At 64.4% G+C, this 51,453-nt stretch carries 50 protein-coding genes and 1 pseudogene; 9 read left to right on the top strand and 42 right to left on the bottom strand.

Features of this window, described 5'->3' with window-relative positions:
* Nucleotides 1-40: 40 nt before the first annotated feature.
* The 3 genes from pdxA to ACOJSJ_RS17780 all read left to right on the top strand — a co-directional run bounded on the left by pdxA (nucleotide 41) and on the right by ACOJSJ_RS17780 (nucleotide 2,534).
* Nucleotides 41-1,048 carry a 4-hydroxythreonine-4-phosphate dehydrogenase PdxA gene (pdxA, locus tag ACOJSJ_RS17790; protein ID WP_420146282.1) on the top strand — a complete coding sequence of 336 codons (1,008 nt, stop codon included), beginning with the start codon at nucleotides 41-43 and terminating at the stop codon, nucleotides 1,046-1,048.
* Nucleotides 1,041-1,877 carry a 16S rRNA (adenine(1518)-N(6)/adenine(1519)-N(6))-dimethyltransferase RsmA gene (gene rsmA / locus ACOJSJ_RS17785; RefSeq protein WP_420146281.1) on the top strand — a complete coding sequence of 279 codons (837 nt, stop codon included), beginning with the start codon at nucleotides 1,041-1,043 and terminating at the stop codon, nucleotides 1,875-1,877. Before pdxA ends, rsmA begins: the two co-directional genes overlap by 8 nt.
* A 105-nt stretch (nucleotides 1,878-1,982) precedes the next feature.
* Nucleotides 1,983-2,534, top strand: a complete 552-nt coding sequence (locus ACOJSJ_RS17780) for a pseudouridine synthase (protein ID WP_420146280.1) — start codon at nucleotides 1,983-1,985, stop codon at nucleotides 2,532-2,534.
* 104 nt (nucleotides 2,535-2,638) lie between these two features.
* Here the strand turns inward: ACOJSJ_RS17780 and ACOJSJ_RS17775 are convergent, their stop codons facing one another.
* The 13 genes and pseudogenes from ACOJSJ_RS17775 to ptsP all read right to left on the bottom strand — a co-directional run bounded on the left by ACOJSJ_RS17775 (nucleotide 2,639) and on the right by ptsP (nucleotide 16,736).
* Nucleotides 2,639-2,827 (bottom strand): hypothetical protein, encoded by a 189-nt coding sequence (locus tag ACOJSJ_RS17775; RefSeq protein ID WP_420146279.1) that lies wholly within the window; start codon nucleotides 2,825-2,827, stop codon nucleotides 2,639-2,641.
* 3 nt (nucleotides 2,828-2,830) lie between these two features.
* Complete coding sequence (locus tag ACOJSJ_RS17770; protein ID WP_420146278.1) at nucleotides 2,831-3,994, bottom strand: JmjC domain-containing protein; 1,164 nt, start codon at nucleotides 3,992-3,994, stop codon at nucleotides 2,831-2,833.
* Between the two features lie 326 nt (nucleotides 3,995-4,320).
* Nucleotides 4,321-4,842 (bottom strand): tetratricopeptide repeat protein, encoded by a 522-nt coding sequence (locus tag ACOJSJ_RS17765; RefSeq protein ID WP_420146290.1) that lies wholly within the window; start codon nucleotides 4,840-4,842, stop codon nucleotides 4,321-4,323.
* A gap of 77 nt (nucleotides 4,843-4,919) precedes the next feature.
* Nucleotides 4,920-6,095: an RsmB/NOP family class I SAM-dependent RNA methyltransferase gene (locus ACOJSJ_RS17760; protein ID WP_420146277.1), complete on the bottom strand. Its 1,176-nt coding sequence runs from the start codon at nucleotides 6,093-6,095 to the stop codon at nucleotides 4,920-4,922.
* A 153-nt stretch (nucleotides 6,096-6,248) separates the two neighbouring features.
* Nucleotides 6,249-7,706 (bottom strand): IMP dehydrogenase, encoded by a 1,458-nt coding sequence (gene guaB, locus ACOJSJ_RS17755; protein WP_420146289.1) that lies wholly within the window; start codon nucleotides 7,704-7,706, stop codon nucleotides 6,249-6,251.
* Between the two features lie 237 nt (nucleotides 7,707-7,943).
* Nucleotides 7,944-8,135, bottom strand: a pseudogene (locus tag ACOJSJ_RS17750) (DUF4357 domain-containing protein); the annotation flags it as partial.
* Nucleotides 8,136-8,177: 42 nt separating this feature from the next.
* Nucleotides 8,178-8,813 carry a GIY-YIG nuclease family protein gene (locus tag ACOJSJ_RS17745; RefSeq protein ID WP_420146276.1) on the bottom strand — a complete coding sequence of 212 codons (636 nt, stop codon included), beginning with the start codon at nucleotides 8,811-8,813 and terminating at the stop codon, nucleotides 8,178-8,180.
* A 216-nt stretch (nucleotides 8,814-9,029) separates the two neighbouring features.
* A complete protein-coding gene (ftsH, locus tag ACOJSJ_RS17740; RefSeq protein WP_420146288.1) occupies nucleotides 9,030-10,976 on the bottom strand; it encodes an ATP-dependent zinc metalloprotease FtsH in 1,947 nt (648 codons plus the stop codon).
* 112 nt (nucleotides 10,977-11,088) lie between these two features.
* Nucleotides 11,089-11,280 (bottom strand): hypothetical protein, encoded by a 192-nt coding sequence (locus tag ACOJSJ_RS17735; protein WP_420146287.1) that lies wholly within the window; start codon nucleotides 11,278-11,280, stop codon nucleotides 11,089-11,091.
* 140 nt (nucleotides 11,281-11,420) lie between these two features.
* Nucleotides 11,421-12,374, bottom strand: a complete 954-nt coding sequence (gene tilS, locus ACOJSJ_RS17730) for a tRNA lysidine(34) synthetase TilS (protein ID WP_420146275.1) — start codon at nucleotides 12,372-12,374, stop codon at nucleotides 11,421-11,423.
* Nucleotides 12,365-13,294, bottom strand: a complete 930-nt coding sequence (locus ACOJSJ_RS17725; RefSeq protein WP_420146274.1) for a tetratricopeptide repeat protein — start codon at nucleotides 13,292-13,294, stop codon at nucleotides 12,365-12,367. The genes tilS and ACOJSJ_RS17725 overlap by 10 nt, the downstream gene beginning before the upstream one ends.
* Nucleotides 13,295-13,420: 126 nt before the next feature.
* Nucleotides 13,421-14,389: a helix-turn-helix domain-containing protein gene (locus ACOJSJ_RS17720; protein ID WP_420146273.1), complete on the bottom strand. Its 969-nt coding sequence runs from the start codon at nucleotides 14,387-14,389 to the stop codon at nucleotides 13,421-13,423.
* Nucleotides 14,390-14,462: 73 nt separating this feature from the next.
* The gene (ptsP, locus tag ACOJSJ_RS17715; RefSeq protein WP_420146272.1) at nucleotides 14,463-16,736 is read right to left on the bottom strand and encodes a phosphoenolpyruvate--protein phosphotransferase; all 2,274 of its coding nucleotides are present in this window, start codon (nucleotides 16,734-16,736) and stop codon (nucleotides 14,463-14,465) included.
* Nucleotides 16,737-16,896: 160 nt separating this feature from the next.
* Between ptsP and ACOJSJ_RS17710 the strand changes: the two genes are divergently transcribed.
* From ACOJSJ_RS17710 to purQ, 4 genes are all read left to right on the top strand, one after another.
* Nucleotides 16,897-18,057, top strand: a complete 1,161-nt coding sequence (locus ACOJSJ_RS17710; protein WP_420146271.1) for a pyridoxal phosphate-dependent aminotransferase — start codon at nucleotides 16,897-16,899, stop codon at nucleotides 18,055-18,057.
* A 202-nt stretch (nucleotides 18,058-18,259) separates the two neighbouring features.
* The gene (locus ACOJSJ_RS17705; RefSeq protein WP_420146270.1) at nucleotides 18,260-19,399 is read left to right on the top strand and encodes a pyridoxal phosphate-dependent aminotransferase; all 1,140 of its coding nucleotides are present in this window, start codon (nucleotides 18,260-18,262) and stop codon (nucleotides 19,397-19,399) included.
* A gap of 472 nt (nucleotides 19,400-19,871) precedes the next feature.
* A complete protein-coding gene (gene purS / locus ACOJSJ_RS17700; RefSeq protein ID WP_420146269.1) occupies nucleotides 19,872-20,105 on the top strand; it encodes a phosphoribosylformylglycinamidine synthase subunit PurS in 234 nt (77 codons plus the stop codon).
* Between the two features lie 3 nt (nucleotides 20,106-20,108).
* The gene (gene purQ / locus ACOJSJ_RS17695) at nucleotides 20,109-20,783 is read left to right on the top strand and encodes a phosphoribosylformylglycinamidine synthase subunit PurQ (protein ID WP_420146268.1); all 675 of its coding nucleotides are present in this window, start codon (nucleotides 20,109-20,111) and stop codon (nucleotides 20,781-20,783) included.
* A 243-nt stretch (nucleotides 20,784-21,026) separates the two neighbouring features.
* Here the strand turns inward: purQ and ACOJSJ_RS17690 are convergent, their stop codons facing one another.
* The 29 genes from ACOJSJ_RS17690 to ACOJSJ_RS17550 all read right to left on the bottom strand — a co-directional run bounded on the left by ACOJSJ_RS17690 (nucleotide 21,027) and on the right by ACOJSJ_RS17550 (nucleotide 49,371).
* On the bottom strand, nucleotides 21,027-23,168 hold the full coding sequence (locus ACOJSJ_RS17690) for a GumC family protein (RefSeq protein WP_420146267.1): 2,142 nt from the start codon (nucleotides 23,166-23,168) through the stop codon (nucleotides 21,027-21,029).
* A complete protein-coding gene (locus ACOJSJ_RS17685; RefSeq protein ID WP_420146266.1) occupies nucleotides 23,165-23,872 on the bottom strand; it encodes a polysaccharide biosynthesis/export family protein in 708 nt (235 codons plus the stop codon). Before ACOJSJ_RS17685 ends, ACOJSJ_RS17690 begins: the two co-directional genes overlap by 4 nt.
* A gap of 129 nt (nucleotides 23,873-24,001) precedes the next feature.
* Nucleotides 24,002-25,309: a UDP-N-acetyl-D-mannosamine dehydrogenase gene (gene wecC / locus ACOJSJ_RS17680; RefSeq protein ID WP_420146265.1), complete on the bottom strand. Its 1,308-nt coding sequence runs from the start codon at nucleotides 25,307-25,309 to the stop codon at nucleotides 24,002-24,004.
* A gap of 211 nt (nucleotides 25,310-25,520) precedes the next feature.
* A complete protein-coding gene (locus ACOJSJ_RS17675) occupies nucleotides 25,521-25,838 on the bottom strand; it encodes a hypothetical protein (RefSeq protein ID WP_420146264.1) in 318 nt (105 codons plus the stop codon).
* Nucleotides 25,839-25,945: 107 nt separating this feature from the next.
* Nucleotides 25,946-26,593: a 7-carboxy-7-deazaguanine synthase gene (queE, locus tag ACOJSJ_RS17670; RefSeq protein ID WP_420146263.1), complete on the bottom strand. Its 648-nt coding sequence runs from the start codon at nucleotides 26,591-26,593 to the stop codon at nucleotides 25,946-25,948.
* A gap of 15 nt (nucleotides 26,594-26,608) precedes the next feature.
* Entirely contained in the window at nucleotides 26,609-27,301 is a 693-nt protein-coding gene (queC, locus tag ACOJSJ_RS17665; protein WP_420146286.1) for a 7-cyano-7-deazaguanine synthase QueC, read from the bottom strand.
* A 49-nt stretch (nucleotides 27,302-27,350) separates the two neighbouring features.
* Nucleotides 27,351-27,860, bottom strand: coding sequence for a hypothetical protein (locus ACOJSJ_RS17660; protein ID WP_420146262.1), 510 nt, complete (start codon nucleotides 27,858-27,860; stop codon nucleotides 27,351-27,353).
* Between the two features lie 165 nt (nucleotides 27,861-28,025).
* Complete coding sequence (locus ACOJSJ_RS17655) at nucleotides 28,026-28,961, bottom strand: Hsp33 family molecular chaperone HslO (protein WP_420146261.1); 936 nt, start codon at nucleotides 28,959-28,961, stop codon at nucleotides 28,026-28,028.
* An 82-nt stretch (nucleotides 28,962-29,043) separates the two neighbouring features.
* Entirely contained in the window at nucleotides 29,044-29,973 is a 930-nt protein-coding gene (argF, locus tag ACOJSJ_RS17650; protein ID WP_420146260.1) for an ornithine carbamoyltransferase, read from the bottom strand.
* 132 nt (nucleotides 29,974-30,105) lie between these two features.
* Nucleotides 30,106-31,302 carry an aspartate aminotransferase family protein gene (locus tag ACOJSJ_RS17645; protein ID WP_420146259.1) on the bottom strand — a complete coding sequence of 399 codons (1,197 nt, stop codon included), beginning with the start codon at nucleotides 31,300-31,302 and terminating at the stop codon, nucleotides 30,106-30,108.
* A 210-nt stretch (nucleotides 31,303-31,512) separates the two neighbouring features.
* Nucleotides 31,513-31,911 carry a flagellar export chaperone FliS gene (gene fliS / locus ACOJSJ_RS17640; RefSeq protein ID WP_420146258.1) on the bottom strand — a complete coding sequence of 133 codons (399 nt, stop codon included), beginning with the start codon at nucleotides 31,909-31,911 and terminating at the stop codon, nucleotides 31,513-31,515.
* A gap of 92 nt (nucleotides 31,912-32,003) precedes the next feature.
* The gene (fliD, locus tag ACOJSJ_RS17635; protein WP_420146257.1) at nucleotides 32,004-33,389 is read right to left on the bottom strand and encodes a flagellar filament capping protein FliD; all 1,386 of its coding nucleotides are present in this window, start codon (nucleotides 33,387-33,389) and stop codon (nucleotides 32,004-32,006) included.
* A gap of 274 nt (nucleotides 33,390-33,663) precedes the next feature.
* Entirely contained in the window at nucleotides 33,664-34,122 is a 459-nt protein-coding gene (locus ACOJSJ_RS17630) for a hypothetical protein (RefSeq protein WP_420146256.1), read from the bottom strand.
* Nucleotides 34,123-34,402: 280 nt separating this feature from the next.
* Nucleotides 34,403-35,536 carry a flagellar type III secretion system protein FlhB gene (flhB, locus tag ACOJSJ_RS17625; protein ID WP_420146255.1) on the bottom strand — a complete coding sequence of 378 codons (1,134 nt, stop codon included), beginning with the start codon at nucleotides 35,534-35,536 and terminating at the stop codon, nucleotides 34,403-34,405.
* Nucleotides 35,537-35,540: 4 nt separating this feature from the next.
* Nucleotides 35,541-36,323 carry a flagellar biosynthetic protein FliR gene (fliR, locus tag ACOJSJ_RS17620; RefSeq protein ID WP_420146254.1) on the bottom strand — a complete coding sequence of 261 codons (783 nt, stop codon included), beginning with the start codon at nucleotides 36,321-36,323 and terminating at the stop codon, nucleotides 35,541-35,543.
* Nucleotides 36,324-36,336: 13 nt separating this feature from the next.
* Nucleotides 36,337-36,609: a flagellar biosynthesis protein FliQ gene (fliQ, locus tag ACOJSJ_RS17615; protein ID WP_420146253.1), complete on the bottom strand. Its 273-nt coding sequence runs from the start codon at nucleotides 36,607-36,609 to the stop codon at nucleotides 36,337-36,339.
* A gap of 104 nt (nucleotides 36,610-36,713) precedes the next feature.
* Nucleotides 36,714-37,481 (bottom strand): flagellar type III secretion system pore protein FliP, encoded by a 768-nt coding sequence (gene fliP, locus ACOJSJ_RS17610; RefSeq protein ID WP_420146285.1) that lies wholly within the window; start codon nucleotides 37,479-37,481, stop codon nucleotides 36,714-36,716.
* 91 nt (nucleotides 37,482-37,572) lie between these two features.
* A complete protein-coding gene (locus ACOJSJ_RS17605; RefSeq protein WP_420146252.1) occupies nucleotides 37,573-37,836 on the bottom strand; it encodes a FliO/MopB family protein in 264 nt (87 codons plus the stop codon).
* An 88-nt stretch (nucleotides 37,837-37,924) separates the two neighbouring features.
* Nucleotides 37,925-38,257, bottom strand: coding sequence for a flagellar motor switch protein FliN (gene fliN / locus ACOJSJ_RS17600; RefSeq protein WP_420146251.1), 333 nt, complete (start codon nucleotides 38,255-38,257; stop codon nucleotides 37,925-37,927).
* The gene (locus ACOJSJ_RS17595) at nucleotides 38,254-39,138 is read right to left on the bottom strand and encodes a flagellar motor switch protein FliM (RefSeq protein WP_420146250.1); all 885 of its coding nucleotides are present in this window, start codon (nucleotides 39,136-39,138) and stop codon (nucleotides 38,254-38,256) included. Before ACOJSJ_RS17595 ends, fliN begins: the two co-directional genes overlap by 4 nt.
* A 133-nt stretch (nucleotides 39,139-39,271) precedes the next feature.
* Nucleotides 39,272-39,946 (bottom strand): flagellar basal body-associated FliL family protein, encoded by a 675-nt coding sequence (locus ACOJSJ_RS17590; protein WP_420146249.1) that lies wholly within the window; start codon nucleotides 39,944-39,946, stop codon nucleotides 39,272-39,274.
* A gap of 28 nt (nucleotides 39,947-39,974) precedes the next feature.
* On the bottom strand, nucleotides 39,975-42,503 hold the full coding sequence (locus ACOJSJ_RS17585) for a hypothetical protein (protein ID WP_420146248.1): 2,529 nt from the start codon (nucleotides 42,501-42,503) through the stop codon (nucleotides 39,975-39,977).
* A 2-nt stretch (nucleotides 42,504-42,505) separates the two neighbouring features.
* Nucleotides 42,506-42,931, bottom strand: a complete 426-nt coding sequence (locus ACOJSJ_RS17580) for a hypothetical protein (protein ID WP_420146247.1) — start codon at nucleotides 42,929-42,931, stop codon at nucleotides 42,506-42,508.
* Nucleotides 42,928-44,256, bottom strand: a complete 1,329-nt coding sequence (locus ACOJSJ_RS17575; protein WP_420146246.1) for a FliI/YscN family ATPase — start codon at nucleotides 44,254-44,256, stop codon at nucleotides 42,928-42,930. The genes ACOJSJ_RS17580 and ACOJSJ_RS17575 overlap by 4 nt, the downstream gene beginning before the upstream one ends.
* Entirely contained in the window at nucleotides 44,253-44,897 is a 645-nt protein-coding gene (locus ACOJSJ_RS17570; RefSeq protein ID WP_420146245.1) for a FliH/SctL family protein, read from the bottom strand. The genes ACOJSJ_RS17575 and ACOJSJ_RS17570 overlap by 4 nt, the downstream gene beginning before the upstream one ends.
* A 40-nt stretch (nucleotides 44,898-44,937) precedes the next feature.
* Entirely contained in the window at nucleotides 44,938-45,954 is a 1,017-nt protein-coding gene (fliG, locus tag ACOJSJ_RS17565; protein WP_420146244.1) for a flagellar motor switch protein FliG, read from the bottom strand.
* A complete protein-coding gene (gene fliF / locus ACOJSJ_RS17560; RefSeq protein WP_420146243.1) occupies nucleotides 45,947-47,719 on the bottom strand; it encodes a flagellar basal-body MS-ring/collar protein FliF in 1,773 nt (590 codons plus the stop codon). Before fliF ends, fliG begins: the two co-directional genes overlap by 8 nt.
* A gap of 3 nt (nucleotides 47,720-47,722) precedes the next feature.
* Nucleotides 47,723-48,079, bottom strand: a complete 357-nt coding sequence (gene fliE / locus ACOJSJ_RS17555) for a flagellar hook-basal body complex protein FliE (protein WP_420146284.1) — start codon at nucleotides 48,077-48,079, stop codon at nucleotides 47,723-47,725.
* Between the two features lie 20 nt (nucleotides 48,080-48,099).
* Complete coding sequence (locus ACOJSJ_RS17550) at nucleotides 48,100-49,371, bottom strand: sigma-54 interaction domain-containing protein (RefSeq protein WP_420146242.1); 1,272 nt, start codon at nucleotides 49,369-49,371, stop codon at nucleotides 48,100-48,102.
* 365 nt (nucleotides 49,372-49,736) lie between these two features.
* Between ACOJSJ_RS17550 and ACOJSJ_RS17545 the strand changes: the two genes are divergently transcribed.
* Nucleotides 49,737-50,585, top strand: coding sequence for a flagellin (locus ACOJSJ_RS17545; RefSeq protein ID WP_420146283.1), 849 nt, complete (start codon nucleotides 49,737-49,739; stop codon nucleotides 50,583-50,585).
* A gap of 268 nt (nucleotides 50,586-50,853) precedes the next feature.
* Nucleotides 50,854-51,453: glucan biosynthesis protein (locus tag ACOJSJ_RS17540; RefSeq protein ID WP_420146241.1), on the top strand; the 600-nt coding region annotated here is incomplete at its 3' end.

The following is a 51,453-nucleotide window of genomic DNA, read 5'->3' as shown; positions in this document are numbered from 1 at the left end:
GACCTGCGTCGTGACGCGGTGATCGAATATAACTGACGCCGTGCCTCTTTCGCCCTTTGCGGTGTCGCTGGGCGATCCCGCCGGGATCGGACCGGAAATCGTCGCCAAAAGCTGGGTCATGCGCGAAGCGCGCGGCCTGCCCCCTTTCTTTGCGGTGGGCGACGCCGCGTCGCTGCGCTCCGTCTGGCTTGGCCCCGTCGCGACCATCGCATCGCCGGAGGAAGCCGCGTCCGTTTTCGGCTCCGCCCTGCCCTGCCTCCAGGTCGCGGATGCGGGCGACATCGTGCCGGGCAAACCCAGCATCGATGGCGCACGCACCGCCTTTCAGGCGCTGGAGGTCGCGGTGGGCCTTGCCCGGTCCGGCTCGGCCGCCGGAATCGTGACCGCGCCGGTGGGCAAGGAACAGCTTTACGGCGTCGGCTTCACCCATCCGGGCCAGACGGAATTCGTCGCCGAACGGTGCGGCGTGTCGCCCCATAATGCGGTGATGATGCTCGCCGGACCTTCGCTGAAGGTCGTGCCGGTCACCATCCATATCGCCATCGCCGATGTGCCGTCCGTCCTCACCATCGACCTGATCCGCGCCCGCGCGCTGACCACGGCCAAGGGATTGCGGCGCAATTTCGGCATCGCCCGCCCCCGCCTCGCCGTCGCTGGCCTCAACCCCCATGCCGGGGAAAATGGCGCACTGGGTCGGGAAGAGATCGACGTCATCCGCCCCGCGATCGAACTGCTGCGCAATGACGGTCTGGACATTGTCGGCCCGCTCGCCGCCGACGGCATGTTCCACGCCCGCGCGCGCGAAACCTATGACGCGGCGCTGTGCATGTACCATGATCAGGCGCTGATCCCCATCAAGACGCTGAATTTCGACGATGGCGTCAACATCACGCTGGGCCTGCCGATCGTGCGCACATCGCCCGATCATGGCACCGCCTTTGGGATCGCGGGCACCGACAGCGCCAATCCCGGCGCCATGATCGCCGCGCTCAAGATGGCGGATCAGGCCGCCCGCGCCCGTGCCGCCCCCCAAATCTCTCATGGCTGACACCCGCCCCGCCCTCCCCCCGCTCAGGGACGTCATCGCGCGCCACGGCCTCGCCGCCAGCAAGGCGCTCGGCCAGAACATCCAGCTCGACGAACAGCTGCTGGATCGCATCGCCGCCGTCCCCGGCCCGCTGACGGACGCCCCGGCGTTCGAAGTCGGCCCCGGTCCCGGCGGCCTGACCCGCGCCATATTGCGCGCGGGCGCCCGGCTCGTCGCGGTGGAGCGCGACCGTCGCTGCCTCCCCGCACTGGCAGAGCTGGAGGAGGCCTTTCCCGGTCAGCTGCGCGTCATTTCCGGCGACGCGATGCAGGTCGACGCGCTGACGGAGGCGGGCGCGGGCGCACATATCATCGCCAACCTGCCCTATAATGTCGGTACGCCGCTGCTGGTCGGCTGGCTCTCGGCCGACTGGTCGCCGCTGCCATGGTGGTCCAGCCTGACGCTGATGTTCCAGATGGAAGTCGCCGAACGCATCGTCGCAAAGCCTGATACCGACCATTATGGGCGCTTGGCCGTCCTGTCCCAGTGGCGCAGCGACGCGCGCATCGCCATGAAGGTGCACCGCAGCGCCTTCACCCCGCCGCCCAAAGTCATGTCGGCCGTGGTCCACATCACGCCCAAAGCCGCACCCGAAGGCGTACAGCTCAAATTCCTCGAACGGCTGACCGCCGCCGCCTTTGGCCAGCGCCGCAAGATGCTGCGCCAAAGCCTCAAGGGGCTGCCCGGCGCGCTCGACGCGCTGGATCAACTGGGCATCGACCCGCAACGCCGCGCTGAAACGGTGAGCGTCGAAGAATTTGTCGCCGTCGCCCGGATATTGAGCATTTAATATATCCGCTCGCATCGCGCGCAGTCGAGAAACAGCCGGCACGCTGCTCCCGTATTTCGGCCACGCGCGATACGAACGGACCTTGATTGAGAAGGCATTGATCCCATGCCCCGCCTGATCCTGTTCAACAAACCCTATGACATGCTGTCGCAATTTACGGATCGCGGCACGGACACCGCCCGCGCCACCCTGTCGGACTGCATCGCCATCCCCGGCGTCTATCCCGCCGGGCGACTCGACCGCGACAGCGAAGGACTGCTGCTGCTGACGGACGACGGCCACCTGCAATCGCGCATCGCCGAACCGCGGCATAAAATGCCTAAAACCTATCTGGCGCAGGTGGAGGGCGATGTGTCGGACGAGGCGCTGGCCGCGCTGCGCAAGGGCGTGGAGCTGAAGGACGGCCTGACCCGCCCGGCGCAGGCACAGCGGATCGACGCCCCCGCCATCTGGCCCCGCAACCCGCCCATCCGCGTACGCAAAAGCATCCCGGACAGCTGGGTCAGCCTGACCATCACCGAAGGGCGCAACCGCCAGGTCCGCCGCATGACCGCCGCCGTCGGCCACCCGACGCTGCGCCTTGTGCGCTGGCGCATCGGCGACTGGACGCTGGACGGCCTGCAACCGGGCGAGTGGCGCGAAGTGCAGGTCGGCTGATCTCGAATAGCCATAACCTGCGTTCGCTTCGGGCGAAGTCGAAAAGCAGGTCATGCCCACCCGGCGTTTCTCGGCCTTCCTCGAAACGAACCGCTACGACGCGTTCAGTCTGCGCCTGAAGCCATCCCCCGCAACACCCGCTTGCCCTTGGTCCGGCTGGTCAGGTGGAATTGCCGGCACCGGTCACAGCGATAGGGGCGCAACGGCACATCGGCCGCCAATGCCACGACCAGCGCCGCCGCTTCGGACGCGAAGCGCGTCTTCTTCCGACAGATGCTGAGCCGCGTGCGCATGGATCAATCTTGAGGCCCATCTTCAGGATCAAAGCTGACGCTGCCTTCATTGTACAGCGTCACGATCAGGCTCACCGCCGCTTCCTTTTCCATCAAAACCGGATCGAGCGTCAGCACGTCCGCCGCGCACAGTTGCCGCGCCAGCAACGCCGCATCGCCATCGCAATCATGGGCCTGCCCGTCCACGAACAGCGTCACCGCGTCGCCGCCCTGCGCCACGAATGCAAAGCGACTGGCCGGATTGCGGCACAATGCCACGCCGTCCGCCACCAGTTCCCTTACATCCTCCGCCGCAATTTGTTCATCCGGCCGGAAATCCAGTTCCGGATATTTGCGCTCGCTATTATATGTCCCGAACCAGCGGGCAAAGGCCGCCGGATCGCCGACCGCGTCCATCACCATCGCCTGCAACCGCGCCAGCGCCGCCGCATCGATCTCGCCCGGATTGGCCTGCGCGCGCAGGTCCGGATCGGCATAGCGGTCATCCTCCACCATGTCGGTCACCATATGGGCGCAAAACTGTTCCACCAGTTCGCTGCGCGACGGCGCCCGGAACCCCACCGAATAGGTCATGCAATCGTCGCCGACCGCGATCCCGTCATGCGCCACGCCCGGCGGGACGTAGAGGATGTCGCCCGGTTCCAGCACCCATTCGTCCGTCACGTCGAACTGCGCCAACAGACGCAGATCCTCCTGCACCAACAACGGCGTATCCGCATCGCAATGCTGCCCCAAGCGCCAGCGCCGCCGCCCCAGCCCCTGAATCAGGAACACGTCATACTGGTCATAATGCGCGCCCACGCCGCCGCCGTCCGTGGCATAGCTGACCATCACATCGTCGATCCGCCAGTTGGGCACGAAACGGAACGGCGCGATCAGCGCCGCGACGCCGGGCACATGCATGTCCACAGCTTGCACCAGCAACGTCCATGGGGCCGCGCCCATCCGTGCAAAGCGATCTTCGGCCAGCGGCCCATGTTCGACGCTCCAGCGCCCGTCCGCCCGGCCGATCAGGCGGGATTCGACGCCTTCCTCGCATGCCAGCCCCGCCAGCTCATCCGGCTCGACCGGGTTGGCCCATGCCTGCCACGGATTGCGGATCAGCATCGGCTTCTTCTGCCAGTAATCGCGCAGGAACAGGTCGACGTCGAAGTCGGTGAAGGTCATGGAATATCTCGCACGGGTAACGGCACGCCCGATGCGCCCGCCTGTCGCCCTTGCAGCGCGCAGGCCAGGAAGTCAAAGCACGGCACCTCATTCCGTTCGGGCTAACGCGATTTCCAAGCGATCGGGATCGATCGCTGGTTAAGAAATCGCAGTAAACAAAGAAGTTAGAGCGGCGATCTGATCCAATCAGATCGAAAACTGCTCTAATCCCACCGAAGCCCCCTCTTCCCGCACCCTTACGCGCAGTAGCGCCCTTCGACCAGCGCAGGGCGAACGGGGTTCACTGAAATTGCGCCCGCACCATTCGGTGCGTGCGACCATCAGGCTTACTGTGTCTCGGTCGGCACCTTCTTGGCCGCGGGATCGGCTTCTTTCGCGGTGGTCATGGCCACGGCGGGCGGTCCCTTTTCGATCGCGGCGGCCAGCTTGCCCACCGGCGCACAATCGCCCTTGCACAGGGACTGCGCCTGCGCCAGCACATCCTTGGCCTTGGCCACGGCGCCCTTTTCGACCATCGCCTCGCCCTGCCCGGCCAGCGCGACGACATCGGTCGGGTCCAGCAGCAACGCTTCCTTGTACAGGCGGATCGCCTTGCCCTGAAGCCCCTGCGCGCGGGCGACTTCGGCCAGTTCGACAAAGGCGGCGCGATTGCGCGGATCGATCGCCAGCGCGCTTTCCAGCGCATCGGTCGCGCCTTCCAGATTACCGGCCTTGCGCGCGGTTTCCCCGGCCTGCTGCCATTCCACCGATTTCGGGCTGATCTGGCTGTCCGGCTTCTGGCTCAGCCCCACGCTCGACACGGTGGACAGCGCGGCGGCCAGGCCGATGGAAGCAGGGGTAAAACGCATCATAATCTCCAGCCATGTTTCAGGCGCTGATTCCGAACAAGTGTCGCTATTTTGCGGGCGCTTGTCCATCGTCTGTTTCACGCCCCCCGTCGCAGCCGCGCAAAGAAGAAACCATCGCTGCCGTCATGCCCCGGTGTCAACAACAGCCCCGCGCCATGCGCCCGCCCGACGGGCAGGTCCACCGGCTCGGCGCTCCAGCCGTCGTGACGGCGCAGAAACGCCTCCACCTGACCGCGTCCTTCCCGGTCCGTCAGCGCGCAGGTCGCATAGACCAGCAATCCGCCCGGCGCGACCGTCGGTGCCGCGAAATCCAGTATCCGCGCCTGCTCCCCCACCAGCCGGTCCAGCCGCGCCTGCGTCAGCCGCCACCGCGCTTCGGGATTGCGCCGCCATGTGCCCGTGCCCGAACAGGGCGCATCGACCAGCACGACGTCGGTCTGGCCGTTCAACGCCTCCAGCCCTCGCGCCTCATGGCTCTGGTCCAGCAGCAGCGTCTCGATGAAGGTCGCCCCGGCCCGCTGTGCCCGCGGCTCCAGCCGCGCCAGCCGCGACCGGATCGTGTCGGCAGCGATCAACGTCCCCCTGCCAGCCATCGCCGCAGCCAGCGCCAGCGTCTTGCCGCCCGCCCCCGCGCACAGGTCCAGCACCGTCATGCCCGGCTGCACGCCACAGGCGGCCGAAATCCACTGGCTGCCGGCATCCTGCACCTCGACCAGCCCGTCCTTCCAGGCGGTCTGCTGCTCGACCGGATAGCCCTCTGGCAGGCGCAACCCATCGGGCAGGCCCGCGATCGCCACGGCATCGCGCAGCATCGGCGCAACGCGGGCCGGATCCCCCTTGAGCCGATTGACCCGCAAATCCACCGGCGCGCGGCCCAGCAGCGCATCCTGCTCCACCGGCGCGGCCAGCAACGGCTGCAACCATCCCGGCACAGCCTCCGCTTGCGCGCCCGCCTCGCCCGGCTCGATCGGCAGCGGCGCATGCGCCGACCCGTCGAACAAGGCAGCGATCTCCGGCCGCTCCAGCGCGACGCCGATCATCGCGGCGCGCCCGGTTTCGGGCCGCTCGGCCGCCCTGCGGATCGCATCATAGACATGATCCCGCACGGCCCGCCGATCCCGCGACCCGGCATAGCGCCGTTCCTTGAAATAGCGCGCGATCAGCGTGTCGGCCGCTGGGCCGCCATCGCGCGCCGACGCGATGATCGCGTCCAGCAGGTCGATGGCGGCCTGAATACGGGCAGATGGTGTCATGCCATTCTTCCCCCCTCCTTTTTTACGGGAGGGGACGGGGGTGGGTGCGCCGCACATACGGCGCTTGCAACCTTTTTGAGGCGGTACGGCGCGCCAAAGCTCGCCACTCACCCCTAACCCCTCCCTTAAAAAGGAGGGGCGTTAACAACAGCTTTAACGCGTCGGATAATTGGGCGCTTCCCGCGTGATCGTCACGTCATGGACATGGCTTTCGGACAGGCCCGCATTGGTGATCTGCACGAAACGCGCGCGTTCCTGCAAATCCCTGATCGTGGCGCTGCCGGTATAGCCCATCGCGGCCTTCACGCCGCCGACCAGCTGATGGATGACATCCTTGGCCGGTCCCTTGAACGGCACCTGCCCTTCGATCCCTTCGGGCACCAGCTTCATCTGGTCCTTGATGTCCGCCTGGAAATAGCGGTCGGCGCTGCCGCGCGCCATCGCGCCGACGCTGCCCATGCCGCGATAGCTCTTATAGGCGCGGCCCTGATACAGGAACGTCTCGCCCGGCGCTTCGGCCGTCCCCGCCAGCAGCGACCCGACCATGACGCAGCCCGCGCCCGCCGCCAGCGCCTTTGCCACGTCGCCCGACGTGCGCAGGCCACCATCGGCGATCACCGGCACGCCATGCTTATGCGCTTCCTCGGCCGAATCCATGACGGCGGTCAGCTGCGGCACGCCCACGCCTGCAACCACGCGCGTGGTGCAGATCGAACCGGGGCCGATGCCCACCTTCACGCAGTCCGCACCCGCGCCGATCAGCGCCTTGGTCGCTTCGGCGGTCGCAACGTTACCCGCGACCACCTGCACATGGTTGGACAGCTTCTTCACCGCTTCCACGGCGACCGCCACCTGCCTGCTATGGCCATGGGCGGTGTCGATGACGATCAGGTCGCATTCCGCATCGATCAGCGCCTTGCTGCGCTCCAGCCCCTTGTCCCCGACGGTCGAGGCAGCGGCGACGCGCAGGCGGCCCGACGCATCCTTGGTTGCCTGCGGATAGGTGACGGCCTTTTCAATATCCTTGACGGTGATCAGGCCGACGCAATGATAGGCGTCGTCCACCACCAGCAGCTTTTCGATGCGGCGTGCGTGCAGCAGCCGGCGGGCTTCCTCCTGCCCCACGCCGGCCTTCACCGTTGCCAGATTTTCCTTCGTCATCAGCTCGCTGACCGGCTGCGCGGGATTTTCGGCAAAGCGCGTGTCGCGATGGGTCAGGATGCCGACCAGCTTGCCGCTGGCTTCCACGACCGGAATGCCGCTGATCTTGTGCCGCTGCATCAGCATCTGGGCGTCGGCCAGCGTGGCGGTGGGCAGGATGGTGATGGGGTTGACCACCATGCCGCTTTCGAAACGCTTGACCGCGCGCACCGCGTCCGCCTGTTCCTCGACCGTCAGGTTCCGGTGCAGCACGCCGATCCCGCCCAGCTGCGCCATCACGATCGCCATGTCGGCTTCCGTCACCGTATCCATGGCGGACGACAGGATCGGAATGTTCAGCTTGATCGCCTTGGTCACATGGGTCGACGTATCCGCCTGGCTGGGCAGCACATCGGATTCGGCGGGCTGCAACAGCACGTCGTCAAAGGTGAGGCCAAGGCGGATGTCCATGGAAAAAGCCACTTTCTTCTGTGCGAACCGGGCGAAGGCGGACCGGATCTCTGGGGGATTTGTGGCGGCCCATGTAACCACTCCGCCGCCAAACGGCCAGACCCTTTGCGGGATTTTATTGCGGGGGCGGTGGCGAAAGGGAAAACCACAGCCACCCCTTAAAACCCCACAATTTAATGAACGCATCGAATTTCGAATTTAACGGCATAAGAGGTAGAATACATGCCCCCAGAACTTCTAGAAAAGCTCAATCTCGAAACGCTTCGCTTCCCATTCTTTGTAGCGAAGGCCACTTTTAACATGCCTCCATTCCCACGCCCCATTGGTTGATCGCCCAAGCGCTACCGAAGCTGCAGCACTTGGGCTTTTAAAAGCGTAGCTTTTAGCGAAATAAAGCTGACCATCTGCATGTTCCACGATGACCCCTGATCGCCTTAGTTCGTCATATAGGTTTTTATATGAACCGGCATTCTACAATGGCCTTGCCTGAGACCCCACCAGAACTACAAACTCGCCATGCTCGTTAAGTATCGCGTTTGCGGTATATTCACCCCGCTTCAACTGAAGGACAAACCGGTCTGCATCAACGCTTGTTTCATTTGATTGTATCCGAGAATCCGAACTTATATCTTTAATTTCATCTGATCGTTGAGGCGTGCGGGTCCGTTTTATGAACATATCAACTCGAACCGCAGGTAAAACCACAAACAAATTTTCTAGAAAAACTTCCATCTTGGCGTTATCAGCTTCACTGAGTGACGGAAGAGCTGGGTTATTACCGTTTTCCAAAGGCACTCTACCAATATTTCTAGCTTCGGCAATCATTCTAGATTCCAGATAGCGAACATGAGCTTTATTAAGCTTATTCGCCGCCACCGTAACTAAAACAACGCTACTCCACCAATCCTTATTAACATCATGTGATCTTATTCGTGCCGCTATGTCTTCACCTTCACCAATATATGCCTGAGGCTCCCCATCGACCTCTCCGATCAATAGATAAACACCAGCATAACGAGATTCCGGCCTCGACAATGCGTCAGCCAATTGAATCCTTGGGACCATGAGCACATGACCAGTCCAATTATACAATTCAGCAGTTACCATGCCATCAGGATAACCATCAACGTAGAATAGTTCGAGCGACTGACCTCATTTCATCATAGCACCGTGACAGATTTCACCATTTACACATCAATTTTCTGCTATAGACTTTTCAAAGTCCATATGCCCAACTGTTAAATCAAGATTTTATCTAATCCGCAAAAAAGGGCGCAGCCACCGCCACGCCCTTCTTCATCTCGTCACCGGAGCCTCAGCCCGTCACACCGCCGGCGAAGGATCGCCGAACGGTCCCTTACGTTTGCGCGTCTTGGGGATGGAGCTGCCCGCCGCCGGAATGACCGAAGGTTTGATCGTTGTGCCATCGTCACGGGTGATCTCGCCCTTTTCCAGCAGCGTCTTGATCTCCTCGCCGCTCAGCGTTTCATATTCCAGCATCGCATTGGCCAGCAGGTGCAGCTGGTCCTCATGCCCCTTCAGCAGTTCCTGCGCGCGGGCATAGCCCTTTTCCACCAGCCCACGAATCTCCTTGTCGATCAGCTTGGCCGTCTCGTCCGACATATGCGTGCGCTGGCTCTGCGAATAGCCAAGGAAGGTTTCGCCCTGCTGCTCTTCATATTGCAGCGGACCCAGCTTGTCCGACATGCCCCATTGGGTCACCATGTCGCGCGCCAGCTTAGTGGCGTACTGAATGTCGCCCGAAGCACCCGACGACACCTTGTCGTATCCGAAGATGATTTCCTCGGCCACGCGCCCGCCCATGGCGACGGCCATGTTCGCATGCATCTTGTCGCGGTGATAGGAATAGCTGTCCCGTTCCGGCAGGCGCATCACCATGCCCAGCGCGCGACCGCGCGGAATGATCGTCGCCTTGTGGATCGGGTCGGACGCGGGTTCATGGACCGACACGATGGCATGGCCTGCCTCATGATAGGCGGTCATCTTCTTCTCATCGTCGGTCATGACCATGGATCGGCGCTCCGCACCCATCATCACCTTGTCCTTGGCCGATTCGAACTCGTCCATGGCGACCAGACGCTTGCCCCGCCGAGCCGCCGTCAAAGCGGCTTCGTTGACGAGGTTGGCGAGGTCCGCGCCGGAGAAACCCGGCGTACCGCGCGCAATGGTGCGCGGATTGACGTCGGGGGCCAGCGGCACCTTCTTCATGTGGACTGCCAATATCTTCTCGCGACCCTCGATGTCGGGGCGGGGCACCACGACCTGACGGTCGAAACGGCCCGGACGCAGCAGCGCGGGGTCCAGCACGTCGGGGCGGTTGGTCGCCGCGACGATGATGATGCCCTCATTCGCTTCAAAGCCGTCCATTTCGACCAGCAGCTGGTTCAGCGTCTGCTCGCGCTCGTCATTGCCGTTGCCAAGGCCCGCGCCACGATGACGACCGACCGCATCGATTTCGTCGATGAAGACGATGCAGGGCGCGTTCTTCTTCGCCTGTTCGAACATGTCGCGCACGCGGCTCGCGCCGACACCCACGAACATTTCCACGAAGTCCGAACCCGAAATGGTGAAGAAGGGCACGCCCGCCTCGCCCGCAATCGCGCGCGCCAGCAGCGTCTTGCCCGTACCCGGCGAACCGACCAGCAACGCGCCCTTGGGAATCTTGCCGCCCAGACGCGCGAACTTGCTGGGGTCTTTCAGGAACTCGACGATTTCCTGCAATTCTTCCCGCGCTTCGTCGATGCCCGCGACGTCGTCAAACGTCACCTTGCCATGTTTTTCGGTCAGCAGCTTGGCCTTGGACTTGCCAAAGCCCATCGCGCCGCCCGCGCCGCCGCCCTTCTGCATCTGGCGCAGAACGAAGAAAGCGATGCCCAGAATCAGGATGAACGGCAGCGACTGATAGACGAGGATCTGCCAGAAGCTCGGCTGGTCCTGCGCCTGCCCCGAATATTTGACGTTATAATCGTCCAGGAGGCCGGTCAGGCTGGGGTCGCTGACGGGAATGGTGGTGAATTTCTGCCCGCTCGACAAAGTGCCGCTGATCCGGTCGGGCGCGATCGCCACGTCCTTGACCTGCCCTTCCTGCACCTTGGATCGGAATTCCGAATAGGCGATGGCCGATCCCGAACCGGTCGCGGTCCGGCTGTCGAACAGCGACACGAACAGCAGCAGGGCAACGATTACCCCCGCCCAGATCATGGCGCTCTTGATCCACGGATTGCCTTGCGGGTCTTTTTCGTCGTTCATCATCACTCACTTTCACCCGCCAAGATAGGGAAGGCGCGCAAAAGCGCAAGCGGACGCAACATGCGCCCCATCTGCTATTTCACACGCATGCCGCCACCGGGCGCGCGGAATTTCAGGCGCCGCCAGCCAGCATCAGCGCGACATAGCCCAGCGCGATCGCCAGACCGGCGGACAGGCCGCACAACAGATAGCCCATATAGAGCAGCATCGGCGGATGCGGTCGCGCCAGCTTGCGATTGCGCTGCGCCGCCGAAAGGATGACGCTGGCCAACAGGCCATAGGTCAGTGCCGCAAACTCAACCATCACCAGATTCCCCGCTAGATTGCGCGAAGAATAAACGGACCAGCCATTAAAAAAAGGTCATTGCGGCGCATCAAAACGGCGAAGCGTTCGATGGATGCGTCCACCCGTGGAACCTTTCCGAAACGATATGTCTGCAAAACTCATCGGCGCGGTGGCGCGGGGTGCAGGGTCCAGTGCGAACCACCTTTGAGCAGCCAGTCGCCAAGGCTGGCCTGACGCCCGGCCGCCGCATCCACGATCGCCCGATCCAGCGTTTCGCCGCGCGGCGCAGGCGCGCCCGCCAGCGTCAGCATGTGCAGCACCAGTCGCCGCAGATATTCACGCGGCAGATCGCTGCGCTCCAGTCGCCATCCCGTGCCGTCCGCCCGCACATGCGCATCGGCCAGCACAGCGACGCTCCACCCGATCGCCGCCTCCGCCTCCGCCAGCGCCGCCGCGCTGCGCGCCGCCGCTGCAACGTCGATCCACGGTGCATCCGCCAGCGCCCTGCGCATCGCTGCCCGGTCATATCGCGGGTCGATATTCGACGGGTCATGGACATGGGGCAGCCCCTCCCCATCCACCAAAGCCTGCAAGTCCGCCTTGCGCTCGCCCAGCAGCGGGCGGATCACCACGCCGGTTCGCCCGCGCACCCCGGCAAGGCCGGCCACGCCCGATCCGCGGTTCAGCCGCATCATCATCGTTTCCAGCTGATCGTCGGCATGATGCGCGGTCATGATCCAGTCGATGCCCTGCGCCACGCGCCAGCCTTCGATCAGCCGGTATCGCATCGCGCGCGCCCATGCCGACACATTGCCGTCCACCGGCGCATCAGGCGTCAGGATGGCGTGCGGCACCCCCTGCCCCGCGCACCAGTCCGCCACCATCGCCGCCTCCTGCGCCGACGCGGCGCGCAGTCGATGATCGACCGTCACCGCCGCCACCCGCCCCGGAAAGGCGCGCGCGGCCAGATAAAGCAACGCCATGCTGTCCGGCCCGCCGGAAACCGCGACGCCGAAATGCGCCGCCGGATCATCCCCGACCAGCGCCTGCGTCGCGGCGATCACCCGCGCGGTCAGCCCCGCCAGCGCGGCGCTATCGCTGTTCAGCTGCACTTCGCCTTGGCGCGGCCCGCCGTCATCATGCCGCGCAGGCCATTGGACAGGCTTTCGCCATAAACCTGCTCCAGTTCCTGATAGACCTTGCACGCATCGGCGGGCTTTTTCAGCTGGATCAGCGCCTCACCCAGATAGGTCAGGCTGTCCGCGGCCCGGTCGCCCCGCGGCCGCTTCTGATAATTTTCATAGAAAGCGACCGACGCCAGCGCAGGCTTGCCATCGTCCAGATAGGCGCGGCCCAGCAAATTCTGCGCCTTGCTGGCGATCGGGCTGGTGCCATATTTCTCGACCGTGGCTTTCAGCTGCCCCTGCGCTTCGGGATAGAATTTCGCGTCCCACAGGCGGAAACCATAATTATAGGCGTCGCTGGCCGCGTCCCCCGTATCGGGGCGTTCGATCGCGGCCACCGCCGTCTTGCGACCTTCGCTCGCCACCGGGGCAGGCTTGGGCGCGGCGGGCTTGGGCTGCGCTGCGGCAGGCGCCGGCTCCGTCGCGACGGGCGTGGCCGGCCGCACCGTCGGCACCGCGACCGGCGCAGGTTCGGCCAGCCGCGCGTCGGTTTCCGCCTTATATTTGTTGAACGCTTCTTCCAGCTGGCGCAGCTTGTAACTGGTTTCCTCGACCTGCCCGGTGACGGATGCCAGCTGCGATTCCAGCGCGCCGACCCGTGCCGTCAGGTCGGCGATGGGCGTGGACGCGGGCGATCCGGGCGCGACCGTCGGGGTCGCGGGCCGGGTGATTTCCGCCTCCAGCGGTGTGCCTGCCGGAAACACCTTGCGCTGTACCGCGCGCATTTCCTTGTCCAGCCGGTCGACGCGCACCTCCACCGGCGCATTCTGCGCAGCGGCGGGGACGACGACGGCGGGTGCTGCGATGGCCAGAAAAACGGCCGATGTCGCAAAAAGGGCGTTACGCATGATGATCCCCGACTAATTCTGCTGGCTTAACCATAAGCCGTTATTTCCCGCCGTAAAGCGCGACATGGCCTGCCCTTCGCGCCCGCAGGCGCGCCGATGGCCAGCGCAGCCCGGTTGCTGGCGCGATCAGGGCTGACCCGCGCCGGAACCGGCTGATGCCGGCGCACCTGTCGGCGCGGGCGGCGGCGTGGCGGGCATGGAAATGCTGCCGATGGTGGCGGACGGCGTGCCCGTTCCGGCAGGAGCCGGGCGGCGCTGCGCCGGACGGGCGGCAGGCGTCGCGGCGGGGGCAGGCGTCGCCCCTTCCGGCGCAGCCGCACCCCGCGCCAGCAGCGCAGCAGCGCTGACCGGCACGTCGGCAATGGTGCGATCGGGCGCGCCCAGCGGCGCAACCGGTTTGCCGCCGACCGTGACGGTCAGCGCCTGCGGGCGGCCGGTCAGGATCATCGGCCCCTTGGCCTCGGCGGGCAGGGTAAAGCTGTCCCCCTTCTTCATCAGCCCGTCTTTCAGACGCTCGCCCGCTTCATCATAGATGCGCAGCCATACGTCGTCGATGGCAGTGAAGACCACGGGTTGCGCCGCAGGCGGCACCGGCGCGACACCGGCGGGCTGCGCGGCGGCGGGCTTCGCCTCGTCCTGCGCGATTTCCTCGGCCGTGGGCGGGGTCAGCAACTGCGTGCGCCAGATGGTGAAGCCCGCGATCAGCAGAACGACGATGACCGCCGCCGTCCATGCCAGCGTGCGCGAAGGCACCCGTGCCGGATCGACCGGCTCGAATGCTTCGTACCGGTTGGCGCCGATGTCGCTGTTGTTCACGCCATGGCGCACTTCGGCCGCGATGGTGACTTCGTCCAGATCGACCGCGCGGGCATAGGCGCGGGCAAAGCCCACCGCATAGGGAATTCCCGGCAGGGCGGCATAATCGTCCCGCTCCACCGCATCCAGCTGCCGAACGGCAATGCGGGTGCGGGTGGCGACATCCTGCAAGGACAGGCCCTGCGCTTCCCGCGCGGCGCGCAATTTCGCGCCGGGGGTGGACGGGTGCGTTTCCGGCGCGCCCATGGCGCCGGCTTCGGTTTCTGCTTCGTCTGCCATGCTGCTCCGCGACCTGTATTGGCGGCCTTGTCTCATTGCGGGACGGGCGTTGTCAACGCCGCATCCCGCCATTTCAGCCCAGTTCGATATTCCGTTCGACCGCCCATTGCGTCAGCCGCCCGCGAATGTCCACAACCCCGCCGTCCAGCATCTCGCGCATCAGCACGCGCAATGCTTCGGCGTCGGCGGCGCGGATCATCGCCTTGACCGGCCCGACCGATGCGGGCGTGATCGACAGGCGCCGGACGCCCAGGCCGATCAGCGCCATCGCCTCCAACGTACGCCCGCCCATTTCGCCGCACACGCCGACCGGCACCTGATGTTCGTTGCAGGTGCGCACCACCCGGTCCAGGAACCGCAATATGGCGATGCTCAGCCAGTCATAGCGTTCGGCCAGGCGCGGATGCGCCCGGTCCGCAGCGAACAGGAACTGCGTCAGGTCGTTGGTGCCGATCGACAGGAAATCCAGTTTCGGCAGCAACAGGTCCAGCACTTCGGCCAGCGCAGGCACTTCCAGCATCGCGCCATATTTGACCGCGATCGGCAGCTTCTTCTTCTGCGACACCAGCCATGCGCGCTGATGTTCCACCAGTGCGCGGGCCTGTTCATATTCCCACGGTTCCGACACCATCGGGAACATCACATGCAGCACCTTGCCCGCCGCCGCTTCCAGCAGCGCGCGCGCCTGCGCCTTCATCAATGCGTCGCGGCCCAGCGCCAGCCGGATCGCGCGCCATCCCATGGCGGGATTATCCTCATGCTCGTCATCGTCGCGCTGCATGTACGGCAACGCCTTGTCCCCGCCGATGTCGACCGTGCGGAAAATGACGGGCCTGTCCCCGGCCGCGTCCAGGACGTCCTTGTAAAGCCGCTGCTGCTTTTCGCGCTGCGGCAGGGTGGCCGACACCAGAAACTGGAACTCCGTGCGGAACAGGCCGATGCCGTCCGCCCCCACAAGGTCCAGCGCCTGCGCATCTTCCCGCAAACCGGCATTGACCATCAATTCGACCCGCTGCCCGTCGCTCGTCACCGACGGCAGGTCGCGCATGGCGATGAATTCGGCGCGCTTCTTCTGCGTGACGTGCAGCTTGGTCTCGAACGCCTCCTCCATGTCGGCGGTCGGCCGGATCAGCAGCGCGTTGGCGCCCACGTCCATCAGCAACAGGTCGCCTTCATTCACCAGATGGCGGATGTCGCGCACACGGCCCAGCACCGGCACGCCCATGGCGCGCGCGACGATGGTGACATGGGCGGTCAGCGATCCTTCTTCCAGAATGACGCCCTTCAACCGGCGGCGATCATATTCCAGCAGCTCTGCAGGGCCGAGGTTGCGCGCGATCAGGATCGCGTCCTGCCGCAAACCCATCTGCGCCGCCGTACCCAATTGCCCCGACACGATGCGCAGCAATCGGTTCGCCAGATCCTCCAGATCATGCATCCGGTCGGACAATAACGGATCGTCGATCTGCCGCATGCGCATGCGGGTACGCTGCTGCACCCGTTCGATCGCCGCTTCGGCGGTCAGGCCGCTGTCGATCGCCTCGTTGATCCGCCGCGTCCACCCTTCGTCATAGGCGAACATCTTATAGGTTTCCAGAACCTCCTGATGCTCGCCCTCCATGCCGAATTCGGCCGCGCCGGTCATCCGGTCGATCTGTTCGCGCATCTTGGCGAATGCCGACACGACGCGCTGGCGCTCCGCCTCCACATCTTCGGCGACCGTATGTTCGATATGGACGCGCGGCTGATGGAACACGACATGCCCGCGCGCCATCCCCATCACCAGCTGCAACCCATGCAGCATGGTCGTGCCGGTATCGGCCACCCGCGCGTCGACCGGACTGTCGTCGGCCAGTTCGGCATTGGCGATCAGTTCCGACAGCACCATGGCCACGGTCTGGAGCGCCTCTATCTCCACCTCGTCATATTTGCGCGGATCAGCATGCTGCACGCACAATACGCCGATGGCGCGCTCCCGCCGCACGATCGGCACGCCGGCAAAGCTGTGGAACAATTCTTCCCCGGTTTCGGGGCGATAGGAAAAATCGGGGTGCGACGCCGCCTCGTCCAGGTTCAGCGTCTCCACATTATTGGCGATCAGGCCGACCAGCCCTTCCCCCTTCGCCATGCGGGTGACATGCACCGCTTCCTGTTTCAGGCCGCGCGTCGCGAACAGTTCCAGCAACCCTTCGCGCACCAGATAGATGGAACAGACCTCGCTCGACAGCGATTCGCCGATAATCTCCACCACCTTGTTCAGCTTGGCCTGCGCGCTGTTGCGCGCGGCCATCACCTCCTGAAGGCGGATGAGGATCTGGCGGGCGGCGGCGGCGGGGGTGCTTGGCATTTCATTGCGCTATCAGATTGAAGCCCTGCTTTCCAAGGCGTTTCCTATGACTGCCACCGCAATATTGTTGAACAGAGCCTATTTGCATGGCGGGAACATCCGGTACAATCGTCCAGCAGGCTGGAACACCCCATGGGGGCGGCAGGGAGGAACATCGACCATGACGACGCAATTCGAACCCGAAGTCGAACAGGAACTGATCGATCGCGGCTATTCCCGCCGTCAGATGGCAAAGGTCGCGGCGCTGCTGGGCGCGGGCGCGGCGGCCGTGCACGTCACCGGCGCGGGCGCGCAGCAGGCGGCAAAGGCAAAGGCGGGCGCGGTGCTGATCGGCGCCAACGAATGCTGGACCGGTCCTTTCCCCATCGCGGCGGAGGCCGCCTTCAAACTGGTGAAGGAAGGCAATCGCTACGAACCGAACAATGAACATCAGAAACTGTTCGAAGCCGTCTCTGCTGTCGAAGGCATCCCGGCCGACCGCATCGTCGCATGGCCCGGCTCGTCCGATCCGCTGAGCCGCGTCGCCATCGCCTATGCCTCGCCCACGCGCGGCATCGTGACCGCCGACCCCACCTATGAAGCCATCTGGCGCACCGCCGACTGGCTGGGCGCCCCGGTCAAGAAAGTGCCGCTGACGAAGGATTACGCCCATGACGTAAAGGCGATGCTGGCGGCCGATCCCAATGCGGGCGTCTATTATATCTGTTCGCCCAACAACCCGACCGGCACCGTCACGCCCGTCGCCGACATCGAATGGCTGGCCAATAACAAGCCCAAGGACGCGATCCTGGTCGTGGACGAAGCCTATATCCACTGGGTCGATGGTCCCAACGCCGCGAAACTCGCCGCGACCCGCGACGATGTGCTGATCCTGCGCACCTTCTCGAAACTGTTCGGCATGGCGGGCATGCGCCTCGGCCTCACCTTCGCCTCGCCCAAGCTCATGGAAAAGATGATGCGTTACGACGGCATGCAGGTCACCTGGATGCTGCCGATGACCGCCGTCGCCTGCGGCACGGTATCGGTCGCGCAGGCCGACCTCATCAAGGCCCGCCGCGCCGAAATGAACGCCGCGCGCGAAAAGTCGGTCAGCCACCTCAAGGCCAAGGGGATCAAGGTCATCCCCGGCAGTCAGGCGAACATGTTCATGGTCGACTGGGGCAAGAAGACGGCGAAGGAAATGCAGACCGCACTGATGGACGCCAATGTGCAGATCGGCCGCAACTGGCCGATCTGGCCCAATGTCTCGCGCGTGTCGGTCGGCTCCATGGCCGAAATGGAGGCCTTCAACGCCGCAGTGGATAAGGTCTGGAAAGCGTAATTATCGAAGAACGGCACTAGCCCGGCCACCCAACGGCAGTATCATATGGGTGGCCGGGTGGCGGAGCGGGCCGGTACCGTGAAAAATAAACAGCAAAATTGCAGAAAAGAACGGCGGCGCATTGCGGAAATGCGCCGCCTTTTCGTTCCTACCCCATGTGATTGAAACGACTGATGCTGATCGCAGACAGGGGACGGACGACATGACCATGATGCTGAACAAGGATGCGCAGGAAGACCTGATCGAACGCGGCTATTCGCGCCGCCAGCTGGGCGAAGTCGCCGCGCTGCTGGGCGCGGGCACCGCCATGGCGCAGCAACAGGCCGCCCGCGCGGTCAAGGGCGCGGTGCGCATCGGCGCCAACGAATGCTGGACCGGCCCCTTCCCGTCGGGCGTTCAGGCCGCTGCCGAAGCCGCCTCGTTCGGCAACTGGTACGACCCGGACAATTATAAGGCCGACCTGATCAAGACCGTCGCCGCCGTGGAAGGCCTGCCCGAAGCGCAGGTCATGCCCTGGCCCGGTTCGGGCGGCCCGCTGGTCAGCATCGTTGCGGCCTATTGCTCGCCGACCAAGGGTCTGGTGACCGCCGATCCGACCTTCGAATCCGCATGGCGCACCGCCGATTACATGAAGGCCCCCATCGCCAAGGCGCCCCAGGCGATCGGCAAGGGTCATGACGTAAAGGCGATGCTGGCCGCCAATCCGAACGCTGGCCTCTACTACATCTGCACGCCCAACAACCCGACCGGCACCATCACGCCGCTGGCCGACATCAAGTGGCTGCTGGACAACAAGCCCGCCGACGCCATGCTGCTGGTGGACGAAGCCTATATCCACTTCTCGGAAGCGCCCAGCGCCGCTTCGCTGATCGGCAACCGCAAGGACATCATCGTCATGCGGACCTTCTCGAAGCTGTTCGGCATGGCGGGCGTCCGCCTTGGCCTCACCTTCGCCGATCCTGAAGTGCAGAAGCGCATTTCGCTCTTCGGCCCGTCGGCTGGCGGCCTTGCCATCACCGCCATGCATTGCGGCAATGCGGTCTATAAGGAAGCCGCGCTCATCAAGGCGCGCCGTGAAGAAATGATCGGCAACCGCGAAGAAACCATCGCATGGCTGACGAAGAAGGGCATCGAAGTGCAGCCCGGCAGCCAGGCGAACATGTTCATGGTGAACTGGAAGAAGCCGGCCAAGGAAATGCAGGCCGCCCTCATCGCCACGCCGGAAAAGGTGCAGATCGGCCGCAACTGGCCGATCTGGCCCAATGTCTCGCGCGTGACCGTCGGTTCCGCCGACGACATGGCCAAGTTCCGCGCCGCCGTGGACAAGGTCTACAAGGCCTAAAACCCATCGCCTCCCATGGCAAAGCAGAAAGGGCGTCCGGGCAACCGGGCGCCCTTTCCTGTTCTGCGAACAGCCAAGGCATAAGTAATCAGGCAACGCCCCATCCCCGTTCGCCCTGAGCCTGTCGAAGGGCCATATTTCCTGCTGTCAGGGCATGGACCACAACATCGCTCAGTCCGAAGAACCGTCAAGCTTAAGACATCTGGGCGATCCCGTAATCTCCGTTCGTTTCGAGCACAGTCGAGAAACGAGGCGGAGCTCAGCACATCGCAGCTGAACGCCAGCCCTGCGCCACCCGCTTCTCGACTGGGCTCGAAGCGAACGGATGAAGGGTACAGGCATCCAGCCACAACGCGCCCCCTTCCCCCGCATAATGGCTTGCCTCCACGCCCCGCCGCGCCTAGGGGGATCGGCAAGGTCTGGCGGTGCATGATGGCGCGCCGCCGCTCGATTCCAGGGAGTTTAGCGTCTCATGAAAGCCCGCATCTTCGTCACGCTCAAGGGCGGTGTTCTCGATCCGCAGGGTCGGGCGATCCAGCATGCGCTGGAAGGACTCGGCTTTGGCGGCGTCAACGACGTGCGCGCTGGCAAGCTCATCGAACTGGATCTGGCGGACGGCACCAGCGACGAAGACATCGACGCCATGTGCCGCAAGCTGCTGGCCAACACGGTGATCGAAAACTATCGCATCGAAAAGGTGGCCTGACCCATGAAGAGCGCCGTCATCGTCTTTCCGGGCAGCAATTGCGACCGCGACCTGGCGGTGGCGTTCGAGGCTACGACCGGTGCGAAGCCGACCATGATCTGGCATCGCGACACCGACCTGCCCGACGACATCGACCTGATCGGCGTACCGGGCGGCTTTTCCTATGGCGACTATCTGCGGTCCGGCGCCATGGCGGCCCGTTCGCCGGTGATGCAGGCCGTGGCAAAGGCCGCCGACCGCGGCGCCTTCGTCCTTGGCATCTGCAACGGTTTTCAGGTGCTGACCGAAAGCGGCCTGCTGCCCGGCGCGCTGCTGCGCAATGCCGGTGGCCATTTCGTGTGCCGCGACGTCGCCCTGACGGTCGAAAACGCCCAGAGCGCCTTCACCAGCCGCTATGACGCGGGCGAACGCATCAGCTACCCCGTCGCCCATCATGACGGCAATTATTTCGCCGACGACGCCACGCTGGACCGTCTGGAAGGCGAAGGCCGCGTCGCGCTGCGCTACGCTGAAAATGTGAACGGTTCCGCCCGCAACATCGCTGGCATCCTGAACGACGCGGGCAATGTGCTGGGCATGATGCCCCACCCCGAACGCGTGGTGGAGGCCGCCCATGGCGCCACCGACGGCCAGCGCCTGTTCCAGGGCATCGTCGAAGGACTGATGGCGCGGGCCTGACCCTCCACCCCATCGCCATAAAAAAGAGCGCCTCCCATCGGGACGGCGCTCTTTTTTTATGGCAATGACAGAATGCGTTCAGGCCGACTGACAAGCCGTTCCCCGACGCAGGCCGGAGGACGAGCTACATCTATCAAAGCCTCTCTCTTCCATTCGCACTGAGCGTGTCGAAGTGCCTTATTCTTCCCGGAAAGCGGACGCCTTCTACAGGCAAAGGCCGAACGGATGGCACAATTCTCCCCCTCACCCCGCGCGGTGATAGTCATAATCCACCGCGCGCCCCTGCTGTTTGGTCAGGATCGCGCCGATGATCGCGCCGCCGCTGCGCCGCAACCGTTCCACCGCCGTGCGCAGCCCGCCATGATGATTGCGGCCCCATTCGACCACCAGCAGGCTGGTCTGCGCCTTGGCCGCCAGCAACAATGTGTCGTTCAGGCCCAGCAGCGGCGGCGCATCGATCAGCACCGTGTCATATGCATCGCGCACCGACGCCAGCAGCCCGTCCAGCGCCGCCGTCGCCAGCAGTTCGGACGGATTGGGCGGCAATGTGCCGCACGGCAGCAACGACACGCCCGCAACGCCGGTTTCCATGATCACGTCCCGCGCACTGGCCTGTCCGGTCAGCACGTCGCTGATGCCGCGCTGGGGCGACAGGCGGAACAGGCGATGCTGCACCGGGCGACGCATGTCGCCGTCCACCACCAGCACCGATTTTCCCAGCCCCGCGAGCGCCAGCGCCAGCGCATTCAGGGTCAGCGACTTGCCCTCCCCTTCCTGCGCGCTCGTCAGCAATATCGATCGGGGCAGCCCGTCGGCCGACGCCAGCATCAGCGACGATGCGATCGGCGTGAAGATTTCGGGCGGCTGCGGATTGTCGCCCGTCACCGGCACCGCGCCCAGCATCGGCAGGCCCACGCGTTCGTCCAGCGTGTCGGCGGACGTCACAGCATCGTCGAACATGTGCCGCGCCGCCACCAGCAACAGGCCCAGCGCCAGCCCGCCCAGCGACGCCAGCATCAAAATCTGGCCGATGCGCGGTGAAAATGGCTTGGTCGGCACGGCGGCGCGGTCCAGCGGCTGGATGCGCCCGGCCTGAAACCCCGCCTGCGACGCCATGTCGCGATAACGCTGGAGCAGGCTGTCATGCAGCATGCGATAGGTATCGACTGACCGTTCCATGATCCCGGCCTGCACATCGCGGCCCTGTTCGATGCGCGCTTCTTCCTCCAGCTTCGCGATTTCCTTGGCGATCTGGTCCTCGCCACGCACCGCGACCCGATATTGTTCGTGCAGCGACGCGCGAATCGTGCCCGCCATCGCATCGGCCTGTTCATCCAGCGCCGCCAGCTTCGCCCGCGCCTCACGCATTTCGGGGTGCGCATCCTTACGCCATTGCCGTTCCTGCGCGACTGTCGCCCGCGCCTGCGCCCGATCGGCCATGATCTGCTGCATCGCGCCGTTGCTCAGCACTTCGGGCAGCGTGTCGGCGCTGGTGCTGCGCGCGCTTTCCCACCGCTTCTGCGCCGCGATCCGATCGGCCGAAGCCTGCGCGCGATAGGCGCTCAGCTGCGCCAGCCGCGCCTGCACCGATCCTTCGGGCGCCATCGGCTTCACCGGCTTCGCGGCCTTGTCCGGCGCGTCGTCCCCTTCGCCCGTGGGCGCCGGCGCACCGCTGCGCGCGACATAGACCGCCAGATCGCGCTCCGCCCGCGCCAGATCCTTGCGCGCACCGTCCAGCTCACCCAGCAGGAACCGACGCGCCTGCACGCCCGATTCGAAACCGCGCTTCAAATCCGCGCGGATCAGGCTGTCGGCATAGCTGTTGGCGACCCGCGCCGACAGCACCGGATCGGCGCTGACGAAACTGATGCGCAACACCCGCGACTTGCCGGGCAGCGTCACCTCCAGATTGTCGCGCAGCAAGCGCACGACCATATCCTGTTCCACCTGCCGCTGCGACAGTGTGCCCACGCCCTCCACCGGCCGGGTTTCGCCCATCCCCTTGAAGAAGGTCGGCGTGCCCACCAGCGCCAGTTCGCGCGCGACCTCTTCGGCCAGCGCGCGGCTGCGCAACACTTCCAGTTCGGTCTGCATCACCGTTTCGGTGTCGTTCGCGCCGGTGGTGCGCTGCGCCGCGGCCGATCCGGCGGCGCCCGCGGGCACATCCTCCACCTCCACCGATGCGGTGGCGCGATAATCGGGGGTCGAGGTCAATATGATCACCGCCCCCGCCAGCAGCGACAGCGCCATGGTGACGAACAGGATGACGCGATGCCGCCTCAGCACCAGCCAGCCATGATGCGCGGCGGCGGAAAGCCGCGCGCTCACGCCATTTTCCGACGCATCCGCCGTGTCCCGCATGGGGATGGAAGCCTGCGCCATCATCGTCCTCCATCCAGCGCGATGAAACCGGTCGCCAGCGCCGGAATGGCCAGCAGACTGCCTCCCAATATCGCCTTGGCGCGCGACAGGCCAATGATGACCCGGTCGCCCGGCAGGATTTCGGGATCGGGGGCCTGCCCCTTGCGAATGGCGGTCAGGTCGAACATCGCCGCCTGCCGCTGTCCGTCCAGCTGCCGCACGACGACCACCTGATCAAGGCCCGCCAGCCGCGTCGGCCCCTTGGCCAGCGCGACCGCCTGCAACAATGTCAGCCGCCCTTCGACCGGGTACAGCCCCGGTTCGCGCACTTCGCCGTCCAGCGTCACGCGACGTCCCACCGCCTTCTTCACGAACAAGGTCACCTGCGGCGACACCAGATAACGTTCGCCCAGCCGCCCGGCGATGACGTCGCTCGCCTCGCCGGCGGTCAGCCCCGCGACCGACACATCGCCGATCAGCGGCATGCGGACCATGCCTGCGGCGGTCACCTGCGCATCTTCCTGCGACAGGCCCGGCTCATGATAGATCTGGATGCGCAGCACATCGTCGGGCGCGATGCGATAATCCATGCCCACGGCGGGCGGCGCGGGGATCATGGCATAGGCCTCTTCCCCGCGCGGCGCCTGTTCCACCGTCGTGCAACCGCCGATCAGGCCGCCCGTGGCCAGCGCCGCCAGGGATGCTAAAATGCTGTTTTTGCGCCTCATCCGCGCTTATGCCCCGTTCTGACCCAGTCGTGGCCGAGGGTTAACGGGGCGACACGGCAATGACAACCGCAGTTGGGGCGGACCGATCCGCCCCCACAGGCCTCACGGCGCGACGCGCAGAGCCTTTGCCTAGAGCGCGACGCGCTCTGGTGCAGGCTGCGCCACGCGGCGCGGCTGATCGGGCCAGATTCCCCGCGTGTCGTAAACAGCCTTGCCGGCGCGTTCATCGACGGGGACGGATTTGAACATGTCATGATCCACAAGAATGATGAACACGCCACATTGTTCCAGTGCCGTATCGAGATCGATCAATTCGGCGCCCGTTCCGACAAATTCCATCGGCAGGTCGCGGGCATAGGGTTCGACCAGCTTGATCCGCCGACCGTAACGCCGCGCCAGCCGCGCCGCGACCTTCACCGCCGGGCTTTCACGGAAATCGTCGATATTCGCTTTGAACGCCAGGCCCAGGCACGCAATATCCTCACCCCCGAACGCGTCGATCATGTCCGACGCCTTCGCCACGACATAGTCGGTCTTGCCGTCATTCACTTCGCGCGCGGTGCGGATGATGCGGGCATTTTCAGGGTCGCCATGGACGATGAACCACGGGTCGACCGCGATGCAATGGCCGCCGACACCGGGACCGGGCGACAGGATGTTGACGCGCGGATGCCGGTTGGCAAGGCGGATCACTTCCCAAACATCGATGTCCATATTCTCCGCGATCACGGACAATTCATTGGCAAAGGCGATGTTGACATCGCGGAAGCTGTTTTCGACCAGCTTCACCATTTCTGCGGCCCGCGCGGTGGTGGTGATGCACGCCCCGCGCACGAACTGGCGATAGAAACCCAGCGCCTTGCGCGCGCAGCGCGGCGTGATGCCGCCGATGCAGCGATCATTGTCGATCAGCTCGACCAATATGCGCCCCGGCAAAACCCGTTCCGGGCAATAGGCGATGGCGATGTCGCCCGCCCCGCCCCCGTTCACGCCCGTCCCCGGCATCTTCAGGTCGGGCCGGATGGAACCGATCACGTCGCGCATCGCCTCGGTCGTACCGACGGGCGACGTGGATTCCAGGATGACGGTATCCCCAGCCTTCAGCACCGGTGCGATGGTCCTGGCGGCTTTCAGGACATAGCTGATGTCCGGCGCGCGATCCTCCGCCACCGGGGTCGGCACCGCGATGATGAAAACGTCGCTTTCCTCAACCTCAAGCGATGCGCGCAGACTGCCCCGCGCCACCACGCCCTGCACCAGCCCGTCCAGATCGACTTCCTCGATATGCACGCGGCCCGAATTGACCGTCTCCACGACATGGGCGCTGACGTCGATCCCGACCACCTGCGCCCCCCCCCGCGCAATCAGCGCAGCGGTAGGCAGGCCGATATAGCCAAGGCCGATGACGGAAACCTTCTGCTTGGCGTCGACGGGCATGGGTGCAGCAATCCTTCAGTCGGTGAATTTCCCCGCGTTCCTGCCCGAAAATGCTGAAGATTTCGGTAACGCTGCCAGGGATTTGGCTGAACGCCTCGCGCACTCTTTCGCTTCGCGCGCATTCGGGAAGCAGCCAGCGCAGGGGAGGCATGACCGGGATGGGTGGTTTGCGGACGGTCTGTTTACCGATCGAGAAGCGCAGAAGCGGACATTATTTTGGTGATTCACCCGCACCGCAAAGAGGAGGCTGGAAGGTCCATGCGCCTACCGTCATCTTTGCAGCTTGAGCCGAGAATATGACGCCGCCAATGTCACGATACGGCGTTTCTGCCGAGAAACGCTGTATGGCTGTCTGATTTCCGTTATCATCGACTTCGGAGAGCGAAACGTCAAACGGCTTACCTTTGATAGCGGGACCACCTAGCCATGTGCGGACTACATCAGCCTTACCCTCAATAATGAGGGATTGTGATTTGAGTTCTGTAACCTGCACAATGCAGTTTGGAACGGGGGGAAGATCTACGGCCATTTTGGTATGCTAAGACAGTTCACGAACGTCTGCAAACCGCACTCTCCGCCGCTCGGTCAACTGGCAACAAATGGTCGAAACCTACCGACCAACCATCCCACCCCCCGTTACCGCAAACCCAGATATTTATGCGCCTGCACCGTCAGCCGCCACATCGGCCGGTCCATGACGATGGCGATGGCGGCGCGGGCATTGTCGGCGGCATGGGGGTCGTCCAGCGGCTGGAGCAGATGATGGTCGAACGCCCATCCCTCCATCGCCGCGACGTCGGCCATCGCATGCCCGCCACCGGGCTGCGGCCACACCAGCTTCAATTCGTTGCCGGACCGCTGCACCACCTCGCTCCCCGCCTTGGGGCTGATACAGATCCAGTCGATGCCCGGATGCGCGGCGATCGTGCCGTTGCTTTCGATCGCGATGGCAAAGCCGCGCGCATGCAGCGCATCGACCAGCGCATCGTCCACCTGCAACATCGGCTCCCCGCCGGTCAGTACGATATAGCGCCCCTCGGCCCGATCGCCCCAGAAAGCCAGCGCCGCGTCGGCCAGCGCGTCGGCATCGGCGAACTTGCCGCCGCCCAGCCCATCGGTGCCCACGAAATCGGTGTCGCAAAATTTGCAGACGGCGTCGCGCCGGTCCTGTTCGCGCCCGCTCCACAAATTGCATCCCGCAAAGCGCAGGAACACCGCGCGCCGCCCGGCCTGCACCCCTTCGCCCTGTAGGGTAAGGAACATTTCCTTGACCGCATAAGCCATCGCCGCCGCCCCGGTTCAGGGCCGCGCGGCGTAAATGGTGGGGTCGGGCAGGCCCGCTTCCTCATACCCCTTGGACCGCAGGCGGCAACTGTCGCACAGCCCGCAATGCTTGTGGTCGGGGGTGGGGTCGTAACAGGACCAGCTGAGGCCCGCGTCCAGACCCAGCCGGTGCGCCTCGCGCGCGATATCGGCCTTGCTCATAAATTGCAGCGGCGTCTGGATGCGGATCGGCTGCCCTTCCACCCCGGCCTTGGTCGCCAGCGTCGCCATCTTCTGGAACGCGTCGATAAATTCCGGGCGGCAATCGGGATAGCCCGAATAATCCAGCGCATTGACGCCGATGAAAATGTCGCTCGCCCCCGCCACTTCGGCCAGGCCCAGCGTCAGCGACAGGAATATGGTGTTACGCGCGGGGACATAGGTGACGGGGATTTCGTCCCCCACCCCGCCCTTGGGCACGGCGATGTCGGCGGTCAGCGCCGATCCGCCGAACGCGGTCAGGTCCAGCGGCAACACGATATGACGGATGGCGTTCAGCGATTGCGCGATGCGCGCGGCGGCGCGCAGCTCGACGCGATGCCGCTGGTTATAATCGATCGACAGCGCCAGAATGCGATAGCCCGCTTCACGCGCCAGCCCGCCCGCAACCATGGAATCGAGTCCGCCAGACAGCAGAACGACGGCGAATTTTCCTTCATTGTCAGCCATCATGTCGCGCTACGCCTCGTTGCGCCTTTGCGCAAGCATCACCGGGTTTTCAGGAACAGGTGCCGACCCGCCGCCCTTCGGCCGCGAAAGCAAAGGGCGCGCCCTGCGATATGCCCTGCGAACGGATCTGCACCAGCCGGTTGGTTTCGACGCGCAGGTCGGTGCGGCCATTGCCCGCCGCCGCGCAATCATAGGTGACGGTCACGTCATGCGCGCTGTCGCTGATGGTAAAGCTGCGGCACAGCCCCTTGCCATGCTGAACCTGCAACAGCTGGCGCAGGTCGCTGACGCACAGCTTGCGCGTTTCGGCGCCCTCGCCGCGCCCGCGCAATTCCCATTCGCCGGTTTCCAGCGCCTGCAACGCCTGCGGCGCGGCGGCCTGCGCGCCCTGCCCGAACGCCGGCGCGGTCGGCGCTCCGCTCACAGCCACAGCCCCCGCCAGCCCCATCGCCAGCATGCCGAATATCCGCAATCCCGCCATTTTCATGATGTCGCTCGATTCCATGCGCCGCCGACCGCTCCCGGCCGTCAGCGTGCCCATGCCGCCCAATTGCGGCATTTTGATAACGCTGCCGAACCGGCCTGCCTCAATTTGAAAATATGGTGAACGCAGCGATAACCGTCACAGCATCCGGAAGCCATCTGGAACAGATGACCGCCCGCAAACTGCAATAACCGAAAAATGATCAGACCATGATCCGGTCGAGGCCCATCGGATCATGGTTTAATTGGGAACGAAACTGTCCAGCGCAAGGGGAAACAGGCGCGAACAGAAAGCGCAATCGACGCCGATGATGCCGTCCTCATTCGCCATTTCCGCGCGCTCGCTCGCCGGGAAGCGGCCGACGACGTCGCGGATATGGGTCAGGTCGCACCGGCACCCCTTGGCCAGGGGCGCGGGATCGGTGGCCCGCACTTCCTCTTCCTCATGGAACAGCCGCCACACGATGTCGGACAGCGGCAGCGCTTCGTCGGTCAGTTCCTGCGCCTTCAGCGTCTGCGCCAGCGCCTGCACATGCTCCCACTCCGGATGGTCGTGCCGCACATGCAACCGCTCGCGCCCCACCTCCCCTTCGGGCAGGTGCTGGAGCAGCATGCCCGCCGCAAAGCATCCCTCCCCCCTGTCGTGGCGGGTTTCGATCTGGATGATGCTGGGTATCTGTTCGGACTGGAAGAAATAATGTTCCGCCGCCGCGGCCAGCGACTGGCCTTCCAGCGGGACGATCCCCTGATAGCGTTCGCCCGACACCGCCTGATCGAATGTGATCGCCAGATACCCTTTGCCGAACAGGCCGAACAGCGTGGGATCGGTGCCCAGTTCCGCCAGCCGCTCCGCATCGAACTTCACATAACCGCGCAGGTCGCCATCCTTGTAATCAGCGACCAGCAGGCTGACGACGCCATTTTCGGTCTGCGCCTGCAATGTCAGCTGCCCGTCCGCCTGCTTGAGCGTACTGCCCAGCAACGCGGCCAGCACCAGCGCGGACGCCAGCAACCGCTCGATCGGCGGAGGATAGGCATGGGCGGCCAGTACCTGATCCAGCACCGGCCCCAGCCGCACGAGCCGCCCGCGCGCATGACGCGACGGGATGGTAAAGCCGATGGCCTGATCGATATGGGCGGCAGACGTCAATTTACAGCTCCGATGGCCCGGCGACATGCCGCCGGGCTTTTCACAGGCATCCGATGATGCACAGGGTTATTGAGGACAGGCCGCCTAGATAGGAAGCCTGTCCATAATCTCAACCAAGGCGGCCCAGCGCCCAAAGCAGGACGGATTTCTGGGCATGGATGCGGTTTTCCGCTTCGTCCCAGATCAGCGACTGCGGCCCGTCGATCACGTCGGCCACCACTTCCTCGCCGCGATGCGCGGGCAGGCAATGGAGGAATTTCGCGTCCGGCTTCGCGCCAGCCATCAGGTCCGGCGTCACCTGAAACGGCATCATCGCCGCCAGCTTGGCGTCGGCATGGGCCTGCCCCATGGAAATCCATGTGTCGGTGACGACGACATCGGCCCCGCGTACCGCCTCCGCCGCGTCGCGGGTCAGGGTGATGGTGGACCCAGCGGCCCGCGCCGCATCGGCAAAGGCCGGGTCGGGATCATAGCCGTCGGGAATGCCCATGCGCACATCGAATTTCAGCAGCCCCGCCGCCTCGACGATCGAATGCAGCACATTATTGCCATCGCCCAGCCACGCCCACTGGCTGCCCGGCAGCGCCAGCCCATGTTCCACCACGGTCAGCAGGTCCGCGACGATCTGGCACGGATGCGACAGGTCGGTCAGGCCGTTGATCACCGGAACGCTGGCATAATGGGCCATTTCCTCGATCTTGGCATGGTCGTCGGTGCGGATCATGATGGCGTCGCACATGCGGCTCAGCACGCGGGCGGTGTCGGCGATGGTTTCGCCGCGCCCGATCTGGCTGGTCGCCCCGTCCAGGATCAGCGACGTGCCGCCCAGCTGGCGCATCGCCATGTCGAACGACACGCGGGTGCGCGTGCTGTTCTTTTCGAAGATCATGGCCAGCGTATGGCCCGCCAGCGGCGCGTCGGCATCGGCCGCGCCCTTGGGCTTGCCCGCCCGCGCCGCCTTGCGGTCGATGGCGTCGGCGATCATCGCGGCGATCGCATCGCCACCCGCATCGGAAAGATTGAGGAAATGCTTGGTCATTTTTTACCCCTCATCCCCCTCACCGTTCGGTTCGAGCAGCCTTCGCGCTTGTCGAAAAGGCGTATCGAGAACGCTTCTCGCCCTGCGACAAACTCAGGATTCTCGAACCGAACGGCCGGGAGAGAAATGGACTCAGGCCGCCTTGGCGTCCGCGAAGCTCCGCGCACCGGCGGAAATCTTCTCGATACACTCGGCGATATGGCTTTCGTCGATGATCAGCGGGGGCAGCACGCGCAGCACATTCTGCCCGGCCGACACCGCCAGCAATCCGTGATGGTCGCGCAGGTGCCCTACGAAACTGCGGGCGTCATAGGCGTCCTTCAGCTTCACGCCCAGCATCAGGCCCATGCCGCGCACATCCTCGAACATCGCGTCATGATTGGGGATCAGCTGTTCCAGCGCGGCGCGCAGGCGTGCGCCCATCGCCGTCACCCGGTCCAGGAAGCCGTCGCCCAGCACTTCTTCCAGCACCGTCAGCCCGACCGCCATGGCCAGCGGATTGCCGCCATAGGTCGACCCGTGGGTGCCGAACACCATGCCCCTGGCGGCTTCTTCGGTGGCCAGACATGCGCCCAGCGGGAAACCCGCGCCGATGCCCTTGGCAACCGCCATGATGTCCGGCGTCACGCCATATTGTTCATGGGCAAAGAAGGTGCCGGTACGGGCATAGCCGCACTGCACTTCGTCCAGGATCAGCAACAGGCCATGGTCGTCGCATGCCTTGCGCAGGCCGGTCAGGAACGCCGCCGTCGCCGGCGTCACGCCGCCTTCGCCCTGCACCGGTTCCAGCAGGAACCCGGCCGTGCTGTCGTCGATCGCGGCCAGCGCCGCGTCCAGATCGTTGAACGGCACGACCTGAAAACCGGGCAGCAGCGGTTCGAAACCGTCGCGCATCTTGGGCTGGCTGGTGGCCGAAATCGTCCCCAGCGTACGGCCGTGAAACGCATTGTCGAAACTGATGATCTTGTGCCGGTGCGCCTCGCCATTGGCGAAGTGATAACGGCGCGCGGTCTTGATCGCGCATTCCACCGCTTCGGCGCCCGAATTGGTGAAGAACACGGTGTCGGCAAATGTGTTGTCGACCAGCTTCTGCGCGAACTGTTCGCCCAGCGGCGACCCGTACAGGTTCGATATGTGCATCAGCGTCGCGGCCTGATCGGCGATGGTCTTGACCAGTTTGGGATGACCATGGCCCAGCAGGTTGACGGCGATGCCGCTGGCAAAGTCCAGATAGCGTTCGCCGCGCTCCCCGATCAGATAGCAGCCCTCGCCTCGCACCGGACGGACATCGCACCGGGGGTAAACGGGCATGAGCGGCGTAATCGACATGAGCCTTCCCTTTCTGGGGTGATGTGCGCGTCCTGTGCGCATATGGAAACAGTATGCAACCGGCTGTTCCAGCCGATGGCTCGCAAAATGCGAAAACAACGGTAGAAACGCAAAAAGGCGGCCCCGCCGGGCCGCCCTTTCGCGAGCATCGCCTATACAGGCGCCATGTTGGGCGCGCAACCCCGGCCGGACCGGCGCATGCGCTGTCTCTTAACGCCCGATCTGGGTCCAGGCGTCGGCGATTTCCGCCACGATGTCGCGGGCCTGATCGACCGGCTCCGCGGTGCGTTCCTTGGCCCCGACCAGCAGCAGGCGGCGAGCTTCGCGATAGATTTGCGCCAGCCCCACGGCAATGTCGCCGCCCTTGTCGAAATCCAGGCTCGATTCCAGCGCGAACAGGATCGACATGGCGCGGGCCTGCTTGTCGGACACCTTCATCCGGTCGCCATTGCGTTCGGCCAGCGCCGCGGCTTCCAGCGCCAGCAGCAGTTCGTCGAACAGGATCTTCACCAGTGCATGGGGCGTCGCGCCTTCGGTGCGGCTGCCCGAATGGACGGCGGCATAACGACGTGCCGCGCTGGCGCCTGCATAACCCTGATTGTAAAACATCGTCTGCGTCCCCGTTTGGAAGATTTTATGGGCAGGTGGCTCCATCTGCTGATCAATACGGCGCGATGGAGCGGATATTTAGGTCCGCCGGCTTAATTATTGCCGCTGTTGTTCCACACCTCGATCTGCTGTTCGAGGTAGCTCTGCGTCGCCTTGAGCGCCGACAGCCGCGTTTCCATGGATGCATAGACCTTGGTCAGCTGTTCTTCGTAACTGGTCATCTTTTCGTCCAGCGATTCCAGCTGTTCGGTCAGGTCGGCGGCCAGCTTGTCATAACGCGCCTGCGCACCCTTGATCGGACCATCCGCCTTCTGGATATTGTCGCGGACATTATCCATCAGCTTGGACAGGCCGGGATTGGTGGCGCTCGACACCTTGGGGTTCACCATGTTGGTGACGCCTTCGGGGTCGGCCTCCATCGCCGCGGCCAGCCGCGTCGTATCCAGCGTCAGCGTACCGTCGCGATTGGTCGAAACACCGATGTCGGCCAGCGTCCGGTACGTGCCGGTCGATGCCATCGGCGTCGATGTGATCGCGCCCAGCTGCCGCTTCATGTCGCGCACCGCCGACACGCCGTTCAGCGCGCCGGACGTGGAAACATCCGCGCCGGTCGCCGTGGCGGTGTTCAGCGCCTTCATCAACGTGTTGTACGCGTCGACATATTCCTTCAGCAGGTCGGACAGGCCCGACGTCGGCTGGCTCATCGACAATGTCACGCTGGTGCCGGGCGCAGCCTTGTTCAGGTCGATCCGCAGATAGGGGATCGCGCCGTCGATGCTGTTGCTGGCGAATTTATACGCCACGCCGTCCAGCGTGACTTCGGCATCCTGCGCGTTGGACGAACTGGCGAATGCCGTCCCGGCCAGACCGCCGGTGCCGCCGCTGACCGAAAAATCATTGGCCGCGCCGGTCTGCCCCTTGAACACCAGACGCGATCCGTTGGCGTCGGTCACGACCTGCGCGGTGACGCCGGCGTTGGACGCGTTGACCGCGGCTGCCATGTCCGCCAGCGTGGCGTTGGTGGAATTGACCGTCACGGTGACGGGATCGCCGCTCGGCTGGCCCTCCACCAGCCGCGTGAATGTCAGGCTGCTCGTCCCGATCTTCGGGTCGGAAACCGGGGTGGACGAATAGACGCGCGCCGTCGCCAGCTTGTTGACGGTCAGCTGCGCGGGCAGGCCGGTGGGGCTGCCGCCGCTCAGCAGCGATACGGTGGCGATGCTGGCGTCGTTCGACGACACGGTGCCGGTATATTCTGGACCGGCCAGAACCGCGCTCAGTGCATCGGCGAAAGTATCGAGCGAGCTCATCGCCGACGCCAGCGCCGAAACGCGGGCGTTGTTCAGCGATTGCTGTGACGTGATCGCCTTCTGCTTGGGTTCGCGGTTCGCCGCGACCAGGCTTTTCACCAGTGCCGCGGTGTCGATGCCCGACCCTGCATTAAGTGCGCTCAGGACGCTGCTGCCTACCGAAGTCATTCGCCTTCCTTTCAAGGGGATAGAACGGCTCTAACGACAAGACCTTTAAGAATATCTAGACTGGAGCATGTTCGAAGCAGATGGCATCATCTGCTGGCTCGGAAACTGCGGAAAACAAAAGAAAAATAGCGGGCGAAAATGCCGAAACCGGCACTCCTGCGGAACGCAGTGTCCCGCAAAATGCGCAGCGCGCGCCTGTCCGTTGGCGCTGCTGCGCTGCCCGCATCGCACGCTGTATCCCGGCCGTCAGGCCCGGCTTGCGATCCCGCGAAAATCAGGCGTTCGGCGTCACGATCTGTTCGACCGCCGCGCGCGAAACATGGGCCTGCGCCGTATGGGAATAGGATGCCCGCTCCACGATGCGCTTGGCCAGCACGGCGGCATGCTCCACCGCTTCCTTGCTCGCGGGCGGCAACGGCACCAGCACCATCGGGCGCGGGATCATCGCCTGTATCGCGCCTGCGGCATCGTCGACGCTGCCGACGCCCGTTTGCAGGTCCGCCAATATTTCGGAAATGCGGGCGTGGACCTGCACATATTCCGCGACACTGGCCAGATCGTCGTCCAGCTTCACCGCGCTGCCCCTGGGCGTCGCGGCCGGACTGCTGCCCTGCACGGATGTCTGGACAGTCGTACTGGTCGCCGCAGACTGGATGGTCTGGATGGGCGTCAGCGCGCGCGAAACGGCCCGGTCAACCGGCGCCAGCTCGCTCCTTGATACATAGTCGTTCATGACGCACCACCAGAATGCATCCCCACAACAGCTATTACGGATGGCTGCGCTTCAACTTTAATGCGCCCGACGATTTTTTTGGCAAAAAGATCGGAAAAAGACGCAACCTCGTCTCACAACAGCAAAAGAGAAATCATCAACTATTTGATATATAATGATTATATATAGTTAGTTAGCTAAACACACATGATCATATCATTATATCTGTCAACTTCGCTGTCTCTAAAATCGCCGCAAAGCGCGTGGAAATCCCCCTCCTCACGCCATCGGGATCGGACGATTACTGCTTCTTGCCCTCGGTATCGAACCGCAGGTCGTCCGGCACGGTGATGAAGGGGCGGTCCATTTCGGTCGCCATCTTGTTTTCCACCCGGAATACAAAGGCCAGCACGGTCGCCACCGCCATATACAGTCCTTCGTTCACGATCTGCCCGGCACGGGACGTGAAATAGATGGCGCGGGCCAGTTCGGGATATTGCAGCACCGACACGCCATTTTCATCGGCCAGTTCGCGGATCGCCGCCGCGATCGCATCGACGCCCCGCGCCACCACGATCGGCGCCACATCCTGCCCCGGCCGATACCGCAGCGCGACCGCGAAATGGGTCGGGTTGGTGATGATCACGCTGGCTTCGGTCACCGCCTGCCGGGTCGAACCGTTCAGCACCTCGAACTGGCGACGGCGGATCTGCCCTTTCAGTTCGGGCGACCCTTCGCTTTCCTTATGCTCGTCCTTCACTTCCTGCTTCGTCATGGCCAGTCGCTTGCCGCGCTGCATGATCTGCGCCGGGACATCGATCCCCGCGATCAGGAACAGGCCGCCCGCCATGACAAGGCAGGTCAGGATGAAGATGTTGCCCAGGTCCGCCATGGCGGGCGCGATGCCCATCTTGCCCAGCGCCGTAATCTCGGTCAGCCGGTCCCAGATCAGCCACACGCCGATGCTGCCCAGCAACCCGACCTTGGCGATCGACTTGATCAGTTCGATAAGCCCCTGTGTCCCGAAAATCTTCTTGATGCCCGCTGCCGGGTTCATCTTCGACGCCTTGGGCGCAAAGGCGCCGGGCCGGAACCCCAGCGATCCCAGCAGCGCGGGCGCCGCGATCGCTGCCAGAAACGTCGCCAGCATCACCCCTGCGGCGGGCAGCGCCACCATGGCCAGCAACGCCGCGCCGCGATCCACCGGCGAAAAATCGACGATGTCCTCGCGCCGGAACCGCAATGCGTCGGTCAGCATGTCGGCCAGCGCGTCGATCAGCGACGGACCGGTGATCGCCAGCCATGCGATGCCCGCCATCACCACCAATGCCGTGCCCAGCTCGCGCGACTGGAGGATGTCGCCCTTCTTGGCGGCGTCGTCCAGTTTCTTCTGGGTCGGTTTTTCGGTCTTTTCGCCGCCGCTTTCGCCCGCCATGGTCCTACCGCCCTTCCGCGATCGACTGGGCTTCTTCCAGCCCCGCGCGCAGCGCCACGGTCATGCCTTCGGCCATGATCGGCGCGGCGATCGCCAGCAGGACCAGGCCCGCCATCATCGCGACGGGCATGCCGACCGCGAACAGGTTGAGCGAAGGCGCCGCCCGCGCCAGCATCCCCATGATGATCTGCACCAGCACCAGCGCGAACCCGACGGGCAGCGCTACGGTCACCCCCGCCCCCAGCAACGATCCGCCGAACGTCACCAGCCGCCACACCGCATCATTGGGCAGGATCGCGCCGCCCGGCGGCAACGCCTGATAGCTTTGCACGACAAAACTGGCGAGCAGCAGGTGCCCGTCCATGCCCAGCAGCAGGAATGTCGCCAGAACCGACAGGAACGTGCCCAGCACCTGCGTCGACTGCCCCGACTGGGGATCGATCATGGCGGCGAAGTTCAGACCCATGGCGTTACCGATCGTTTCGCCCGCAACGAAGGCCGCAGCATAGCCGATCTGCACCGCAAAGCCCAGAGCCAGCCCCGCCAGCACTTCGCCCATGACCATCATCACCCCCGCAAAGCTGGCGACGCCATCCTGCGGAAGGGTGATGGTCACGCTGTTGAGCGCGGCCAGGCCAAGGGCAAGGCTCAGGATCAGCCGCAACTGCAGCGGCACCGCGGGCGCGCCGAACACCGGCGCCGCGATGAAGGCCGCGCCGGGCCGGATCATGGCGATCAGCAGGATCCACAGCTGCGTCTCGACGCCTGCGAAACCGGGCGCGATCATGATCCGGCGCTGCTCATTGCAGCAGGTCCGGAATGCGCTCGAATATCTCGCGGGTGAAATCGGCGATCAGCACCATGATCGACCCGCCGAACAGCGCCAGCATGCCGCCCACCACGATGATCTTGGGAATGAAGCTCAACGTCTGTTCGTTGATCGACGTCGCCGCCTGCACCATGCCGATGATGACGCCCGCGATCAGCGCGGGGATCAGCACCGGCGCGGCGGCCAGCGCCGTGATCCACAGCGCCTGCTGGGCCAGCCCCATGAAGAAATCGGCACTTTCCATGGCCTAGACGCCCACCACCGTTTGGTTCGAGCCTGTCGAGAGCCACGCCTTAGAGCAGGTTCCCGACAGACGCGAACCGAAAGGACAATCGGGAATGATGGCCATCATGTCGCGAACGACCCCGCCAGCGACCCCATGGTCAGCGCCCATCCGTCGACCAGCACGAACAGCAACAGCTTGAACGGCATGGATATGATGGTGGGGGATAGCATCATCATGCCCAGCGCCATCAGCGTGGACGCGACGACCAGATCGATGATCAGGAACGGCAGGAATATCATGAAGCCGATCTGGAACGCGGTCTTCAGTTCGCTGGTGACGAATGCGGGCAGCAGGATCGTGAAGGGAATATCGTCGGCCGACCGGAAAGCAGGCGCCTTGGCCAGATTCTGGAACAGTTTCAGGTCGCTTTCGCGGGTCTGCTTGGCCATGAAGCCGTGCAGCACCTTGCCCGAACGGCCGACCGCTTCCTCGATGCTGATCTGCCCCTTGCCATAGGGGTCGAACGCCTGCGCATTGATCGCGTCGATCGCCGGGCGCATCACGAACAGCGACAGGAACAGGGTCAGCCCCACCAGCACCTGATTGGGCGGCGTCTGTTGCAGGCCCAGCGCCTGCCGCAACAGCGACAGGACGATGATGATGCGGGTAAAACTGGTCATCATCAGGACGAGCGACGGCAACACCGTCAACAGGCTCATCAGGACCAGGATCTGAAGGCTCAGCGACAGCGACCGGCCATCGCCCGAAATCTGCCCCATGGCGCGGCTCAGCGCGCCGCCATTGTCCGCCGTCGGCGCAACGGCAGGTGCAGCCTGCGCAAAGGCGGGGGCGTTAAACAGCAGCAGGGCCAGCCATATCAGCAGCAGCATTCCCGCAACGGCGGGAATCCATCGCCTGACGACGGCGCCGGCACGCAAGGATGAAGCATCGCTGTCCACCGCGTCGCGAACGACCGAATGATCAGCGCAGGCGGGCATGATCGCCTTCCGCGATCTTCTCGATCCTGCCGCGGGTCACCGACAACAGGATTTTCTTGCCCTCAAATTCCACCACGGCCAGCTTGCCGAACGCGCCCATCGGCAATGCCTCCAGCAGCTTGAGCGAACGGTCGCCCTGCCCCGTCATCATGCCGGGCTGATATTTGCGCCACAGCCATAATGCGCCAAAGGCCATGCCGCCCACCAGCGGCAGCAGGATCAGCAGTTTGACGAAATACCAGAACATGAAATGGCCTGCCCGCAGTCGTGGTTAACAACGCCTGCGATCCGCAGTTTCGCGGCGGAAGGCAAGCCCAAAAATCAGCCGTTCAGCATCAACCGCGCCGTTCGATGCCTGCCAGACGGTTTTCGGTCGCGGCGATGTCCACGATGCGGATGCCATAACGGCCATTGACCGTCACCACCTCACCCTTCGCGATCAGCGCGCCGTTGACCATGATGTCCAGCAGGTCGTCGGCCTGACGGTCCAGCTCTACGATGCTGCCTTCGGCCAGATCCATGACTTCGGCCAGACGCAGCGACGTCGAACCGACCTCCACCGACATGCGCACCGGAATGTCGGCCAGCAGCTTGAACTGGCGGTTGTTGGTCATACGGCTCAGCGGGTCTTCGCCACCCATGCGGGGCGCTTCACTCATGTCGCTCATTGATCGGGTTCCTGTGCAAGCTTTTCAATCTGGAATGCGGCGCGGCCGTCCTGTTCGCCGATCGTGCCGTGCGCGACGATGCGGTTCCCCACGATCAGCGGCAGCGATCGGCCGATGGTCACGGGAATGACGTCGCCGACCTTGAGCTGCATCAGCTCGGCCAGCGACAGGTTGGGACGCGCCAATACGGTGCGGGCGGGCATGCGGATGTCGCGCATCCGCCGGGCGATCCGCGCCTGCCAGACAGGATCGCGATGTTCTTCGTCGGCGGGCAGGTTGCTGCCCATCAGCGCTTCGACCCCGCGCAGCGCGGCCAGCGGGAATATCAGGTCGATCGGCCATTCCTGTTCGCGCGTGATCGACACGGTGAAACGTTGCAGCACCATCTGGTCGCCCGGCTGCGCGGCGGCGGCATAGCCGATCGCGCTTTCGCGCAGGATCAGCCCCTGTTCCAGCGGCAATATGTCGCCCCAGGTTTCGACCAGACGGGTCACGATGCTGTCGGCAAGCCGCGCGATCAGGCGGTCTTCGGTCGGCGTGAATTCGCCGCGGGCGGGCAACGGGCGATTGCCGATGCCGCCATAGAAACAATCGACCATGGTCGAAATCATCGCCGCGTCCATGCGCAGCAACATCTGCCCCTTCAGCGGCAGCAGGCGATAGATGGACAGGCTGCAAAAGGCGGGCACCTGCGCCGACCAGGCACCGAAATCCACGACACAGGTTTCCTGCGCCACGACATGCGGCCGCACGCCCGCGATCGGCTCGATCAGGGCGCGCATGCGCCGGCCGAGCTTCTCGCTCAACCGGTCCAGCCCCGACAGCATGATCGGCGCCTGTGAATCCCCGCGCCCAAAGGCGTAGGTCTGAACGTCGTCCATCTTGGTCCCCTGCGCCATATCGGATCAGGGGACGTCCCGATCCTTTGGCGCAGGGTCATTAATAACGAAAATGGTAAAATTGGGGTTAATAGGGTCAGGCCGCCTTTGCGGCCCGTCCGCCTTCACCCGCCGCTTACTGGATCACGAAATTGGTGAAATAGACATTGTCTACGCCGCCATAGCCGGTCTTCTGCTTCAGCGTAGCGTTGATGATGCCCTTGATCTTGGCTTGCAGCATCTGCTTGCCCTTGGGCGTGTCCAGCACTTCCTGCGGCTGTTCTGCAAGCATCATCAGCACCGAACTGCGGATCGGCATTTCATGCTGTTTGATCGCAGCGATGACGCGATAGTCATAATAGGTTGCGACCGCGATGCTGATCTGCGCAAAGGCGTCCGTATCCGACATGTTCGACGTGAAGGGCTGTTGCAGCTGGAAATAGGTCGCCTGATAGGCTGCGGGATTGGCGGGACTGGGCAGGTCGATGCCCTTGCCCGGCGCATGCCCCGCCGACACGGCATGGCTTTCGCCACCACCACCGCCGCCGCCATGGCCGCCCCCTTCGCCGCCACCGCCGCTTTCGCCAGCCCAGCCATGGGCGGTCGCAACCGCCTGCGCATCCTCACCGGCCAGAACCAGCACGGGCTTGTTGGGATCTTCCTTCGGCCCTTCGGCCTTGGGACTGAAGAATCCGGCGGCATACAGACCGCCCGCTGCCCCTGCACCACCAACGACGAGGCCGACGACCAGCAGCAGGATCATTTTCATGCTCCCGCCCTTTTTCTTCTTCGCCTTCGGCTCGTCGCTCATCTGTCTGGTCCCCTGGGATTAGCGCTGATCACGCATATCGCGCGCGAACGGCTCCACCGCCGCGTTTATCGGCGTCTATATGGTTAAGAACGGACGCATCGTTCCCGGCTTTACCCCCAAAAGGAATATTTTCGCGCTGTTGACCGCGCCCCTGCATGTGCGACTGGGCGGACGACTGACCCATATTCTGCCCGCCCGTCGCCTGGCCCTGCGCCTGCGCCTGACCGCCATGGGACTGGGATTGCGACTGCTGCCCGTTCTGGTGCCCTACCGTGTCGGCGCGGGCCACTTCGGACACATGCGGGATACGCTCGATCCTCACCTCGTTGATGCGCATGGCGGTCAGCCCGCTGTCCAGCTTCAACCGCTCGCTATCTTGGCGAAGCGCCATTTCCGCCGCTTCGTTCGCCACGGTCAGGCTGACGGCCGCGCCATCGACACCCTGCTGAATATCAACCTGTACCGGCCCCAATTGAGTGGCGTTGATCTGGAACCGTCCCTGCGCGCCATTGGCGGAAAGGCCCGCAATTTCGCGCGCCAGTCCATCGATCCACTGGCCCGAAACGCCCATATCGACCACCTGCGCGTCGATGCTGGCGGACAGGTCGACCGTGGGAACACTCGCAACGCTGGTCACGACAGGCGCCGTCGCATGGGCGGGCGCGGCAACCGGCGTGACGCCATCGTTCATCGCGACGGGCACGAAGGCAGCACCTGCATCAGGCACGACATCGGTGGCAGCAGCCTGCGCCGTGACGGCAGAGCCGCCCTGATCGACATCCGGCCTGCTGCGCAGGGTCATATGATCGCGCATCAGTTGGAGCAGCGGCACGGCCTGCGCCCGCATCGGCCGGGCAGCCGCCGTCTCGACGGCCTGCGCCGCCTCCAGCGTTTCCGGCAACGGCTGGGCATCATTCTGCGCCATATCCGTATCGGCAGACGGCACCGACGGGCGCACAGCACCGTTGCCAGTCACGGCCGGGTCACGGCGCACGGCATCCGTCGCCGCCTGAGTGGTTGGCTGCGTCACTGGCTGCGCCTGAATATCCTCCGCGCGAACGGGCACAGTATCGATGTCGGCTATGGGATGCGAAGTCGCAGCGACCGTGGCAGCCGCTTGCGCGCGCGGCCGATCGGCTCGGCCAACAGCAGGGCGCACGCCCGATTCCGATGCAGCCAAGGTAATCCCGTCATCCGAATCGGTATCCGACGCGACATCCGCCGGGCGCACAATCGGGTCGGCAGCGACGTCAGCGGCGACATCTTCGCCAATTGCATGATCGGCGGCGGCGGAAGCAGCCCCGGCCGCCTCGATAACAGGCGCATCATCGGTCATCTGGCCCGATGCCGCATAGGCATTGCTGGTCTGTGCGGAAGCAATCTCGACGCCATCCCCCGCCGTTTGCGCCGCCACGTCGATCGCGATCACAGGCGCGTCGTCATGGGGCACGGACAATAGCGTGGCCGAACTGGCCGCATCGCGCGAAACGCCTGGTTCGGACGCGCCGCTCAACGCGCTCGACATAGCATCGCCAACCGGCGCAGCCTTCCCCGGCACGACGTCGTCCGCAACGCCATGAACGGAAACCGGCGGCAATTCCGCCTTGGCCACAGCTGGCGCATTCTCGACAGCGGCTTGCTTCCCATCCACCCGCACGGCCGATGCCACGACGGCGGCTCCGGCAACCGAACGCACTGTCGCAATGTCGGGATCAGCCTCTGCCTGAACGGGATTGGCGGCAACAGGCATCGTCAGGATGGAAGCGACCGCAGGATCGACAGCCGCACTCACTTTCACATCGGCATGCAACCGCGTGTCCGCCTGTTCCGGCTCCGCGGCGTCATCTCCCTCGGTCGGCAGGCCTGCTTCGGCCTGCGACACCGGCGTCCGGACCGGAGCGGCGGCAGGCGTAGCGGGCGACGCCTGCGCCTTTACCGGCCGCGCGCCATCCTGCACCACCACGACGGGTGCGACATCATTCCCCCGCGCCGCTTCTTCATCGCCGGTCAGCGGCAATGAAATGGCATCCACCGGCAGGGGCAGGATGTCGGCCGTCAGGCCATCGGCTGGCGCGGGCATGCATGCATCAGATATGATTGCATCGGCATCGCCCTGCCCGACAGCAGCAGGCGCCATGGGCGCGGCCACCGCAACCCCGGCATGCATATCAACGCCATCGCCCTCTTCAGGCGCGATCCGAACCGTCGGCGCGGGCCTGATATTCTGCAAGGGCATGTCAGGCTGCAAATAGGCGGCGGTTGCAGGCAGAGCCTGGCCAGCCATCTCGCCTGCGCTTTGCTCGACATCGGCGGCCTTGTCCAAATCAACGGACGAAGCGGCAACACCGGTTGCCGCTGCCACACCTGCAGCCGCAGCAGCCGCGCCCGTCGCGCCCGCCACCTTCACCGGCGCAGCGTCAGTCGTCGTGCCATGGTCGGCCGCGCTCAGTAACTGCGCGAAATCGGTGCCGCCTTCCACGCCGACTGCGGGGGCGGCGGCGCCTTTACCGATGGGTGTCGCCAGCAACAGGGCCTTGAGGCCAGTCAGCATATTCATCGTCAAACGTCCCCGTTGCGCTGCACGCGCCGATAGCGCGGCAAGGCGGCCAGCTTGTTTTCCCGCCACTCCTCAAGGTTCGCGCGGGCGCGGTCCTTCAGGCGGGCGGCGATTTCCTTCTCCCGGTTCGCTGCAAGAGTCATGCCTTCTTTGACCTCGACCTTGCGCCGGGCATCATAAAGTGCACCGTCCAGCTGCCGACCGGCCTGTTCCAGTCGCGTCGCCAGCTCCTGCATCGCGGCAAAGGACGCGCCCGTCGCGGCCCCTTCCGTCTCGAACAATTCGCTGCGCACCTTGCGCAGACGGTCGATATTGCGGGCAAGGCCATCGGCTTCGTCGCGGGCGCGCGCGGTTTCCGCGACGGCCATGGCATGCTGCACATGGCGTACGCGCAACACGCGCTGGCGACGGCCGACCACCCCCTTCATGCGCCGAACCCGGCGATCAGTGCGTTGGCACTGGTGTCGAGGTCGATGCGGCTTTTCTGATCCTGCCGGATGAAGTCGAGAATTTCCTGACGGCGGCGCACCGCTTCGTCGATCACCGGGTCATTGCCGGGGCGATAGGCGCCCATCAGGATAAGATCGCGATTTTCCTCATAGGCGGCCCACAGGCGGCGATAGACGGATGCCGCCATGCGATGTTCGTCGGGCACGACATCGGCCATGACGCGCGACAGCGATTTGCCGATGTCGATGGCGGGAAAGATCGCCTGTTCCGACAATTGGCGCGACAGCACGAAATGGCCGTCCACGATGGCGCGGGCGGCGTCCACGATCGGATCGTCGGTATCGTCGCCATCGGCCAGCACGGTATAGAGCGCGGTGATCGAACCGCCGGTGCGGGTATCCACCCCGGCGCGCTCCACCAGACGGGGGATGAGCGCAAGGGCCGAGGGCGGATAGCCCTTCATCGCGGGCGGTTCGCCCAGTGCCAGTCCGATCTCACGCTGGGCATGGGCACAGCGGGTGAGGCTGTCGATCAGCAACAGCACCTTCTTGCCACGCGCGCGGAAATATTCGGCGATGGCGGTCGCGCGGGCGGCGGCGCGCAGGCGCAGCACCGGGGGATGATCGGCAGGCACGGCGACGACGATGCTCTTGTGCATCGAGTTCTTGAGTTTCGTTTCCAGAAAGTCGCTGACTTCGCGACCACGTTCACCGATCAGGCCGGTGACGACGATGTCGGCTTCGGCCCCGGCGATCATCTGGCCCATCAGCACCGATTTGCCGACGCCGGACCCGGCGATGATGGCGATACGCTGGCCCCGCCCGGCGGTCAGCAGCGCATTGACGGCGCGCACGCCCAGATCGAACGGTTCGGTCACGCGGCCGCGATCGAGGACATTGCCCTTGACGCCGTTCAGCGGCCATACGCCGCCCGCGATGATCGGCCCCTTGCGATCCAGCGGCTGGCCCATGGCGTCGATCACGCGGCCGATCAGGCCATCGCCCACCTGCACCATGTTCGCCTGACTGTCCGGCTCCACGCGAATGCCATTTTCCAGCGGTGCGTCGGCATCCAGCGGCACCAGCAGGGTGCGGTCGCCGCGAAAGCCCACGACTTCGGCGCGGCAGACGGACCCGTCGCTGGCCAGCACGCGCGCGCCCGACCCGATGGGACGGCGAAAGCCCGTGACTTCCAGCATGCCCGCATCATGGCTGACCAGGCGGCCGACATGGCGCGGCGCGCGATTCTGAACCTGAAAATGGTCGAACAGGCTTTCCGCCTGCGCCAGCTGGGCGCGGATCAAGGCTTACCCTCCATATCATCCATCAAGGCGCGCAGGCGGGACAAGCGGACGTCCGGACCATCCTCGACCCAGCCGTCGGCGGTTTCAAGGCGGACGCAGCCACGCTGCATCCCCTTGTCGGCGACCAGCTTCACGCCGATCGCTTCGCCTTCCAGCAGGGCGACATCGTCGGGGTTTAGGTGCAGCGCGCTCTTGCCCGCATTGTCCTCGATAAAGGCGGCGACATTGTCGCAGCGCTGGATCAGCCGTTCGATGTCGATTTCCACTTCGCCGACAATCTGTTCGACCAGCCGCACGACCGTGGCGGACAACATGGTGGACAGCATGCCGCTGGGCGCGGGCGCGATCATTTCCAGCGCTTCAGTCAAGCGGGCGCGGGCGTCGGTTTCATCCCCGAAAGTCTGGGCGGTGACCCGGCACCCTTCGTCGAACCCTTGGGTAAAGGCTTCCATCCGGGCTTCTTCCAGCAGGTCGACTTCCGGTTCCGGTTCGATCACGCCGTTGCGCATCGTCGCGGCGACCGGCGCCTCCGGCGACGCGTAGAGCGTACGGAACCCGCCCGTAGCCGGGCGAAAACCCGCGACTGCGACCGGTGCGACATCCGCGATCGCCTCTGCCCCCCAGACTTTTGCGGTTGGCACATTTTCCGGGTCGTCGGCAAAAAGCCGACTTGAAAATGCTTTAGACAAAATCATTCCCCTTGCCGCCCAGCATGATCGTGCCGGCGTCCGCCATGCGGCGCGCGGTGGCGATGATCAGCTTCTGCGCCTCGATCACTTCGGCAAGGCGGATGGGACCGCGTTCCTCGATTTCGTCGGCGATGGACTGGGCCGCGCGCGCGGACATGCAGCTGAAGATCTTGCCCTTGAGCATATCGTTCGCGCCCTTCAGCGCCACGACCAGCACCTGGCTGTCGACCGTGCGCATCAGCGTGCCCAGATTCTTGTCGTCCATATCGATGAGGTTGTCGAAGACGAACATTTCCTCCTCGATCGTCTGGGCGATCATCTTGTCGCGCTTGGCGACGGCCTTCATGATCCGCTGTTCATTATCCTTGCGGACATTGTTCATGATCGCGGCCGCTTCGACCGTGCCGCCGCGCTGCGACGCCGCCCCCTGTTTCTTGACCGGGCCGCGCAGCAGCAGCTGCTCCAGATCGTCCAGCGCCTCGTTCGACACCGGGCCGAGTGTGGCGATGCGATAGACGATTTCTTCCTGATATTCGGTCGGCAGCAATTGCAGCACATCGGCGGCCACCGGCGCTTCCAGATGGGCCAGCACGATCGCCATGATCTGCGGATGCTCCATTTCGATCAGGGTCGCGATTTCCTTCGCGTCCATCCACTTCAGCATTTCCAGCTGGGTGGACCGGGTCGGCGGCGTGATGCGCGCCAGGATGGTTTCCGCGCGCTCCTCGCCCAGTGCCTTGGTCATCGCGCCGCGGATATGGCGGGTGGCGCCATAGCCGATGGTGGTGCGCTTCTTCGCCTTGGTGACGAAATGATCCAGCGCCTCGTTCACCTCCTCCGGATCGACATCCTGCACGTCATACATGGCATAGCCCAGCTGACGCACTTCTTCGGGTTCCAGACGGGACAGGATCTGCGCGGCTTCATCCTCGTTGAACAGCATCAGCAGGACGGCGGCGGCGGCGCTGCCTTTCAGCGCCTCAGGACGGCCGGGGACGATCTCAGGCATTTTCCTTTTCCTTCTTGGCGTCCTTCAGCAGATCGCGAACCACCAGTGCGGCGCGATCGGGGTCCTGCTTCACGAAATTGCGGATCAGGTCGGCCCGCTGGGCATAGTCATAAGTGGACGAAATCATGTCGAGCGTGATCTTCGCCTCCCCGCCATTGGGGGTTATGACGGCGGCCTGCTTGGTGATTTCGCTGGAAATTTCGCGGCCGATGCTCTGGCGGTTTTCCGCGCTATCAACGGCGACGGCGTCCTGCGCGACGGCCCGACGCTTCAGCAGCGGGCGGCCGATGCCGAATATCACCAGCAGCGCGACCAGCAGCGCCGAAACATTGCGCACCAGCGGCGACACCCAGTCGGCCTGATACCATGGCGCAGCGGCTTCTTCCGTCTTCAGGAAGCTGCGCGAAGACAGCGCGACCACGTCGCCGCGCGCCTGGTCGAAACCGACTGCGCCCTTCACCAATGCTTCAAGGGCAGCGATTTCCTGTGGCGTCCGCGCCTTGCCATCGGGTGCGTTGTCCAGCGCGACGGCGACCGACAGGCGCTTGACGGTGCCCACGGCGTCACGGACGACCGACACTTCGCGGCCCAGTTCGAAATTGCGGTTGAAGGTTTCCTCGGTCTTCATCAGCGGGTTGGGCGGCGTGCCGGGCTGGCCTGCCTGTGTGCCCTGCGCCGTCTGGCCCTGCGCCACGGCCTGACCATTGGGATTGGTCTGGGTGACGGTGGGGTTGACCGGCGCCTGATTGCTGAGCGCGCCGGGGATGCCGGATGCTTCGCCCGTGCCCTGACCACGCGGATCGGACGCCCAGGTGCCCTGTTCGCTGCGCAGGCGCGCTTCGTCCTGCGGATAGGTTTCGCGGGTCGCCTGACGCTCGGCGAAATTCAGTTCGGCATGGACCTCGGTCGAAAAATTGCCCTGCCCCAGGATCGGGGTCAGCAGCGCGATCACCGACTGGCGATAACGATCCTCGATCTTGCCCTGCACAGCCAGCTGACGATCGTCGGCCGCGTTGCTGTCATTGTCGCTGAGCAGACGGCCATTCTGGTCGACCACCGAAATATCGTCGGGGTTGAGTTCGGGAATGGACGACGCGACCAGATGCACGATGGCGCTGACCTGCTGGTCGGTCAGCGTGCGGCCATTGGCCAGACGCAACATGACCGAGGCGGAGGGCTTTGACCGTTCGCGCAGGAACACGCTGGGCGGTTCGACGGCCAGATGCACCTTGGCATTTTCGACGCTGTCGATCGCCTCGATCGTGCGGGCCAGATCCATTTCACGGGCCGAACGCAGCTTTTCGCCTTCGACGGCGCGCGATGCGCCCATCGGCAGGCTGTCGATCATGCTGTTGCCGTCGGGCGCGCTTTTGGGCAGGCCCTGCGCGGCAAGCATCATCTTCGCCTTGAAATAATCATCTTCGCCAACGGTCATGCCACCGCTGTTGTCGAAGTTATATTTCACCCCGTTCTGATCCAGTATCTGCGCGACGGCGGACTTGTCACTGTCGGGCAGGCCGCGGAACAGGTCGCGCTGCGGCGGTTCGCGCAGCGCAAGCCAGGCCGCGCCCGCCACCGCAACGGTGCCGAGCAGGCCGAGCAGCGGCAGGCTCTTCGCCACGGCGGGCTGTTTCATGAAGCCGGTCAGGCGCGCCTTGATCGCGTCCATGCCCTTGGCGCCATTGCCGCCAAAGCCGGTGGTCGCCCCTGCGGGCAGAGCGGGCGCTGCGGCGCCGACGTTGGTGGTGAGTGCGTTCTCGCTCATGGTTTATACCGGCATGCTCATGATGTCCTTGTAAGCGGACAGAAGTTTGTTGCGGACCTGAAGGGTCGCTTCGAAGCTGACAGACGCCTGCTGCTTGGCCAGCATGACAGACGCGATGTCGGTGGTTTCGCCTCGTTCGAACGACGCCGCGGCCTCACCGGCCTGATTTTGCAGGCCGTTGACCTGTTGCAAGGCACTGTTCAGCGCCTGCGTAAAGCTGCCGGGCGCGGTGCCCTGAACCCCGCCGGCATTGGGCGCGCCAACCGGTCCGGTCGACGCGACGTCGCGCAGGGCCGCATTTTTTTGCAGGATGGCGTTGCGGATCGCCATCACGCTGTCAGTCGGGGACACGCCGTTGATCGCCATGGTTCAACCCTCCCTTATGCGGCTGCCTGCTCGCGCATTTCGGCAAGCCGATAGCGAAGCGTGCGTTCGGAAATACCCAGCTTGCGGGCGGCGGCGGCGCGGTGACCGTCGGTTTCGCGCAGGGCGATGCGGATCGCCTCCAGCTTGCTGTGATGGGCGACATCGCGCAGCCGGATCGGTTCGGCGGGCGCCAGCACCGGTACGGCGGCAGGGGCGACGACGCGCAGCTGCTGCGGCGCGCGGGCCAGATGCAGGTCATCCGCCTCGATCATCGCGCCATCGCGCAGGACTAGCGCGCGTTGCAGCACATTACCCAGTTCGCGGGCGTTGCCGGGCCAGCCATGCGCGGCCAGCTTGTCCATCGCGTCCGCCGTCGGCCAGACGAAACCGCCCTTGCCCATATCCTGCTGACGCAGCAGCATCGCAGCGGCGATCGCGGCGACATCGCCGGTGCGTTCGGCCAGCGGGCGCAATTCCAGCGGCATGACGTTGAGGCGCCAGTAAAGATCTTCGCGGAAACGACCGGCGGCAACTTCGTCGGCCAGATTGCGGTTGCACGCCGCGATGATGCGAACGTTGACCGGCACCGGGTGAGTGGCGCCCACGGGCAGCACTTCGCCTTCCTGAAGCGCGCGCAGCAGTTTCGACTGAAGCGCCAGCGGCAGCTCGGCGATTTCGTCGAGGAACAGCGTGCCGCCATCCGCCGCCAGGAACAGCCCTTCGGACGCGGCGGCCGCGCCGGTGAAGCTGCCCTTCTTGTGACCGAATAGCATCGCTTCCATCATGGTTTCGGGCAGCGCGGCGCAGTTGACGGCGATGAAGTCATGGGCGGTGCGGCCCGACTGGGCGTGCAGGAAACGCGCCATGCCTTCCTTGCCGGTGCCGGTGTCGCCCTGAATGAGCACAGTGGCGTCGCTGCGGGCGACCCGCCCGGCCAGCGTCATCAGACGCGCGCTGGCGCCGTCGCCGACAGCGGGAACCGATGCCGGGCGGGCGAGTTCAGCGATCAGTGCAAAGGCGAAGCCCATGTCCGCGATGCCGAAGGCGACACGCGCCGGAAGCCCGTTGGCGGCAGCGACCAGCGACGGCGCGCCGTCGATGATATTGATCAATATGTCGCGATTCGTCGCATGGCCGATTTCGGTGGCCAGCAGGATGCGCCGGTCGTCCCGCTCGCGGGGGCTGGCAGCATCAACGATACGCACGGTGTAAAAGGCATTTTCAAGCCAGTGCTGCAGGCCCGGAACGAGCGCGCAGACCCCACGGCTCACGTCAAGCAAAGACATGAACAGTCCCCATGTTTTGGGCGGTTTGTGCCCCCGCACGCTCCAGCCCCCTTCGATGGTTAATAATTACCCGGTATGTGGTTATCAGATAGTTAATGCGGCAATGCGGCTTGCCGCAGTGCGGCAGCTTTTTTCCGGCAAAAACGGCAATTTTTTCGACCTTGGTCTAAAGCGCGCGTGTCGCGCCTTCACATGCCCGCGCGGGACGCGCGCGTAAGGGGATTTCGCGAACCCTGATTCGCCCATCTTCAAAAAAAATCGACGTCGGCATTAAAGGCCCGGTGCACCCCGCCGTTATTCACTTTCGAGGCCGCAAGCGCTCTGACGCATGGCAGCGACCTGAGATTGAATGGAAAGGGAACACCATGACTGTTATCGGAACCAACTCTTCGGCGCTGCGGGCCGCCAACGCTTCGACCGCCGCCAACAAGGCCCTGTCGACCGCGATGGAACGTCTGTCCACCGGCAGCCGCATCAACAGCGCGAAGGACGACGCCGCCGGCCTCGCCATCGCTTCCAGCATGACCTCGCAGATCCGCGGCATGACCCAGGCGATGCGCAACGCCAATGACGGCATCTCGATGGCGCAGACGGCTGAAGGCGCGCTGGGCGAAGTCACCAACATGCTGCAGCGTATGCGTGAACTGACCGTCCAGGCTTCGAACGGCATCAACGACACCAATGCCAAGACCAACATCCAGACGGAAATCACTGCTCTGTCGGAACAGATCACTAACGTGATTACCAACACCGAATTCAACGGGCAGAAGCTGTTCACCGGTGCCGCGGGCGCTGACGGCGACGGCATCATCAAACTTCAGGTTGGCGCCAATGCCACCGATGTAATCGAAATCGATTTCGCCGAACTGGACCTAGGTGACATTCTCGACTTCGACGCGTCGACCGCTGATGCAGACGCATTTGCAACCGCCCTGGGCGCGGCAGCGACCGATGGCAGCTTCGACCAAGCGATCCAGGCGATCTCGACCAAGCGCGCCGAACTGGGTGCGGTGCAGAACCGGCTGGAATCGACGGTCAACAACCTGACCGCCAACGTCACCAACCTGACCGACGCCCGCAGCCGCATTCAGGACGCCGACTTCTCGGCCGAAACGACCGCGCTCGCCAAGCAGCAGATCCTGAGCCAGGCTTCGACCGCGATGCTGGCACAGGCCAACCAGAGCCAGCAGGGCGTGCTGAAGCTGATCGGCTAACAGCCATATGAGATTGGTCGGCTGAGGTATTGGTCACCGCCAGCTGCCCATGTGACCCCCGGCACATCAACAGTCCCCACCGTGCCGGGGGTGACACCTTCGATCGAACGGCCAGACATTAGAAGCCTCCGTCCCCCCGGGCGGAGGCTTCTTTACGTGTATCCATAGGTACAGAGCGGCAACGCCCTCCCTACCCCTTCCCCGCATTTCTCGGCCCCCCCGGATATAAATCTTGGCTCGGGCGTTTCGGCTGTCCATGATGAAGCCCATGATCAAGATAGACCGGCGCGCGATGATCGCCGCCTCCGGCGCCGCCCTCCTCATCCCCGACATGCTGTTCGCGCAGACGCGCGGCGACGCCTTTTCGTGGGACATATTGGTCGATCAGGCCAGAAAGCTGGCCCGGTCCCCCTATAAGGAAACCCCGCCCCATCCCGGCGCGGCGAAGGTCGATTATGTCGCCCAGCATGAAGCGCGCTTCCGCGACGATCGCACGTTGTGGGGCGACCTGCCCGGCGACACCGGCATCCGCTTTTTCCCCCTGTCGCAATATGCCGCGCAGCCCGTTGCCATTTCGACCGTGGAAAAAGGGCGCGCCACCCCGCTGCGCTATGATCCCGACATGTTCGATGCACCGGCGGGCAATGCGGTCAAGGCGCTGGGCGCCAATGCGGGCTTTGCCGGTTTCCGCATCATGAACGCAAAGCGCGACGGCGACTGGCTGTCCTTTCTGGGCGCCAGCTATTTCCGCGCGCCCAGCCCGCAGAAACAGTTCGGCCTGTCGGCGCGCGCCATCGCGATCAACACCAGCCTTCAGGGGAAGGAGGAATTTCCCCGCTTTACCCATTTCTGGCTGGAGCGGACCGGC

This window comes from Sphingobium sp. (assembly GCF_048594625.1).
GTDB lineage: Bacteria > Pseudomonadota > Alphaproteobacteria > Sphingomonadales > Sphingomonadaceae > Sphingobium.
Note: the sequence above shows the minus strand (reverse complement) of the source record. Positions and strands in the feature narration are given on the sequence as shown.

Coding starts and splice junctions, on each gene's coding strand:
- guaB (WP_420146289.1), bottom strand. CDS start 7,706: ATGGACATCCGCCTTGGCCTCACCTTTGACGACGTGCTGTTGCAGCCC.
- queE (WP_420146263.1), bottom strand. CDS start 26,593: ATGGCTTATGCGGTCAAGGAAATGTTCCTTACCCTACAGGGCGAAGGG.
- argF (WP_420146260.1), bottom strand. CDS start 29,973: ATGACCAAGCATTTCCTCAATCTTTCCGATGCGGGTGGCGATGCGATC.
- ACOJSJ_RS17550 (WP_420146242.1), bottom strand. CDS start 49,371: ATGTCTTTGCTTGACGTGAGCCGTGGGGTCTGCGCGCTCGTTCCGGGC.
- ACOJSJ_RS17545 (WP_420146283.1), top strand. CDS start 49,737: ATGACTGTTATCGGAACCAACTCTTCGGCGCTGCGGGCCGCCAACGCT.
- ACOJSJ_RS17580 (WP_420146247.1), bottom strand. CDS start 42,931: ATGAAGGGGGTGGTCGGCCGTCGCCAGCGCGTGTTGCGCGTACGCCAT.
- ACOJSJ_RS17690 (WP_420146267.1), bottom strand. CDS start 23,168: ATGATGGCGCAGGCTTCCATCCCCATGCGGGACACGGCGGATGCGTCG.
- ptsP (WP_420146272.1), bottom strand. CDS start 16,736: ATGCCAAGCACCCCCGCCGCCGCCGCCCGCCAGATCCTCATCCGCCTT.
- wecC (WP_420146265.1), bottom strand. CDS start 25,309: ATGCCCGTCGACGCCAAGCAGAAGGTTTCCGTCATCGGCCTTGGCTAT.
- fliF (WP_420146243.1), bottom strand. CDS start 47,719: ATGAGCGAGAACGCACTCACCACCAACGTCGGCGCCGCAGCGCCCGCT.
- ACOJSJ_RS17685 (WP_420146266.1), bottom strand. CDS start 23,872: ATGAGGCGCAAAAACAGCATTTTAGCATCCCTGGCGGCGCTGGCCACG.
- ACOJSJ_RS17770 (WP_420146278.1), bottom strand. CDS start 3,994: ATGACCTTCACCGACTTCGACGTCGACCTGTTCCTGCGCGATTACTGG.
- ACOJSJ_RS17675 (WP_420146264.1), bottom strand. CDS start 25,838: ATGGCCGTAGATCTTCCCCCCGTTCCAAACTGCATTGTGCAGGTTACA.
- ACOJSJ_RS17590 (WP_420146249.1), bottom strand. CDS start 39,946: ATGAGCGACGAGCCGAAGGCGAAGAAGAAAAAGGGCGGGAGCATGAAA.
- purS (WP_420146269.1), top strand. CDS start 19,872: ATGAAAGCCCGCATCTTCGTCACGCTCAAGGGCGGTGTTCTCGATCCG.
- ACOJSJ_RS17630 (WP_420146256.1), bottom strand. CDS start 34,122: ATGAACGACTATGTATCAAGGAGCGAGCTGGCGCCGGTTGACCGGGCC.
- purQ (WP_420146268.1), top strand. CDS start 20,109: ATGAAGAGCGCCGTCATCGTCTTTCCGGGCAGCAATTGCGACCGCGAC.
- ACOJSJ_RS17655 (WP_420146261.1), bottom strand. CDS start 28,961: ATGTCGCCGGGCCATCGGAGCTGTAAATTGACGTCTGCCGCCCATATC.
- ACOJSJ_RS17660 (WP_420146262.1), bottom strand. CDS start 27,860: ATGCCGCAATTGGGCGGCATGGGCACGCTGACGGCCGGGAGCGGTCGG.
- ACOJSJ_RS17720 (WP_420146273.1), bottom strand. CDS start 14,389: ATGGCAGACGAAGCAGAAACCGAAGCCGGCGCCATGGGCGCGCCGGAA.
- ACOJSJ_RS17760 (WP_420146277.1), bottom strand. CDS start 6,095: ATGACACCATCTGCCCGTATTCAGGCCGCCATCGACCTGCTGGACGCG.
- fliN (WP_420146251.1), bottom strand. CDS start 38,257: ATGAGCGACATGAGTGAAGCGCCCCGCATGGGTGGCGAAGACCCGCTG.
- ACOJSJ_RS17745 (WP_420146276.1), bottom strand. CDS start 8,813: ATGGTAACTGCTGAATTGTATAATTGGACTGGTCATGTGCTCATGGTC.
- ACOJSJ_RS17595 (WP_420146250.1), bottom strand. CDS start 39,138: ATGGACGACGTTCAGACCTACGCCTTTGGGCGCGGGGATTCACAGGCG.
- ACOJSJ_RS17705 (WP_420146270.1), top strand. CDS start 18,260: ATGACCATGATGCTGAACAAGGATGCGCAGGAAGACCTGATCGAACGC.
- ACOJSJ_RS17780 (WP_420146280.1), top strand. CDS start 1,983: ATGCCCCGCCTGATCCTGTTCAACAAACCCTATGACATGCTGTCGCAA.
- fliR (WP_420146254.1), bottom strand. CDS start 36,323: ATGATCGCGCCCGGTTTCGCAGGCGTCGAGACGCAGCTGTGGATCCTG.
- fliD (WP_420146257.1), bottom strand. CDS start 33,389: ATGACTTCGGTAGGCAGCAGCGTCCTGAGCGCACTTAATGCAGGGTCG.
- ACOJSJ_RS17585 (WP_420146248.1), bottom strand. CDS start 42,503: ATGAATATGCTGACTGGCCTCAAGGCCCTGTTGCTGGCGACACCCATC.
- flhB (WP_420146255.1), bottom strand. CDS start 35,536: ATGGCGGGCGAAAGCGGCGGCGAAAAGACCGAAAAACCGACCCAGAAG.
- ACOJSJ_RS17765 (WP_420146290.1), bottom strand. CDS start 4,842: ATGCGTTTTACCCCTGCTTCCATCGGCCTGGCCGCCGCGCTGTCCACC.
- fliS (WP_420146258.1), bottom strand. CDS start 31,911: ATGTTTTACAATCAGGGTTATGCAGGCGCCAGCGCGGCACGTCGTTAT.
- ACOJSJ_RS17735 (WP_420146287.1), bottom strand. CDS start 11,280: ATGGTTGAGTTTGCGGCACTGACCTATGGCCTGTTGGCCAGCGTCATC.
- ACOJSJ_RS17725 (WP_420146274.1), bottom strand. CDS start 13,294: ATGCGTAACGCCCTTTTTGCGACATCGGCCGTTTTTCTGGCCATCGCA.
- ACOJSJ_RS17710 (WP_420146271.1), top strand. CDS start 16,897: ATGACGACGCAATTCGAACCCGAAGTCGAACAGGAACTGATCGATCGC.
- fliG (WP_420146244.1), bottom strand. CDS start 45,954: ATGCCTGAGATCGTCCCCGGCCGTCCTGAGGCGCTGAAAGGCAGCGCC.
- ACOJSJ_RS17605 (WP_420146252.1), bottom strand. CDS start 37,836: ATGTTCTGGTATTTCGTCAAACTGCTGATCCTGCTGCCGCTGGTGGGC.
- rsmA (WP_420146281.1), top strand. CDS start 1,041: ATGGCTGACACCCGCCCCGCCCTCCCCCCGCTCAGGGACGTCATCGCG.
- ftsH (WP_420146288.1), bottom strand. CDS start 10,976: ATGAACGACGAAAAAGACCCGCAAGGCAATCCGTGGATCAAGAGCGCC.
- fliP (WP_420146285.1), bottom strand. CDS start 37,481: ATGCTGCTGCTGATATGGCTGGCCCTGCTGCTGTTTAACGCCCCCGCC.
- ACOJSJ_RS17775 (WP_420146279.1), bottom strand. CDS start 2,827: ATGCGCACGCGGCTCAGCATCTGTCGGAAGAAGACGCGCTTCGCGTCC.
- queC (WP_420146286.1), bottom strand. CDS start 27,301: ATGGCTGACAATGAAGGAAAATTCGCCGTCGTTCTGCTGTCTGGCGGA.
- ACOJSJ_RS17645 (WP_420146259.1), bottom strand. CDS start 31,302: ATGTCGATTACGCCGCTCATGCCCGTTTACCCCCGGTGCGATGTCCGT.
- fliQ (WP_420146253.1), bottom strand. CDS start 36,609: ATGGAAAGTGCCGATTTCTTCATGGGGCTGGCCCAGCAGGCGCTGTGG.